The 56152-nt window shown below is 66.1% G+C and carries 55 protein-coding genes and 1 tRNA gene (2 of these 56 running past the window's edge); 40 read left to right on the top strand and 16 right to left on the bottom strand.

What is annotated here, in order from left to right:
• On the bottom strand, positions 1-1209 hold the 5' portion of the coding sequence (locus QP996_RS08760) for an LCP family protein (protein WP_284872262.1). The gene continues 387 nt to the left of window position 1, outside the view; 1209 of the gene's 1596 nt are visible here — the first part of the coding sequence; it begins with the start codon at positions 1207-1209; its stop codon lies off the left edge, out of view.
• A 96-nt stretch (positions 1210-1305) separates the two neighbouring features.
• Between QP996_RS08760 and QP996_RS08755 the strand changes: the two genes are divergently transcribed.
• The 3 genes from QP996_RS08755 to QP996_RS08745 all read left to right on the top strand — a co-directional run bounded on the left by QP996_RS08755 (position 1306) and on the right by QP996_RS08745 (position 3970).
• Complete coding sequence (locus QP996_RS08755) at positions 1306-2238, top strand: glycosyltransferase family 2 protein (protein WP_284872261.1); 933 nt, start codon at positions 1306-1308, stop codon at positions 2236-2238.
• A gap of 36 nt (positions 2239-2274) precedes the next feature.
• Complete coding sequence (gene manB, locus QP996_RS08750) at positions 2275-3393, top strand: mannose-1-phosphate guanylyltransferase (RefSeq protein WP_284872260.1); 1119 nt, start codon at positions 2275-2277, stop codon at positions 3391-3393.
• A gap of 328 nt (positions 3394-3721) precedes the next feature.
• Positions 3722-3970 carry a WhiB family transcriptional regulator gene (locus QP996_RS08745; protein WP_171194374.1) on the top strand — a complete coding sequence of 83 codons (249 nt, stop codon included), beginning with the start codon at positions 3722-3724 and terminating at the stop codon, positions 3968-3970.
• A gap of 3 nt (positions 3971-3973) precedes the next feature.
• Here the strand turns inward: QP996_RS08745 and QP996_RS08740 are convergent, their stop codons facing one another.
• Positions 3974-4447 carry a metallopeptidase family protein gene (locus QP996_RS08740; RefSeq protein WP_284872259.1) on the bottom strand — a complete coding sequence of 158 codons (474 nt, stop codon included), beginning with the start codon at positions 4445-4447 and terminating at the stop codon, positions 3974-3976.
• A 93-nt stretch (positions 4448-4540) separates the two neighbouring features.
• Between QP996_RS08740 and QP996_RS08735 the strand changes: the two genes are divergently transcribed.
• Genes QP996_RS08735 through manA form a run of 4 tightly spaced genes read left to right on the top strand, consistent with a single transcriptional unit; the run spans position 4541 to position 8613 of the window.
• A complete protein-coding gene (locus QP996_RS08735) occupies positions 4541-5008 on the top strand; it encodes a DUF3499 domain-containing protein (protein ID WP_284872258.1) in 468 nt (155 codons plus the stop codon).
• Positions 5009-5026: 18 nt separating this feature from the next.
• Positions 5027-6397, top strand: coding sequence for a phosphomannomutase/phosphoglucomutase (locus tag QP996_RS08730; protein ID WP_284872257.1), 1371 nt, complete (start codon positions 5027-5029; stop codon positions 6395-6397).
• Between the two features lie 25 nt (positions 6398-6422).
• Positions 6423-7421 (top strand): hypothetical protein, encoded by a 999-nt coding sequence (locus QP996_RS08725; protein WP_284872256.1) that lies wholly within the window; start codon positions 6423-6425, stop codon positions 7419-7421.
• A gap of 10 nt (positions 7422-7431) precedes the next feature.
• The gene (manA, locus tag QP996_RS08720; RefSeq protein ID WP_284872255.1) at positions 7432-8613 is read left to right on the top strand and encodes a mannose-6-phosphate isomerase, class I; all 1182 of its coding nucleotides are present in this window, start codon (positions 7432-7434) and stop codon (positions 8611-8613) included.
• Positions 8614-8616: 3 nt separating this feature from the next.
• On the opposite strand, the gene QP996_RS08715 is transcribed toward manA, so the two are convergent.
• Positions 8617-9591: a hypothetical protein gene (locus QP996_RS08715; RefSeq protein ID WP_284872254.1), complete on the bottom strand. Its 975-nt coding sequence runs from the start codon at positions 9589-9591 to the stop codon at positions 8617-8619.
• Between the two features lie 225 nt (positions 9592-9816).
• Here QP996_RS08715 and QP996_RS08710 point away from each other — a divergent pair, with 225 nt between their 5' ends.
• The 8 genes from QP996_RS08710 (at position 9817) to secA (ending at position 19360) form a co-directional block, all read left to right on the top strand.
• The gene (locus QP996_RS08710; protein ID WP_284872253.1) at positions 9817-10167 is read left to right on the top strand and encodes a hypothetical protein; all 351 of its coding nucleotides are present in this window, start codon (positions 9817-9819) and stop codon (positions 10165-10167) included.
• A 4-nt stretch (positions 10168-10171) separates the two neighbouring features.
• Positions 10172-10780, top strand: coding sequence for a dTMP kinase (locus QP996_RS08705; RefSeq protein ID WP_284872252.1), 609 nt, complete (start codon positions 10172-10174; stop codon positions 10778-10780).
• Between the two features lie 27 nt (positions 10781-10807).
• Positions 10808-11491: an MtrAB system response regulator MtrA gene (gene mtrA / locus QP996_RS08700; RefSeq protein WP_284872251.1), complete on the top strand. Its 684-nt coding sequence runs from the start codon at positions 10808-10810 to the stop codon at positions 11489-11491.
• A gap of 33 nt (positions 11492-11524) precedes the next feature.
• Entirely contained in the window at positions 11525-13156 is a 1632-nt protein-coding gene (gene mtrB / locus QP996_RS08695) for an MtrAB system histidine kinase MtrB (protein ID WP_284872250.1), read from the top strand.
• Positions 13149-14852: an MtrAB system accessory lipoprotein LpqB gene (gene lpqB, locus QP996_RS08690; RefSeq protein WP_284872249.1), complete on the top strand. Its 1704-nt coding sequence runs from the start codon at positions 13149-13151 to the stop codon at positions 14850-14852. Before mtrB ends, lpqB begins: the two co-directional genes overlap by 8 nt.
• Positions 14853-14970: 118 nt before the next feature.
• Positions 14971-15489, top strand: a complete 519-nt coding sequence (locus QP996_RS08685) for a ComF family protein (protein WP_284872248.1) — start codon at positions 14971-14973, stop codon at positions 15487-15489.
• Positions 15490-15894: 405 nt separating this feature from the next.
• Positions 15895-16596 carry a ribosome hibernation-promoting factor, HPF/YfiA family gene (hpf, locus tag QP996_RS08680; protein ID WP_284872247.1) on the top strand — a complete coding sequence of 234 codons (702 nt, stop codon included), beginning with the start codon at positions 15895-15897 and terminating at the stop codon, positions 16594-16596.
• A gap of 202 nt (positions 16597-16798) precedes the next feature.
• Positions 16799-19360 carry a preprotein translocase subunit SecA gene (gene secA, locus QP996_RS08675; protein ID WP_284872246.1) on the top strand — a complete coding sequence of 854 codons (2562 nt, stop codon included), beginning with the start codon at positions 16799-16801 and terminating at the stop codon, positions 19358-19360.
• 27 nt (positions 19361-19387) lie between these two features.
• Here the strand turns inward: secA and QP996_RS08670 are convergent, their stop codons facing one another.
• A complete protein-coding gene (locus QP996_RS08670) occupies positions 19388-19651 on the bottom strand; it encodes a hypothetical protein (protein WP_284872245.1) in 264 nt (87 codons plus the stop codon).
• Between the two features lie 325 nt (positions 19652-19976).
• Between QP996_RS08670 and QP996_RS08665 the strand changes: the two genes are divergently transcribed.
• A complete protein-coding gene (locus QP996_RS08665; RefSeq protein ID WP_284872244.1) occupies positions 19977-20390 on the top strand; it encodes an HAD family hydrolase in 414 nt (137 codons plus the stop codon).
• Positions 20390-20893 carry a DUF6912 family protein gene (locus QP996_RS08660; RefSeq protein ID WP_284872243.1) on the top strand — a complete coding sequence of 168 codons (504 nt, stop codon included), beginning with the start codon at positions 20390-20392 and terminating at the stop codon, positions 20891-20893. Before QP996_RS08665 ends, QP996_RS08660 begins: the two co-directional genes overlap by 1 nt.
• Here QP996_RS08660 and rsgA read toward each other — a convergent pair.
• Both rsgA and aroA read right to left on the bottom strand, forming a co-directional pair.
• Entirely contained in the window at positions 20867-21892 is a 1026-nt protein-coding gene (rsgA, locus tag QP996_RS08655; RefSeq protein ID WP_284872242.1) for a ribosome small subunit-dependent GTPase A, read from the bottom strand. The genes QP996_RS08660 and rsgA overlap by 27 nt on opposite strands.
• The gene (aroA, locus tag QP996_RS08650; protein ID WP_502870216.1) at positions 21892-23172 is read right to left on the bottom strand and encodes a 3-phosphoshikimate 1-carboxyvinyltransferase; all 1281 of its coding nucleotides are present in this window, start codon (positions 23170-23172) and stop codon (positions 21892-21894) included. Before aroA ends, rsgA begins: the two co-directional genes overlap by 1 nt.
• Before the next feature lie 13 nt (positions 23173-23185).
• Here aroA and QP996_RS08645 point away from each other — a divergent pair, with 13 nt between their 5' ends.
• On the top strand, positions 23186-23857 hold the full coding sequence (locus tag QP996_RS08645) for an SOS response-associated peptidase (RefSeq protein ID WP_284872240.1): 672 nt from the start codon (positions 23186-23188) through the stop codon (positions 23855-23857).
• Here the strand turns inward: QP996_RS08645 and QP996_RS08640 are convergent.
• Positions 23844-24308, bottom strand: a complete 465-nt coding sequence (locus QP996_RS08640; RefSeq protein ID WP_284872239.1) for an aminoacyl-tRNA deacylase — start codon at positions 24306-24308, stop codon at positions 23844-23846. The genes QP996_RS08645 and QP996_RS08640 overlap by 14 nt on opposite strands.
• Before the next feature lie 45 nt (positions 24309-24353).
• Here QP996_RS08640 and QP996_RS08635 point away from each other — a divergent pair, with 45 nt between their 5' ends.
• The 3 genes from QP996_RS08635 to QP996_RS08625 all read left to right on the top strand — a co-directional run bounded on the left by QP996_RS08635 (position 24354) and on the right by QP996_RS08625 (position 27125).
• Positions 24354-24992, top strand: coding sequence for a sigma-70 family RNA polymerase sigma factor (locus QP996_RS08635; RefSeq protein WP_284872238.1), 639 nt, complete (start codon positions 24354-24356; stop codon positions 24990-24992).
• Positions 24992-25270 (top strand): mycothiol system anti-sigma-R factor, encoded by a 279-nt coding sequence (locus QP996_RS08630; RefSeq protein ID WP_284872237.1) that lies wholly within the window; start codon positions 24992-24994, stop codon positions 25268-25270. The genes QP996_RS08635 and QP996_RS08630 overlap by 1 nt, the downstream gene beginning before the upstream one ends.
• Before the next feature lie 556 nt (positions 25271-25826).
• Entirely contained in the window at positions 25827-27125 is a 1299-nt protein-coding gene (locus tag QP996_RS08625) for a hypothetical protein (protein ID WP_284872236.1), read from the top strand.
• 90 nt (positions 27126-27215) lie between these two features.
• Here QP996_RS08625 and QP996_RS11890 read toward each other — a convergent pair whose 3' ends face one another.
• A complete protein-coding gene (locus QP996_RS11890; protein ID WP_095066802.1) occupies positions 27216-27290 on the bottom strand; it encodes a 50S ribosomal protein bL37 in 75 nt (24 codons plus the stop codon).
• Positions 27291-27382: 92 nt separating this feature from the next.
• Positions 27383-27646 carry a WhiB family transcriptional regulator gene (locus QP996_RS08620; RefSeq protein WP_034997533.1) on the bottom strand — a complete coding sequence of 88 codons (264 nt, stop codon included), beginning with the start codon at positions 27644-27646 and terminating at the stop codon, positions 27383-27385.
• A 443-nt stretch (positions 27647-28089) separates the two neighbouring features.
• Between QP996_RS08620 and QP996_RS08615 the strand changes: the two genes are divergently transcribed.
• Positions 28090-28566: a hypothetical protein gene (locus QP996_RS08615; RefSeq protein WP_284872235.1), complete on the top strand. Its 477-nt coding sequence runs from the start codon at positions 28090-28092 to the stop codon at positions 28564-28566.
• A 30-nt stretch (positions 28567-28596) separates the two neighbouring features.
• Here the strand turns inward: QP996_RS08615 and QP996_RS08610 are convergent, their stop codons facing one another.
• Positions 28597-29808, bottom strand: a complete 1212-nt coding sequence (locus QP996_RS08610; protein WP_284872234.1) for an Rv3212 family protein — start codon at positions 29806-29808, stop codon at positions 28597-28599.
• Positions 29805-31130, bottom strand: coding sequence for a DEAD/DEAH box helicase (locus QP996_RS08605; protein ID WP_502870215.1), 1326 nt, complete (start codon positions 31128-31130; stop codon positions 29805-29807). The genes QP996_RS08610 and QP996_RS08605 overlap by 4 nt, the downstream gene beginning before the upstream one ends.
• Before the next feature lie 104 nt (positions 31131-31234).
• Here QP996_RS08605 and QP996_RS08600 point away from each other — a divergent pair, with 104 nt between their 5' ends.
• The 8 genes from QP996_RS08600 to QP996_RS08565 are packed head-to-tail and all read left to right on the top strand — an operon-like array spanning position 31235 to position 43707.
• Entirely contained in the window at positions 31235-31459 is a 225-nt protein-coding gene (locus tag QP996_RS08600; protein ID WP_284872269.1) for a DUF3107 domain-containing protein, read from the top strand.
• 11 nt (positions 31460-31470) lie between these two features.
• Positions 31471-32637: a DUF3152 domain-containing protein gene (locus tag QP996_RS08595; protein ID WP_284872233.1), complete on the top strand. Its 1167-nt coding sequence runs from the start codon at positions 31471-31473 to the stop codon at positions 32635-32637.
• Positions 32638-32647: 10 nt separating this feature from the next.
• Positions 32648-33379, top strand: a complete 732-nt coding sequence (locus QP996_RS08590; protein WP_284872232.1) for a hypothetical protein — start codon at positions 32648-32650, stop codon at positions 33377-33379.
• A 17-nt stretch (positions 33380-33396) separates the two neighbouring features.
• On the top strand, positions 33397-36510 hold the full coding sequence (locus tag QP996_RS08585) for an ATP-dependent DNA helicase (RefSeq protein WP_284872231.1): 3114 nt from the start codon (positions 33397-33399) through the stop codon (positions 36508-36510).
• The gene (locus QP996_RS08580; RefSeq protein ID WP_284872230.1) at positions 36503-39814 is read left to right on the top strand and encodes an ATP-dependent helicase; all 3312 of its coding nucleotides are present in this window, start codon (positions 36503-36505) and stop codon (positions 39812-39814) included. The genes QP996_RS08585 and QP996_RS08580 overlap by 8 nt, the downstream gene beginning before the upstream one ends.
• A complete protein-coding gene (locus QP996_RS08575; protein WP_284872229.1) occupies positions 39811-40887 on the top strand; it encodes a potassium channel family protein in 1077 nt (358 codons plus the stop codon). Before QP996_RS08580 ends, QP996_RS08575 begins: the two co-directional genes overlap by 4 nt.
• 4 nt (positions 40888-40891) lie before the next feature.
• Positions 40892-41668 carry an NAD(+) diphosphatase gene (locus tag QP996_RS08570; RefSeq protein WP_284872228.1) on the top strand — a complete coding sequence of 259 codons (777 nt, stop codon included), beginning with the start codon at positions 40892-40894 and terminating at the stop codon, positions 41666-41668.
• Positions 41659-43707: an ATP-dependent DNA helicase UvrD2 gene (locus QP996_RS08565; RefSeq protein WP_284872227.1), complete on the top strand. Its 2049-nt coding sequence runs from the start codon at positions 41659-41661 to the stop codon at positions 43705-43707. Before QP996_RS08570 ends, QP996_RS08565 begins: the two co-directional genes overlap by 10 nt.
• A gap of 4 nt (positions 43708-43711) precedes the next feature.
• On the opposite strand, the gene QP996_RS08560 is transcribed toward QP996_RS08565, so the two are convergent.
• Positions 43712-44542 carry a hypothetical protein gene (locus QP996_RS08560; RefSeq protein WP_284872226.1) on the bottom strand — a complete coding sequence of 277 codons (831 nt, stop codon included), beginning with the start codon at positions 44540-44542 and terminating at the stop codon, positions 43712-43714.
• A gap of 42 nt (positions 44543-44584) precedes the next feature.
• On the opposite strand from QP996_RS08560, the gene QP996_RS08555 reads away from it, so the two are divergent.
• On the top strand, positions 44585-45103 hold the full coding sequence (locus QP996_RS08555; RefSeq protein WP_284872225.1) for a M48 family metallopeptidase: 519 nt from the start codon (positions 44585-44587) through the stop codon (positions 45101-45103).
• A 12-nt stretch (positions 45104-45115) separates the two neighbouring features.
• On the opposite strand, the gene QP996_RS08550 is transcribed toward QP996_RS08555, so the two are convergent.
• A complete protein-coding gene (locus QP996_RS08550; protein WP_284872224.1) occupies positions 45116-46549 on the bottom strand; it encodes a zinc-dependent metalloprotease in 1434 nt (477 codons plus the stop codon).
• Positions 46550-46650: 101 nt separating this feature from the next.
• Here QP996_RS08550 and QP996_RS08545 point away from each other — a divergent pair, with 101 nt between their 5' ends.
• The gene (locus tag QP996_RS08545; RefSeq protein WP_284872223.1) at positions 46651-47724 is read left to right on the top strand and encodes a YlbL family protein; all 1074 of its coding nucleotides are present in this window, start codon (positions 46651-46653) and stop codon (positions 47722-47724) included.
• Here the strand turns inward: QP996_RS08545 and QP996_RS08540 are convergent, their stop codons facing one another.
• Both QP996_RS08540 and QP996_RS08535 read right to left on the bottom strand, forming a co-directional pair.
• Positions 47725-48450, bottom strand: a complete 726-nt coding sequence (locus tag QP996_RS08540; RefSeq protein WP_502870214.1) for a hypothetical protein — start codon at positions 48448-48450, stop codon at positions 47725-47727. It abuts the gene before it with no gap.
• Between the two features lies 1 nt (position 48451).
• Positions 48452-48940, bottom strand: coding sequence for a PPA1309 family protein (locus QP996_RS08535; protein WP_284872267.1), 489 nt, complete (start codon positions 48938-48940; stop codon positions 48452-48454).
• 169 nt (positions 48941-49109) lie between these two features.
• Here QP996_RS08535 and QP996_RS08530 point away from each other — a divergent pair, with 169 nt between their 5' ends.
• From QP996_RS08530 to QP996_RS08510, 5 genes are all read left to right on the top strand, one after another.
• Positions 49110-52022 (top strand): UPF0182 family protein, encoded by a 2913-nt coding sequence (locus tag QP996_RS08530; RefSeq protein ID WP_502870218.1) that lies wholly within the window; start codon positions 49110-49112, stop codon positions 52020-52022.
• A 159-nt stretch (positions 52023-52181) separates the two neighbouring features.
• Positions 52182-52255, top strand: a tRNA-Met gene (locus QP996_RS08525).
• A gap of 465 nt (positions 52256-52720) precedes the next feature.
• On the top strand, positions 52721-53743 hold the full coding sequence (locus QP996_RS08520; RefSeq protein WP_284872221.1) for a DUF4192 domain-containing protein: 1023 nt from the start codon (positions 52721-52723) through the stop codon (positions 53741-53743).
• A gap of 162 nt (positions 53744-53905) precedes the next feature.
• Positions 53906-54049, top strand: a complete 144-nt coding sequence (locus QP996_RS08515; protein ID WP_284872220.1) for a hypothetical protein — start codon at positions 53906-53908, stop codon at positions 54047-54049.
• A gap of 90 nt (positions 54050-54139) precedes the next feature.
• Entirely contained in the window at positions 54140-54571 is a 432-nt protein-coding gene (locus QP996_RS08510; protein ID WP_034997554.1) for a single-stranded DNA-binding protein, read from the top strand.
• Here the strand turns inward: QP996_RS08510 and QP996_RS08505 are convergent.
• Positions 54568-54996 carry a recombinase family protein gene (locus QP996_RS08505; RefSeq protein ID WP_256008564.1) on the bottom strand — a complete coding sequence of 143 codons (429 nt, stop codon included), beginning with the start codon at positions 54994-54996 and terminating at the stop codon, positions 54568-54570. The two genes, QP996_RS08510 and QP996_RS08505, sit on opposite strands and share 4 nt — an antisense overlap.
• 196 nt (positions 54997-55192) lie before the next feature.
• Here QP996_RS08505 and QP996_RS08500 point away from each other — a divergent pair, with 196 nt between their 5' ends.
• The 3 genes in view from QP996_RS08500 to QP996_RS08490 are tightly spaced (each overlapping or abutting the next) and all read left to right on the top strand, a layout consistent with a single transcriptional unit that may run on beyond the window.
• A complete protein-coding gene (locus QP996_RS08500; RefSeq protein WP_034666346.1) occupies positions 55193-55738 on the top strand; it encodes a TetR/AcrR family transcriptional regulator in 546 nt (181 codons plus the stop codon).
• Positions 55735-56094, top strand: coding sequence for a DMT family transporter (locus QP996_RS08495; protein ID WP_034666344.1), 360 nt, complete (start codon positions 55735-55737; stop codon positions 56092-56094). The genes QP996_RS08500 and QP996_RS08495 overlap by 4 nt, the downstream gene beginning before the upstream one ends.
• On the top strand, positions 56091-56152 hold the 5' portion of the coding sequence (locus tag QP996_RS08490; RefSeq protein ID WP_034666342.1) for a DMT family transporter. Its footprint extends 268 nt past the window's final position; the window shows 62 of its 330 coding nt (coding positions 1-62); it begins with the start codon at positions 56091-56093; its stop codon lies beyond the right edge, outside the window. Before QP996_RS08495 ends, QP996_RS08490 begins: the two co-directional genes overlap by 4 nt.

Genomic DNA, 56152 nt, shown 5'->3' with positions numbered 1-56152 from the left:
GTCCTGGGCGCCGAGCACCGTGGAATCCGCGGCGGGGGAGTCTGAAGTGGCGGTGTCGTTTTCCTGGTCGTCCTCCTGCGCGGGCTTCACCGAGTCCTCCATGAACTGGTGCACCTGGGTCACGTCGACGGTGATGATGGACTCGCCGTAGTCGCCGACGCCGTTGACGGACGTGACCGGGATCGTGGTGAACGTGACATTGTCGCCGGCCAGGCCGGAGAGCTGCTGCGCGAAGCGGACCACGTCCCAGTCCTTGTCCAGCGTGACGGAGCGCTCCGCGGCGTTGGCGAGTTCGCGCAGGCGCGCCGGGTTGGTCAAAGTGCCCGCGGAGAGCATGTTGCGCACCAGCGACGCCATGAAGGTCTGCTGGCGGACAATGCGGTCGAGGTCGCCGCGGGGCAGGTCGTGGCGCTGACGCACAAACGACAACGCCTGGGTTCCGTTGAGCGTTTGGACACCGGCGGGGAAGTGGGCGCCGGACAGCGGCTCGTCCACCGCATTGTTCAGGCACACGGTCACGCCGCCCACGGCATCCGTGAGTAGGACGAAACCGAGCAGACCCACCTGCGCGAAGTGGTCGACCTCTACGCCGGTGAGGTTGGCCACTGCGTCGATGAGCCCCTCTTGGCCGGCGCGGGCAACCTGCTGCTCCAGCTCCGGGCCCTCGGACATCCCGTCCTCTTCGACCAGCTCTTCGCGCTTGTCGGCGGCGTAGGCGCCGTAGACGCCGTTGATCTTGAGGTTACCGTAGGTGGAGTCGTGGATGTAGGTGTCGCGGGGGATAGACACTGCCGTCGCCTTGGAGCCGTCCTCCGGGATGCGGATCACCATGATGGTGTCGGTGTTGATCTCACCGTCGGCTACGCCGGCGTTGAGGCGGGCGAGCTCTTCCTCGCTTAAGGGGTTGCCCTGCGCGTCTGTGCGTGAGTCAGAGCCGACGAGCAGGATGTCCACTGCCCCGTCGAGCGCCGCGTCGTCCTTATTGCCTTTGCCCTTGGATTTGCTCTGGGAGCTGACGTCGAGCTCCGAGGCGGAAAGCTGCCCGCCCAAGCGGCCGACGGCGAAGTAGCCGACGCCGGACAGGGTGATCGCCAGGGCAGAGACCACTGCAAGGACCCCTTTGACCACGGGGTGTCCGGATTGGGACACGTCTCGCGCTCGCGATGGTGCCGCCTGAATGTCGCGGGCACGCCGGTTGGGGTCAGTCACGCGGGGAAGTATACGACATCCCCGTTTGAATCCCTGCCGCAGTGCCTGTGCCGTACACCAATTTCGGCCCCACCGGTGGGTATGATTCCAGCCATTGTGAATGCAGACTTTCTCCATACACCTGAGGCAGCGGCGGGCGATCCGCCGCTTGCGGTGATTACGGTGACGTTTTCGCCGGGCGAGCATTTGTCGCACCTGATTGCCTCGCTCGACGCTGCGACGCGCGGCAAGGCGCACTTGGTCTGCGCGGATAACGGCTCCACCGACGGTGCGCCGCAGCGCGCGGCCGCCGAGCACGAGCACGTGGAGTTTCTGCCCACCGGGGGAAACATCGGATACGGGGCGGCGATTAATGTCGCGGCCGCGGCGCTGCGGAAGCGTCGAGAAGCGAATGCCATCCGAGACGACTACTTCCTCATCGTCAACCCCGACGTCGAGTTCGGCCCGGGCAGCATCGACGAGCTGATCCGCTGCATCGACGCCGCGCCCGAAGTTGGGGCGGCAGGCCCGCGCATCGAGGAAGCGGACGGCTCCGCGTACCCCAGCGCGCGCGAGGTGCCGGGCCTTGCAACAGGTATCGGGCATGCATTGCTTTACGACGTCTGGCCGCGCAACCCCTTTTCCCGCGCCTACAAAGCAGACGCGAACATGCACGTCCAGCGCACCGCAGGGTGGCTCTCCGGCGCGTGCCTGCTGGTGCGGTGGGATGCTTTCGACGCCATCGGCGGCTTCGACGAGCGCTACTTCATGTACCTGGAAGACATCGACTTCGGCGACAGGCTTTCGCGCGCCGGTTGGGATAACTTGTACTGCCCGTCGTCGGTGATCTTGCACGATCAAGGCCATGTTGCGGGCAAGTTCCGCAAGGTCACGGTGCCCGCGCACCACGGCTCGGCCTATCGCTTCCAGCGTGACAGGCACCCGCACCGGTGGCAGGCCCCACTGCGTTGGGCGTTGTGGCTCGGGCTGAAGGTCCGCGGGGCGTTCCAGCTTGGGCTGCGCAAGCCGAGCCGGTGCAACAAAACTTAGAGAAAACTCCAGTAGGCAGGAAGAAAAGGACGAGCAATGGCAACTTCGGAGCACATCGGCGCCACGCAGGCGGCCGACGGGGCAGTGGCAGAGATGGATGCGGTAATCCTGGTGGGCGGGCGCGGCACGCGCCTGCGCCCGCTGACGGTGTCGACGCCGAAGCCGATGCTGCCCACCGCGGGGTATCCATTCCTGGCGCACCTGTTGGCCCGAATCAAGGCCGCCGGCATGCACCACGTTGTGCTGGGCACGTCCTATAAGGCGGAGGTGTTCGAGGAGTACTTCGGCGACGGCTCCGAATTCGGCCTGGAAATCGAGTATGTGGTGGAGGAGGAAGCCCTCGGCACCGGCGGCGGCATCCGCAACGTTTTGGACAAGCTGCGCTACGACAACGCGATGGTCTTCAACGGTGATGTGCTTTCCGGCGCGGACCTGTCCGCCATCGCCGCCACCCACGTTGACAAGGACGCGGATGTCACGCTGCACCTGGTGCGCGTGCCGGATCCGCGCGCCTTCGGCTCGGTGCCCACAGACGAGGACGGCAACGTGCTGGCGTTTCTGGAGAAGACGGAGGATCCGCCGACCGACCAGATCAACGCCGGCTGCTACGTGTTCAAGCGCTCCGTGATCGAGCAGATCCCAGCTGGCCGGGTGGTGTCGGTGGAGCGCGAGACGTTCCCGGGGCTGTTGTCGTCGGGCGCGAAGGTGGTCGGCCACGTGGATTCGTCCTACTGGCGCGACATGGGCCGCCCGGACGATTTCGTCCAGGGTTCCTCGGACGTGGTGCGCGGCATCGCCTACTCGCCGCTGCTTGAGGGGCGCACGGGCGAGTCGCTTGTCGACGACTCCGCTGGCGTCGCGCACGGCGTCATCCTCATGGGCGGCACGGCTGTCGGCCGCGGCTGCGAGATCGGCGCCGGCTCGCGCGTGGACGATTCGGTGATCTTCGACGGCGTGACCATCGAGCCCGGCGCGATGGTGCGCAACTCCATCATCGCCGCCGGGGCGAGGATTGGGGCGAACGCGCGGATCACGGACTGCGTGATCGGCGAGGGAGCACGCGTCGGGGCGCGTTGCGAGCTGCAGGCGGGCATGCGTGTGTGGCCGGGTGTGGAAATTCCGGACTCGGGAGTGCGTTTCTCTCCGGACGCGTAAGCGACACGCCAAAACCGGCAAATAGTTGCTCAAATCCGCGCCACCACTAGATGTAGTACCCCCTATACCCACCCCCATCTTTCGCTACGTGTGACTGATGTGACTCGTGTGACGAGCGACGTGGGAAATGGGGTGTCCGGGGCAAAAACTGCAGAATTCTGGTTGCGGCTATTTAGTGTCGCGGTGTGTAATCACAACAGTGTTATCCGCAGAACCCGCCCGCCGGGAACTGCGGTCACCACTCTTATACGACCGACAAGCAACTAAGGAAGGTAATGGCGTGGAAAACCAGGCAGACGCCACCCTCCGCGGCGCAGCCGCAGGAGGGATGACCCTCGACGAGTTGTTCGGCGCCGTCGAGCAGGAGTGGCAGGACCAGGCGCTGTGCGCCCAGACCGACCCGGAGGCGTTCTTCCCCGAGAAGGGTGGCTCCACGCGTGAGGCGAAGCGAATCTGCAAGGCGTGCGCCGTGCGCGACGAGTGCTTGGAGTACGCACTCGAGCACGACGAGCGTTTCGGCATTTGGGGCGGGCTCTCCGACCGTGAGCGCCGCCGCCTGAAAAAGCAGATCGGCTAAGCCTTACCAGGGGAAGTCTGGGGTGATAGTCCTCGGATCCAAGTTGAGGTAATTGGCCACAAGAGCGGTCAGAACCCATGTGAGGAGTTCTGACCGCTCTTGTGTGTGCGTGGTGCGGTGCTCAATGGGCATGCGGAACACCACAAAGCGTGCGCGCGTGGGGTTGCCGTGCTTGTCCACGCCGGCCTGCAGCACGCGGCCGAGCGGCACTGGGCCGTCGGCGATGATCTCGTCCGGAAGCACCGTCATATCGGGGTGTAAGCGCATGCGCGGGATGGTGTCCACGGCCAGGTCCACGCCGGCCAGCTCGTTGAAGTACTGGTTGTGCAGTGGTGCGTAGGCGTCGATGACCAGCTGGTCGAAGCTGTTTGCGCGGGTGCGGTAGCGTGGCACCCCCACCGGCAGGATGGGCCCGCGCACGCCCCGGCCGTGACGGTTGCGGGCCGGTTGCACGTGGGAGGGGCCTGTCGAGCTCATAGCTGGCAATGCTATTGTCCCGCGCGGCAAAGGTGGCGCGGGCGCGCCGCGTTGCACTATCGAAATCTCAATGTGGGGTTTAGACTTGGCGCCGTGAATATTTACCGCCGTTGTTGCCGCCCCGGGTGCGGTCGGCCCGCCGTGGCCACGCTGATCTACGCGTACGCGGATTCGACGGCAGTGGTCGGACCGCTCGCGCCCGCCCCGGACCCGCACGCATGGGACCTATGTGAGCGCCATTCCGCACACATCACCGCCCCGGTGGGGTGGGAGCTGGTCCGCGTCGAGCATGTCGAGCTTGACGACGACGAGCTGGACGACGAGAACACCGAGATCACCGCACTCGCGGAGGCGGTACGCGAAGCAGGGCGGGTGACCACCGGGCTGGTGGAAACCGGCCAGGACCCGATCGAGTACTCGGCGGACAAGGACTTCAACAACCCGGACACCTCCAACCACCCGGTGCACCGCACGAAGCGTGTGGAGGAGCAGATAGCCGCGGCCAAGGCGGCTCGGCGCTCCCACCTGCGCATCGTGCCGGACCCGGAGGCTGAGCAGTAGCGCGATAAGATACCGCGCATGGCTATTGAGCACACAAACGAGACGCTGAAGAGCGTTATCAAGGCGTACGACGTCCGCGGCGTCGTTGGCGAGACCATCGACGAGGACTTCGTCCGCACCGCAGGCGCGGCGTTCGCGCACATCCTGCGCGGGGAAGGCGAGACCCGCATCGCGGTCGGCCACGACATGCGCCCGTCCTCGCCCGCGCTTGCAGACGCCTTCGCGCAAGGCGCCGCCAGCCAGGGCCTCAACGTGACACTGCTGGGCCTGACCTCCACCGACGAGCTGTACTTCGTCGCCGGCACGAAGCGCTGCGCCGGCGCGATGTTCACCGCTTCGCACAACCCGGCGCAGTACAACGGCATCAAGCTCTGTCGCGCGGGTGCAACCCCGGTGTCCACAGACACGGGTTTGGGCGAGATCGCCCGCATGATCCTCGAGGGTGTGCCGGAGTATGAGGGGGAAGCCGGGGGCGTCGATAAGCATGATGCCCTGGATGAGTACGCCTCCTACCTGCGCGAGCTTGTGCCGGTGCCTGCGCGCCGCAAGCTTGTTGTGGCGGTGGACGCGGCCAACGGCATGGCCGGCATGACGGTGCCGGCAGTGCTGGGGGATATGGACATCCGCCCGCTGTACTTCGAGCTCGACGGCACCTTCCCCAACCACGAGGCGAACCCGCTGGACCCGAAGAACCTGGTGGACCTGCAGAAGTTCACCGTGGAGCAGGGCGCCGATATCGGGCTGGCCTTCGACGGCGACGCGGACCGCTGCTTCGTGGTGGACGAGCGCGGAGAGGCTGTCTCACCGTCCGCGATCACCGCGCTGATTGCCACCCGCACGCTCGAGCAGCACCCTGGCGCGACCGTCATCCACAACCTGATCACCTCGCGCGCGGTGCCGGAGTTGATTGAAGAACACGGCGGCAAGGCGGTGCGCACCCGCGTGGGCCATTCCTACATCAAGGCGCAGATGGCGGAGCATGCCGCGCTGTTCGGCGGCGAGCACTCCGCGCACTACTACTTCTCGGAGTTCTTCAACGCTGACTCCGGTCTTGTGGCCGCGCTGCACGTGCTGGCCGCGCTGGCGGAGCAGGACGCGCCGCTGAGCGAGCTGATGGCGCAATACGAGCGCTACACCGCCTCCGGCGAGATCAACTCCGAGGTCGCCGACCAGGCCGCGGCCACGCAGCGCGTGGTGGACGCGTTCAAAGACCGCGCGGAATCCGTCGACACCCTCGACGGCGTGACCGTGCAGCTGAAAGGCTCCAAGGCATGGTTCAACGTGCGCGCCTCCAACACCGAGCCGCTGCTGCGCCTGAACGCCGAGGCGCCGACGCGCGAAGAGGTGGACGCGCTGACGGAGGAAATCCTCGGCATCATCCGCGCATAATCATCCCCGCGTACGCTCGCGGGGTATGAGCGGACTTTCCAGGGAAGACGCCCTGTTTTTCGACATCGCCCACGAGGGCGCCCAGCTCCGCGCCGTGGGCCAGGCGGCACACCTGCTTGCGGGGTTGCACGGGCTTGAGCCCCGCAGCGTGGTCGTGCTGGCCACGGACCAGGTCGCGGCAGCTGCGGCGCGTGCGGTGGTGGCGTTCGCCGCCCCGCTCGAAGTGCCGGTGGTGGTCGCGGACGTGCTGCCGGCGTACGTCGGTGCGCTCGATGTCGTGGTGGTTGTGGGCGACAACGCGGGCCGCGAGGAGGATCTGCGCGGTTTGATCACCGCGGCCAACCGCGGCGCCGAAACCATCCTCGCCGGCCCGAATAAGGGGCCCTTGCTTGACGACGCACCAAAGGCCACCACCGTCATCCCCGCCCTGCCCGACACCGCTGGGGCCTCCCCGCTGCGCGCGTGTGCCGTCGTGGGGGCGGTGCTTGCCACGCTGCGCCAGCCAGCTGAAGTGGTGGCGGAGCGGTTCGAGCTCCTGGCGGCGGAAGTGGACGCCGAGCTGGAGTCTGTCTCCCCAAGGCGCGACGTGGCGGTCAACGCCGCGCGCAAACTGCGCGCCCAGGTTGACGGCGCCCGGGTGTTGCACACCGGATTCGGGCGGGCCGGAAGCGCGGTGGCGGGGCTAGTGGCGGCGCTGTGGTCGACGCACGGCATCCCCGCTTCCGCGGTGGATGCCCAGGAATTGCCCTTTGCTGTCCAGCGTGCTCAGGAGGGCAATTCCGCCGCCGCCGCGGACGATATCTTCCACGACCCCTACCTTGACGGCCCCTCGAAGCTGGTAGGTTTAACAACCGTTGTTTGGTCGTGCGAGACCACCGATCCGGTGGGCCCAGCAGGCAGCTGGATCGAGTGCGTGGAGACCGATGCGGATGATCCGGCGGCCCGTGCGGCGCGCCTGCTTTCCAGGGCGTACGCGGCGACGGCGCTAGTCGCCGACGCCGATGCCGCCGCCACGGAGGAGTAGAAGGAGAACCATGGAGCACCTCGAAGGAGCTCTGCGCCCCTACCCCTGGGGCTCCCATACGTTAATTGCCCAGTTGCGAGGCGAACCTTCGCCGAGCCCGCAGCCGCAGGCCGAGCTCTGGTTCGGCGCCCACCCGGCCGCCCCGGCGACGGTGAACGGGCTGGGCCTCGACGAGGTCATCGCCGACGACCCTGCCGCCGCGCTGGGTGCGCGGGTGCAGGAAGCTCACGGCGACCAGCTGCCGTTTCTGGTCAAACTGCTTGCCGCCGCCGCCCCTTTGAGCATCCAGGCCCACCCCTCACTGGAGCAGGCCAAGGAAGGCTTCGAGCGGGAAAACGCTGAGGGGATTGCGCTGAACAGCCCGGACCGCAACTACAAGGACCCGAACCACAAGCCCGAGCTCATCGTTGCGCTCACCGAGTTCCGCGCCCTTGCCGGGTTCCGTCCGGTGCCGGATACCGCCGCGTTTTTTGACGAGCTTGGCAGCGCGGAGCTGAACCGCTATGCCACCTTGTTGCCCACGGACGGTGAAGGTGATCTGCGCGCGTTGTTCACCACGCTGATTTCGCTGCCGCACCAGCCGCGGGTGGAGCTGATCGAGGCGGTGAAGCGCGCGGCGGCGGAGCTCGTTGAGAAGCACACCGCACCTGCGTGGATGGTGGAGGCCGCGGAGGTCTACCTGGAGCTCAACCAGGCCTACCCGGGTGACGTCGGCGTGCTTGCGGCGCTGCTGCTCAATGTGCTCACCCTCGCGCCTGGCGAGGCGGCGTTTCTGCGCGCCGGCCAGCTCCACGCCTACCTGTCCGGGCTGGGCGTAGAAGTCATGGCCAATTCCGACAACGTGCTGCGCGGCGGGTTGACCACCAAGCACGTGGACGTGCCGGAGCTGGTGAAGGTGCTGGACTTCAGCACCTTGGAAAATCCGCGGGCGGAAGCGGCCCCGTCCCAGGGCGGGGTGGAGTTCAAGCTCCCGGTGGACAGTTTCGCGGTGCGCGTGCATGCGCTTTCCGACGGCGAAACGTTGCCCATCGACGAGGACGGGCCCGCAATCGTGCTGTGCACCGCCGGCGAGGTGCGCGGTGCCGACGGGTTCGTGCTGCCCCAAGGCAATGGCGCCTGGGTGCCGGCAAGCGAAGGAAACGTCGAGTTGACCGCTTCGGGTGCGGCGCAAGTGTTTGTGGCGACGGCCTAGCCGCTACTGCGGGTAGCCCGCAACGTCTTCTTTGCCTTCGACATGAGTCGGGGCGGCATCCGGAGTCGTCTTGGCTGCAGCGTTTTGGCTGGTGTTCTGCGGCACGGGGGAAGACTCGGCGATACCGGCACCTGCGGACGGCTGCATCGTCGCGCCGTGCGCGCTAGCCGGGTCGGAAGGAGACGGCGCTGCGTCCTGGACGCCGTCCGGCCCGTGCGACGGGCCCGCACCGCGACCCGGCTGCGGGTCCTGCTCCGATTCGTCGGACGCTTCGGTGGTCGGCGACTGCTCTGGCTGCTTCGACGGCTCTGCAGAAGGGGGGTGCGTCGGCTCGGCGGCCTCCGACGGCTGCGCTTCAGATCCGCCGGGTGCTGGGGCGGCCGGGGTGCTCGTCTGGCCGACGCTGCTCTCGCCTGGCTCGCGCGACGGGGTGCTGTCCGGTGTTTGCTGGGACGGGGTACGTGCGCTGGTCTGGCCGCCCGCCGGGGTCGGCTCCGCTGCTGGTTTGGTGTCCTGCGCTGTCATCGGGCGGGCAGAGGACGGGACAATGTTTGACGGGCGGTATACGCGGGACGGCTGCCCAGATTCTGGCGCCGGCGCGACAACAGCGTGCGGCGGCAGGTACGGGTCGTGCGCCGCGTTGTAGCCGGTGGGCATGGACGCGCCGGCGCGTTGTTGGCCGGGGCCTGCTTGGCCCGCCGTGCCCACGGCGCGGTCGGTGCCGCCGTTGTTGTCTGCGGAGTTGGTGGCGCTGCGCACGGTACGCGTTTGCGTCTGGTTCTCTGTCACCGTTGCAGTTGTCGGGCTCGACGCGGTGGACGTGGCGCTGGCACCTGCGGTTCCGGCTGCTTCAGCGGTGAAACCGGCGCGGTTGTTCTGGCCGGGGGAGGAGGTGGCCCAGACGGTGAACCCGACGAGGGCAGCAAGCAGCGCACCTGCGCCGATGAAAACGGCTACCCGGCGTGCTGTCCCTTCCACGGCGACTCCTCCCGTGGGGCGTTTTCGTCCCCACGTCTTGGTTACAACTTGGTAACGTTTCGCTTTGTAGCACTGTTTATAGCACGCGAATGGTAAATGCGGAACCCCCACGCGGTGAGTCGTTGCGCGTCTGCCTGCCCCGGGGGAGTGTTTTGCCGTATACAGATGGGTGTAACACGATGCGCGGGCGTCCGTTCGCGCACTACCTATGGAAGGAGCGCCGCAGTGAGCACTTGGGACGAGCAGATTTTCACGGTCGATACCAACACGGACTTCCTGGACGAGCTGGTCGATCTCGATTTCGACGAGGTTTTTGAAGCGGTCCGTGACGCGGTCCTCCTCGCCGCGAAGCAGGACCCGTCTGAGGACGAGTTGCTGAACGGTCAGGCGGCAGCGACCATCGCCGCGATTTGGGCGGGCGCACCGTTTTCTGCCGGTGAGATCGCCGAGACGTACCCATTTATCCGCATGCGTCCCGACGAGATGGACGAGCAGTTGGTCGAGTCTGCGGCCGCTGTGCTCGAGGAAGCGGACACCGAGGAGGACCTGGAGCAGTTCCTCGAGGCGCTGGCGTAACTGCATGATTGTCGCAGTTGAAGGCATCGACGGTGCCGGCAAAAACACGCTCGTCACCGCCCTGAAGGAGCGCCTCGGCGCCGAGACCCTGGCATTTCCCCGCTATGAGACGTCCGTGCACGCGCAGTTGGCGCAGGACGCCCTGCACGGACGCATGGGTGACCTGACAGATTCCGCGTTCGGCATGGCCACCATGTTCGCCTTGGACAGGCATGGGGCGAAGGAGCTTCTCGACGGCTTCGCTGGCCACCGCGACCGCATCATCATCCTGGACCGCTACGTCGCTTCGAACGCGGCGTACACCAGCGCCCGCACGGGCGACGCGGCCGCGGTGAAGTGGGTCCTCGACTTGGAGTTTGAGAAGTTGGAGCTGCCCAAGCCCGATCTTCAAGTATTGGTGGACACCACCCCAGATGTTGCCCGTGAGCGCGCGCAGGCGCGCGAAGAGCAGGACGTCTCGCGCACCCGCGACCGCTACGAACGCGACGTGGCCCTGCAGGTGGCGACGTTTCAGGCGTACGCGGAGCTGGCGGAGCAGAACTGGGTGAGCCGGTGGCTTCGCACCGCAGATCCGGCGGTTATTATGCAGGCAGTGAACGAGCTGGCGCAGTAGTAAAAGCAGCGCAAGATAGGAGGACGCATGGCACCGAAGATCCTCGTGGTGGACGACGACCCGGCGATCAACGAGATGCTGACAATCGTGTTGGAGGCCGAAGGCTTCCAAACCAGCTCCGTGACGGACGGTGCTGAGGCGGTGCCTGCCTTCCGCTCGTTCGACCCGGATCTGATCCTGCTGGATCTGATGCTGCCGGGTGTCAACGGCATCGATATTTGCCGCGAGATCCGCAAGGAGTCCGCGGTTCCCGTGGTCATGCTCACCGCCAAAACGGACACGGTGGACGTCGTGCTGGGCCTGGAGTCCGGCGCGGATGACTACATCACCAAACCGTTCAAACCGAAGGAGCTCGTCGCCCGCATCCGCGCGCGCCTGCGCCGCACCGACGAGACCCCGGCGGACGTCTTCGAGGTCGGCGACCTGACCGTGGACGTGCCGCAGCACACCGTCACCCGCGGCGACGAGGAAATCCAGCTCACCCCGCTGGAGTTCGACCTGCTGGTGGAAATGGCCCGCAAACCCAACCAGGTGCATTCGCGCGAAGAGCTGTTGGAGTCCGTGTGGGGCTACCGCAACGCTTCCGACACCCGCCTGGTCAACGTGCACGTGCAGCGTCTGCGTTCCAAGATCGAGCACGACCCGGAAAACCCGGAGATCATTCTCACCGTCCGCGGCGTGGGCTACAAGACCGGTAAGACGGAGGTGTAGCACCTGGACGCCATACGTCGTGTCGGCGACCGGGTGCGGCACGCCTGGTCCACGAAGCTGCAGGTCCGCTTCGTGGGCACGGTGCTGCTGGTGTCCACGGTCGTGATGTCTGTGCTTGGCTTCGCGCTGGCCTCCGTTGTCACGGACCGCATCACCGCAGCCAAGATTGAAACCGCCACTGTGGAGATTGAGCGCGCCCGCTCGACCGTGGAGTACCAGCTGGCCAACTCCGGATCTTCCGCATCCCTGCAAGCTCGCTTGAACTCCGCGCGCGCCGGCTTAACCCAGCGCGCGCAGGAAAGCGGTGATTCCGCCAGTTTCTACGAGCCGGTGCTTATGGTCGAAGCCCCGAACGGTTCCGTGACGTCATCGCCGGAGGCGTACCAAATTCCGAAGCGGCTGGGCGACTATGTCTCGGACGGCAATGTGGCCTACCAGTTCGCCACCGTGGAACGCCCGGACGGTTCGGCCTACGACGCGCTGATCGTGGGCACCCCGACCAACGCGGAGATTCCCAACCTCCGCCTCTACCTGGTGATGAACATGGAAAGCGAAGTCTCCACGGTGGCGCTCATGCGCGGCATTTTGGCGTCCGCCGCCGTGATCGTCGTCGTGTTGCTGATGGGCATTTCGTGGCTCGCGTCCCAGCAGATTGTTGCGCCGGTGCGCTCCGCCTCGCGCACCGCGCAACGCTTCGCATCCGGCCACCTGCGGGAGCGAATGCCTGTCGACGGCGAGGACGAGATGGCCGTGCTAGCCATGTCGTTCAACGACATGGCCGACACCTTAAGCAAGCAGATTGCCAACCTGGAGGAGTACGGCTCGCTGCAGCGCCAGTTCACCTCCGACGTCTCGCACGAGCTGCGCACCCCGCTGACCACGGTGCGCATGGCCGCGGATCTCATCGCCGCGAACGAGGACTCGCTGGAGCCGGCGACCAAGCGCGCCTCGCAGCTGATGACCAGCGAGCTGGACCGCTTCGAGGCGCTGCTCAACGACCTGTTGGAGATTTCCCGCCACGACGCCGGCGTGGCCGAGCTGTCCTCGGCGAACGTGGATGCGCGCCAGCCGGTGGAGTCCGCCTGGCAGCAAACCCACCACCTGGCTGAAGAGCTGGACGTGGACGTCATCTTCGACATCCCGGACGAGCCGCAGACGCTGGAGGGCGACGCCCGCCGCATCGAGCGCGTGGTGCGCAACCTCATGGCCAACGCCATCGACCACTCCGAAGGCAACCCGGTCACCGTGCGCATGCGCTCCAACGACGAGGCGGTGGCGATCACGGTCACCGACGGCGGCGTGGGACTGAAAACCGGCGAGGAAGACCTGGTGTTCAACCGGTTCTGGCGCGCCGACAAGTCCCGCAAGCGCCACTCCGGCGGCACCGGGCTGGGCCTGGCCATTGCCCGCGAAGACGCGCAGCTGCACGGCGGCACGCTCGACGCGATCGGCGAATTCGGGGTGGGCTCGCAGTTCCGCCTGGTGCTGCCGCGCCACCTCGAGGCCGGGTTCACCGAAGCCCCGCTCCTGCTCGAGGCGCCGCGCGCCGTCGAAAAAGCGGAATCACCCGAAGGCGCAGAACACTCTGCTGACAGCGCTGAAGGAATTGGTGGGGAAAGCGGAGCCGTCGATAAGCGAGTGCCCCAGGAGGACACCGATGCGTAAACCCCTTGCCTGCCTGACAGTGGCGCTGACGACCTTGACCGCCAGCTGCGCGTCGCTGCCCACGAACTCCGCGCCGCACGTCATCCGCTCCTTCGCCCCCGAGGAGACCGAAACGCAGGAAGCAGGCCCGAAGGAAGGGCAAGAGCCGGACCTTTTGCTGCGCGATTTTTACCACGCATCCGCCACGCCGGACGGCGACTACGAGACGGCGCGCGCCTACCTCACCGAAGGCGCCTCGGCGGCGTGGGACCCCACCGGGCAGAAACTGGTGGTGGACAGCATTGGCATGACAACCCTGCCGGGCTCGTCAGTGGGGCAGCGCAGTTTCGCGGTGCACGGCCAGGTCGTCGGCACGGTGCGCTCCGGGGGCTCCTACACGCCGGAGCGCGGGGACTACGAGGCCACCATCGACATGGAGATGGTCGACGGGCAGTGGAGGATCTCCTCGCTTCCGCAAGGCGTAGTCTTCGAACGCACAGAACTTCGCAACCAGTACCAGCCTTACAACCTGTACTTCTTCGACCAGGACAACCAGGAACTAGTCACGGACCGCCGCTGGGTGCACTCGCGCCGCGAAACCCTGGCCAGCGACCTGATCGGCCTGCTCATGGAAGGCCCCTCCGAGCGGCTGCGGCCAGCGCTCACCGGCTCGCTGCCCTCGAGCGTGACGTACACGGGCGAGCAGGACGGCGCCTACACCTTCAGCGGTTTCGCCGACGTGGGCGAGGAGGAACGCGCCCGCTTCGCGGCCCAAGTGGTGTGGACGCTCGCCTCCGCCGGCGTCACCGGCCCGTACACGCTTGAGGCCGACGGGCAACCGCTTATCGACGGCACCACCGCCCTGGACACCGACGACTTCATCGCAGCAAGCCCGCTGGTGGAGACGGTGGGGGAGACCAAGCTTTACGCCCTGTCCAGCGGCAAGGTCGTGCGCGTGGACGAGCGCTCCACGCAGCCTGTCGAAGGCAGCCTCGGCACGGCCAGCGACGTGTCTTCCGTGGACATCGCCGGCGGCGGCGAGTGGGCCGCCATCTTTGGCCAACCCGGGAACGATGAGGACGACGTCTTCCGCGTGGGACGGTTCGACGGCACCGAGGCGGAAGTCATGCGCGCGGGCACATTTACCCGCCCCTCGTTCGAACCCGAAGCCGCGGCGGTGTGGACGGTGGTGGACGGCAAACGGATCCTGCGCACCGTGCAGTCGGCGGCCACCGGCAACCTGACCACAGGCGAGGTCAAAGTCGAACTGCCCAAAGGTGTCGACGGCAACATCTCCGTCTTACGCCTGTCCCGCACCGGCACCCGGGTGGTGATGGTGATCGACGGCAGCCTCTACACCGGAATCGTGCGGCGCCAGGCCTCGGGCGAGCGCTCCGTTGTCAACGTCTACGAATACGCCCAAGAGCTGGCGGGCAGCGTCATCTCCGCCGACTGGCGCCCGGACGGCTCGCTGCTGGTGGGCACGACGTCCACCACCCCTGTGATGCGTGTAGAGCAGGACGGCTCGTCCATGACCGCAATGTCTGCAGGCAACATCTCGGCGCCGGTGGTGGCGGTGGCGGCGTCGTCAAGCACGCTGTACGTCACCGACGCGAACGCATTATTGCAAGTGCCGGCCTCCGGCGCGGACAACCCGATCTGGCGCGAGGTACCGGGCCTGGAAGGCGTGCGCGCGCTGCCGATCACTTCGCGCTAGCCTTACCCGCATGGGGGAATTGTTCGGGCAGGTCGGGGAACTGCTGCTGCCGCGCAGATGCGCAGGCTGCCGCGCGCCGGGGCCGTTGCTGTGCCCCGCGTGCCGCGCGGGCCTGGCTGTGCCGCCGCAGCGGGTGTTTCCCAACACCACCCCGCACGCGCCGGTGTTCGCGCTCGGCCCGTACGCGGACCCGCACCGCGGGGTGATCCTGGCCATGAAAGAACGCAACCACCTGGCAGTGCGCCGCCACGTCGGCGCGGTGCTGGCGGCAGCGCTGGACTACCTGGAAGCGCGCGGCGAGATCCCGCACGGGGCGGTGCTGGTGCCGGCGCCCACGAGGGAGCGCTCTGCCCGGGCCCGCGGCGGCGACCCGGTGGAGCAGGTTTGCCGCGCCACCGGCAGGCGGGTCGCGCCCGTTTTGCGTCTGGACCCGCGGACGGCGGACCAGTCCGGCCTCGACGAAGCCGGGCGGCGGGCCAACCTTTCAGGGCGCGTGCAGATCACCGGCGTGCCCGCCGGCCGGGTCGTGCTCGTGGACGACGTAGTCACCACCGGCGCGACATTGCAGGCTAGCGCTGGTCTTCTGCTCTCGCGCGGGGCCGACGTCGCCGCGTGCGTGGCCCTGTGCGCGGCGTAGGGGGTGGGATTTCTGACAGATCACCCCAGCCATTTGCGCCGACCTGGGGATTTAGGGCCAGCCTGACAGATTCAGCCGCAATGTGTCGGGGCGTGGGCATTTGTTCACTCGCTCCACCCTTCCGAGTGAACACATCCCGATCCGCGGGCGAATTTGTTCACTTTGCCCAGGGTGGAAAATTCCCAAGCGGAATCTATTCACTAGCCGGTGAATAAATGTAGGGCTCATAGTGGTGAGGCCGGGGGATTCCTGACAGATTTCGCCGCGAAGTGTCGGGACAGCGGCCCGCCGCCACCCAAGAAAGGTTCGCTTATAGCGAGCGTTGTATAAAACCGGCCGAATTGGTCATAACCAGTTGTATAGTGGTGATGGACACAGTTCCTACTACCGCAAGGGAGGACGCAGATGACGTCTGCAGACCGCAACCCGATCCAAGAGACGCTGAGCCCGGAAGCCCAGGTCACCATCACCGGGCGAAACGTCGAGGTCCCAGAGCATTTCCAGGAACGAGTAAACGGCAAGCTGGCCAAGATTGAAAAGCTTGACCCGACGCTCAAGTCGTTCCATGTGGAGCTGAAGCACGAGAAGAACCCGCGCCGCGAGGCGGAAGCGGAACGCATCCAGATCACCGCCACCGGCTCCGGCCACCTGGCTCGCGCTGAGGCGAAGGAGGAAAACTTCTACGCCGCGCTCGAGGCCGCGGTGGACAAGCTGGAGCGATCCCTGCGCAAGGTGAAGGCGCGCCGCAACATCGCTATGTCCGGCCACCGCGCGCCGAAGAGCACCGGTGTGCTGGCCGCGGAGATGGAGGCGGAGGCGAAGGCCGAGCAGGAGCGCGCCGCCAAGGAGGCCGGCAAGTACGACGTGGACCCGTACGCCGACCAGGTCGAGGACATTGTCCCGGGCCAGATTGTGCGCTCCAAGGTGCACTCGAACGCCCCGCGCAGCGTTGACGATGCGTTGAGTGAGATGGAGTTGGTGGGGCACGACTTCTACCTCTTCGTCAACGAGGAGACCAACCGTCCGGCGGTGGTCTACCGTCGTCACGCTTTCGACTACGGTTTGATCGAACTCGCCCCGGAGGATGAGGTGGAGGCAGCCGAGTAGCGCAGGTTTCCGCAGATCGGAAGATAAAACCCCGCCCCGGCCCGGTTCCGTTTATGGTTCTGGGCGGGGGCGGGGTTCGTCGATAGGCAATGGCTTGGCTGTGGAGTGCCTATGGGGTTGTCTATACCCCGGGAGGCGTGCGTACAATGGCCGGTTGTATCACCTTGGCCCTGTCAACCCATCAGTAAAGGACTTTGCACACGTGTTTGGACTGTCAAAGCTGCTCCGTGCCGGTGAGGGGCGCACCGTCAAGCGCCTTGCCAAGATCGCCGATCAGGTCATGGCGCTCGACGACGAGTACTCCGCGCTGACCGACGAGGAGCTCAAGGCCAAGACCGTCGAGTTCAAGGACAAGCTCGCCGACGGCGCGAGCCTGGACGACATCCTGCTCGACGCGTTCGCCACCGCCCGCGAAGCTTCCTGGCGTGTGCTGGGGCAGAAGCACTTCAAGGTGCAGATCATGGGCGGCGCCGCCTTGCACTTCGGCAACGTCGCCGAGATGAAAACCGGTGAAGGCAAGACCCTGACCTCCGTGTTGCCGGCCTACCTCAACGCCCTGTCCGGCAAGGGTGTGCACGTGGTCACCGTCAACGACTACCTGGCTAAGCGCGACGCTGAGATGATGGGCCGTGTCCACCACTTCCTGGGCCTTGAGGTCGGTGTGATCCTGTCCGAGATGCGCCCGGCCGAGCGCAAGAAGGCGTACGACGCCGACATCACCTACGGCACCAACAACGAGCTCGGCTTTGACTACCTGCGTGACAACATGACGCGCTCGGTCAACGACATTGTCCAGCGCGGCCACAACTACGCCATCGTGGACGAGGTGGACTCCATCCTCATCGACGAGGCGCGTACCCCGCTGATCATCTCCGGCCCGGTGGACGGCTCCAGCCAGTTCTACAACGTGTTCGCGCAGCTCGCCCCGCGCATGCGCGAGGGCATCCACTACGAGGTGGATCAGCGCAAGCGCACCGTGGGTATTTCCGAGGAGGGCGTGGAGTTCGTCGAGGACCAGCTGGGCATTGACAATCTTTACGCTCCGGAGCACTCGCAGCTGGTCAGCTACCTCAACAACGCTATTAAGGCGAAGGAGCTGTTCGAGCGCGACAAGGACTACATCATCCGCCAGGGTGAGGTCATGATCGTGGACGGCTTCACCGGTCGCGTGCTGGCCGGTCGTCGCTACAACGAGGGCATGCACCAGGCCATTGAGGCCAAGGAGCAGGTGGAGATCAAAAACGAGAACCAGACCCTGGCCACGGTGACCCTGCAGAACTACTTCCGTCTCTACGACAAGCTGTCCGGCATGACCGGTACCGCCGAGACCGAGGCGGCGGAGCTGCACCAGATTTACAAGATGGATGTTGTCCAGATCCCGCCGAACCGGCCGAACCAGCGCGCGGACCGCGACGATTTGATCTACAAGACTCAGGAGGCGAAGTTCGCCGCCGTCGCGGAGGACATTGCAGAGCACGCGGCGAAGGGTCAGCCGGTGCTGGTGGGCACCACCTCGGTGGAGCGCTCCGAGTACCTGTCGCAGCTGCTCACCCGCAAGGGCGTGGAGCACAACGTGCTCAACGCGAAGTACCACGAGGAGGAGGGCCGCATCATCGCCGAGGCCGGCCTGCCGGGCAAGGTGACCGTGTCCACCAACATGGCCGGCCGCGGCACCGACATCGTGCTCGGCGGCAACCCGGAGATCCTCCTGGATGCGAAGCTGCAGGCCCAGGGCCTGGACCCGTTGGAGGATTCGGAGCGTTACCAGGAGGCGTGGGACGAGCAGCTGCCGGCGGCGAAGGAGCGTTCGCAGCAGCTTGGCGACGAGGTGCGCGAGGCCGGCGGCCTGTACGTCATCGGCACTGAGCGCCACGAGTCGCGCCGCATTGACAACCAGCTGCGCGGCCGCTCCGGCCGCCAGGGTGACCCGGGCGAATCCCGCTTCTACCTGTCCATGCGCGACGAGCTCATGGTGCGCTTCGTGGGCCAGTCCATGGAGAACATGATGAACCGCCTCAACGTTCCGGACGATGTGCCGATTGAGGCGAAGATGGTCTCCAACGCGATTAAGGGCGCGCAGTCCCAGGTGGAGAACCAGAACTTTGAGATGCGCAAGAACGTGCTCAAGTACGACGAGGTGCTCAACGAGCAGCGCAAGGTGGTCTACCGCGAGCGCCAGGAGATCTTGGGCTCGAAGGACATCGCCGGCCAGGTGCGCCGCATGATCGATTCCACCATCGGTGCCTATGTTGACGGCGCGACCGCGGAGGGCTACGTGGAGGACTGGGACCTCGACGGCCTGTGGAACGCGCTGGATTCCCTGTACGGCCCGACGGTCAGCGCGCAGGAGCTCATCGACGGCGACACGTACGGCCGCGCAGGCGAGCTCACCTCGGAGCAGCTGCGCCAGGCACTTCTCGACGACGCGAATGCCCAGTACGACAAGCTGGAGGACAACGTCGCGTCGATTGGCGGCGATGAGCAGATGCGCAACCTGGAGCGCATGGTGATCCTGCCGATCATCGACACGAAGTGGCGAGAGCACCTCTACGAGATGGACTACCTCAAGGAGGGCATCGGCCTGCGCGCGATGGCGCAGCGCGACCCGCTGGTGGAGTACCAGAAGGAGGGCGGCGACATGTTCAACGCGATGAACGAAGCTGTCCAGGAGGAGACCGTGCGCCAGCTGTTCACGATGCGCAAGCAGTTTGAGACGCAGGAGACTGAGCAGGCGGCTGAGGCGGGCGGCTCCACCGTCGTTTAAGCAATTGCTTATCGACGAGCTGCCGCCTCACAGCACCTTGAATGCGACCAGCTTGCCGTCGCAGATTTTCGCGGCGTACGCCCTCCTAGTGCCGTCTTGAGTTTCGACGGTGCCGAAAAATTCCCCGCCCTCGCGGGCGTGGCAGGTGACCACGTTGAGCCTGCCCGCCGCGGGGGCGGTGCTCGTTGGCCCGTTTGTCAGCGCGGCGGCCTGCTGCCGGGCGCGGATGTGGGCGCGCACCGCGGGCGCGAAGCGCCACGCCATCATGGATGTGGCCCGGTGTTTGCTCATCGCGGCGCTGAGCGCTTCCGCTACGACCGGCTCCACCTCAGTTGGGGCGCCGGGCGGCACAAAATCGGGCCGTTTCGTTCCCAGGGGCCGGTGAAGCGCTGCGGGTGTCTGATTTCGCCGCGGTACGAGCACTTGCACGTGCTTGTGCCCTGGGGCGGTGTAGTACATGGCGGGCATCCTCCCTCATAGTTACGCAGGAATGCGTAGCGGAGGGGGACGGGCGTGGTGCGGGGTAGGTAGTATTGTCCACGTTCGCAGCCGCCCGTGTAAAGGGTGTGCTCACTACAGTAGGCATCCGCGACGCAACCAACGAAAGAGGGATCCCGTGCAGGGCTTGATCATCGACTACGCAGGAGTGCTGGACACCGGTGCAGAGGACGAGCAGCGCTGGAAAGCCCTCATTGAGGCGGTGAAGGCGAAAGACATCGCCGTGGGCATCCTCTCCAACGAGGAAGGCGACGGCGAGATGGCGGAAAAGATCCGCGAGTGGGAGTTCGGCGGCCGGGTTGATGCTGTCGTGCTCTCCGGCGAGATCGGGGCGGAGAAGCCGGAGCGTGCAGCGTTCCAAGCCGCGGCCGACGCGATCGGGGTGGACCTAAACGACTGTGTGATGATCGACGACGACATCATGAACGTCCGCGCCGCAGTCGAATACAACATGATCGGCATCTTGCACACCGCCATCGACCGCACCGCGGTGGAGATCCAGTCCCTGTTCGACGTCGAGGGCGAGTTCTAGTGCGCGTCTACATCCCCGCCACCTTCGGCATGCTCGCGGCGCTGGAGGAAAACCGCCTGCTCCACGCCCGCAACGGCTGGGCGTTCGCCGCCACCGAGTCGCTGCACGAGTTTTTCACCTCCGGCGACCAGGAAGAGATTGAGGCCGTGGCGTTCGACGACGCGGCGATGGCGTCCATCCGCCTGCTGGCCATCGGCGACGAGGAGCGCCACCCGCACCGCCGCGTGGTGGTCTCCGCGGACGTGCCGGATACCCAGGCCACGCCGGATCCGGAGATGGGCGAGTCCGTGGTGAAGCTGTCCGCGCCGGTGCAGTTCGAGGACATCGCCGCGATCCACGTGGACATCGCGGAAGCCGAGGAAGCCACCGCGAAGGCCATCGAGGTCATCGACGCCGCCGATCTGGGCGACGAGGACGCCGAGCTTGCCGTGGGCGACGCCCAGGACAACTACATGGCGTTCTACGACCCGAGCGAGCTACCGGTCCTCGTCGAGCTGCTTTAGCTCCCAGTCGTTGTTGGAGCGCAGGGCCGCCAAAAGGCCCCGCACCGCCGCGGCCCGGCGCCCGACGGGGGAGTCCGGGTCCAGCTCGTCCCAGGAGCACTCCGGGTCCGCCGGGGGACCCAAGTGCGTGCAGCCGCGGGGGCAGCGCTGCGCCGCCTCTTCCAGGTCCGGGAACACGTCCACGATTTCTTCGGGGGAAACGTGCGCCAGGCCGAAGGAGCGGATGCCGGGAGTGTCGATGATCCACCCGCCGCCCGGCACCTCCAGTGCCACGGACTGGGTGGAGGTGTGCCGGCCCTTGCCCACGCCGGAGACCTCGCCGGTCTCGCGGTCCGCGTCCGGCACGATGCGGTTGACCAAGGTGGACTTGCCTACACCGGAGTGGCCGATGAGGGCGGAGACGTGCCCGTCGATAAGCTCACGCAGCTGCTCCACGCCGTCCTCGACGCCGGTGCGCAGCACCTCCACCCCCATGGCCTCGAGCTCGCGCTCGAAGTCTGAGGGGTCCGCGAGGTCGGTCTTGGTCACGCACACCACCGGGGTCACGCCGCCGACGAAGGCGGCGATCAGGGCGCGCTCGACAAAGCCGGTGCGCGGCGGCGGGTCGGCGGCCGCGACCACGATGAGCATCAGCTGCGCGTTAGCGACGATGATGCGCTCGTAGGGGTCCGTGTCGTCCGCTGTGCGGCGCAGCACCGAGGTGCGCTCTTCGCGTTTGACGATGCGCGCAAGCGTGTCCTTCGCGCCCGAGGTGTCGCCGACCACGCCGACGCGGTCGCCCACCTCGATGGAGGTGCGCTTCAGCTCGCGGGCGCGGGTGCACTGCAGTCGGGTGCCGTTGGTATCGAGCACCACGCCCCAGCGGCCCCGGTCTTTGGCCACCACGAGGCCGAACTCGGCGTCGTCGTGCGTGGGGCGGTTCTTCGAGCGCGGGCGCGAGCCTTTGCCGGGACGCACGCGCACATCGGACTCGTCGTAATCGGCGAAGCTGCGGCCCATTACTGCGCCACCACCTCCGCCCACATGTCGGCGAACCCGGGCAGCGTCTTGGAGGTGGTGCCGATGTTTTCCACCTCGACACCGCTCACCACCAGGCCGATGATGGCGCCTGCGGTGGCCATGCGGTGGTCGTCGTAGGTGTGCCAGGCCCCGCCGTGCATCCGGGCCGGGGTGATGCGCAGGCCGTCGCCGAGCTCCTCGCAATTGCCGCCGAGCCCGTTGATTTCGCGCGAGAGCGCGGCCAGCCGGTCGGTTTCGTGGCCGCGCAGGTGGGCGATGCCGGTCAGCTCGCTCGGCGTGGTGGCGCAGGCGGCGATGGCGGCGACGGTGGGGGCGAGCTCGCCGATGTCGCTCATGTCGAGGCGGATGCCGCGCAAGTTGCCGGCCTCCGGGCCATGCACGCGCAGGGTGTGGCCGGTGCCGGCGGCCTCCAGCTCGACCTTGCAGCCCATGCGCTCCAGGATGGACTGCATGGTTGCGCCCGGCTGGGTGGTGGTCACCGGCCAGTGCGGGATGCGCACCTCGCCGCCCGTGACCGCCGCGGCAGCCAAAAACGGCGCGGCGTTGGACAGGTCCGGCTCGATCTCCCAGTACGCGCCGCGGATCGGCTGCGGCTCCACGGACCAGGAATTGGCGGTGGCCTGCACCTCAACGTCGGCGTGTTCCAACATGGCCACGGTCATCTCAATGTGCGGCATCGATGGCAGGGTGCCGCCGGTGTGGCGGATCTGCACACCGCGCTCGAACCGGGGCGCGGCAAGCAGCAGGCCGGAGACGAACTGGGAGGAACCGGATGCGTCGATTTCCACCGGGCCGCCCTCGGCGTGGCCGGTGCCGTGGACGGTAAACGGCAGCGCATCGCCCGCCACGGAGACACCCAGGGTGCGCAGCGCATCCAAGATGGTGGACATGGGGCGTTTGCGGGCGTGGGCATCGCCGTCGAAAAGCACGGGCCCATCCGCAAACGCCGCGACGGGCGGCACGAACCGCATCACCGTGCCGGCCAGGCCGCAATCGACTTCGGCGGAGCGCAGCTTGCCCGGGGACACGCGGATGGTGTCGCCGTCGCGCTCGATGGCGGTGCCCAAGGCACGCAGAGCATCCTCCATCAGATCCGTGTCGCGCGAGCGCAGTGCGCCAACGATCGTGGACGGGCCGGACGCGAGCGCCGACAAAATATAGGCGCGGTTGGTCATGGATTTGGACCCGGGCACCTGTTGCGTGTGGGTGATCGGGCTGGGGTGAAACGGCGCAGGCCACATCTCGGTCATGGAAGTCATGATAATGGAGCGCATGTGCGGACGATTCGTTCTTTTCACGTCAGGCGACGACCTTGTTCAAGAGGTGGCGGGCCTTCCCGGCATCGCGGAAGTTCAGGCCCCGGACGGAACCCCGCCGCCGCGCTACAACATCGCGCCCACCCAGCAGGTGCCGTTGATCAGGGTCGCGGAGGCCACAGCGCGTATCGACGCCGCGCGGTGGGGCCTGTTGCCCACCTGGAAGAAGGACGAGACCGGGCCGCCGCTGTTCAACGCCCGCGGCGAGACCGTGGCCGAGAAGCCTTCCTTCCGCAGCGCGTTCAAGGCGCGCCGCGGGCTGATGGTGCTAGACGGCTACTACGAGTGGAAGCCGACGGAAAGCGGCAAGCAGCCCTACTTCGTGCGCCCGAAAGACGGCATGCTCTACGCCGCCGCGCTGTGGGAGACGGGGCTGGACCGCCTGTCTACGACCATGGTCACCACCGAGGCAGCCGAGAACATGGCGTGGCTGCACCACCGCCTGCCGCTGTTTCTGCGTGCAGACGAGATCCGCACCTGGGTCGACGGCACCCCGGAGGAGGCCCTGGAGCTGGTGCACCCCTCGCGCGTGGCGGAGACCCTGGTGTGGAACGAGGCGGCCCAGGAGGTGGGCAACACCAGAAACGACTACGCAGAGCTGATGGGGGATAACACTACGGCGCGCTGATCGGCGCGAACTCCGCCCCGGTCAGCGCCGCCAGGTCGTGGGGGTGCAGTTGCGCGGACAGGCCGCGCTGGCCGGCGGAGACGCTGACGGCGGGGAGGTCGGCCACGGAGGCGTCGATAAGCGTTTTCAGCTTTTGCTTCGTGCCGAGAGGCGAGATGCCGCCGACGACGTACCCGGTGGCGCGCTGCGCCTTGGCAGGCTCCGCCATCTCCGCGCGCTTCCAGCCGAGCGCCTTCGCCGCAGCTTTTAAGGAAAGGTGCCCGTCCACGGGAACACAGCAGATGGCGAGTTCCCGCTCGTGGGTGATCACCAGCGTTTTCAGCACCGACGCCGGATCCAGCTGCAGCTCCTCGGCCGCGTGGGTGCCGAAGTGGTCCTGGCTGGGGGAGTAGGTCAACACCTTGTGCTCGGTGCCTTGCAGTGCGGTCAGTGCGTGCGTCTTCTCGGCCATGGCCACAGGGTAGCCAGAGTGAACAGTGGCCCTACAATGGCTCACATGCCCGAAACCGAGCCTGCTAACGGCGTAAGCGATGACCTGAAGGCGCGCTTCAACGAAGAAGCGATGCCGCTTTTAGACCAGCTGTACGGCGGCGCGCTGCGCATGACGCGCAACCCGCAGGACGCCGAGGACCTGGTGCAGGAGACCTATTTAAAGGCCTACAAGAACTTCGGCAGTTTCACACCCGGCACCAACCTCAAGGCGTGGCTGTACCGGATTATGACGAACACGTACATCAACTCCTACCGCAAGAAGCAGCGCCGCCCGCTGGAAACTTCCGCGGACGAGGTGACGGACAACCAGCTCTACACCTCCAGCTCGCACGACTCCACAGGCCTGGAGTCCGCGGAGGTAGAGGCGCTGAAAGCCATGCCGAATTCCCGGATCTCTGAGGCGCTCAACGCGTTGAACGAGGACTACCGCATGGTGGTCTACTACGCCGATGTGGAGGGAATGGCCTACAAGGAGATCGCGGAAGTGATGGAAATTCCCATCGGTACCGTGATGAGCCGGCTGCACCGGGGAAGAAAACAGCTTCGCGGGATGTTGAAGGACGTGGCGAAGGAACGCGGTATCGGCCTCGACCATGCTGACATGGCAGATGCCGCCGGTAAGCAGGACGCGAAGGAGAAGTAATGTCCACTGGACACACCCACACCGACGCTCACGGCTGCGAGGCCACTCACCGCTTGCTGTGCGAGCTGTTCGACGCAGACACTGCGCCTCAGCGCCGCGAAGAGATTAAGAATGACCTTGCGGCTTGCCCCGAGTGCCTGGCCGTCGCGCGGTCCGAGCGCGACGTTCGCGCCATGGTGCGCGAGTGTTGCGGACCCGCGAAGGCCCCGGAGCCGTTGCGTCAGCGCATCATCGCTTCCATCACGACGGTGAGCTACACCGAAGTTCGTTATAGATAAGGCCCTTATGTCTCGCCCGCAGCCCGTAGGTTGCGGGCTTTTTCGTTGTGTGAGGGGGCGTTTTGCTTTGCGACGGCCCCTTGCCGCCGCAGCGGGGGTAAAAAACGGGGGTAGTGGGGGATTCCGGATTGCTGAACAATCCGCGGATCTTTGAACAATCCAGCGTCTTTCCTGCGCGTGTGAGAGAAAACGCGGCAAAACTAAGAACGCATCAAATGTATGGTCAACCGGAATGTGCAGGTAGGGGCGCAATCTGGCTGTTTCATGCAGGAAAACACCTTAAGACGCATAAAATGCAGTGATGATGGATTGTTCAACCATCCGCGCGCAATGCCAGATTGATCGTTGAACAATGCTGACGAAACTGCGAAACGCCCACGCGGATTGATGAACAATCCGCAGCTAGGAATGGGTGGAAACGTTGAACAATCCGGAGGAAATGTTCAACGATTTCACCGTTTCTTCAGCCTGGGCGGAAGCGTTTTACCTGCGCATATTCGGTGCATAAACTCAGGGATGTAACAAAGAACAAAACACACACCAAGGAGTCACCGAGATGCGAGCAGCATTCCGAAACACCATCGCCGCAGCAGTTGCCGCCACCATCGCGGTGTCCGGCACGACCGTCGCACACGCCGCCGACGACATCGAGCTGGCACCAGTTGTGACCAACACCGCAACCCTCGTTGACTCCGACGGCGACGGCCTGCCCGACATCTGGGAAGAAGAAGGCGTCGTCCTCGCAGACGGCACCGAAATCCCCCTGCCGGACTGGGGAGCGGACCCCAACCGCCCAGATGTGTTTATGCAGCTGAACTGGATGGCCTCCGAATACGACACCCTCGGCTGCGACACCCGCGCCGCACGCGAGTGCGCAAACGCCAACCGCACCACCTACGCCCCCTCCACCCAAGGCCTAGATGATCTGGTGGACCTGTTCGCCGACCACGGCATTAACCTGCACATCGACGCCGGCGAGCACTACACCAACATTCCCAACTACACCACCTACTTCGGCGGCGAGACCATCGAATACCGCGACGTCTACTTCTCCCCGAACCGGCACGAGGGTTTCCAGCTCATCGACACCATCAACCAGCTCGGCGAGCGCGCCAACATCTTCCGCCCCGGCGTGCTCGGCGACCGGATGCGTGCCGGCTCCAACGCCACCGGCCTGTCGCTGGTAGGAGATAACTCCTTCTACGTCGCCAACCCCGGCGGGCGCGCCACCGACGAGCAGGTACGCAACACCATCCTCCACGAGTTCGGCCACACCCTGGGGCTGCGCCACTGGGGTGCCGCCAAATACGTCAACGACATCGTCGAAGGCTCGCCCATGCAGGACGGCTACCACTCGGTGATGAACTACAACCACCAGTTCAACTACTTCAACTACTCCGAACAGCCCTACTTCGCCGACACCCCGCAAGGCAAGGTGTTCATCCCCGCCGACTGGGACTCCCTCGAGCTTGCCAGCCCGCGTATCGGTGCCTACGCCGAATCCATCGGTGCCCGCGCTGAGATCGCAGAGGTTGAGGTTGAAGAAGTTGAGCAGCCCGAAGAGATCATCGAGGTCGAACAGCCCGAAGCTGTCGCAGTTGCCGACGAGCACCCCATGGCCGCACTGACCCCGGCCGAGGAAATCGAAGCCCAGCCAGGTGAAATCCCCACCCAGCCGGCTCAGGACAAGGACGAAGCCAAGGCCCAGGAAGCCCAGGTCAAGCAGGTCAACGAAGCCAAGGCCGACACCCCCAACCAGGCCGACAACAACATCAACATCGCAGCCATCATCGGCGGCGTCATCGCAGCACTGGCAGCCCTCGGCATCGGCGCAGCATTCCTCGCAATGCGCTAAGGCTTGAAGTCTCAGGCCGGCCGGTAGAAACCAACAAGCGGGCCCTTCCCGAAATGGGAAGGGCCCGCTTGTTACTTCGTTTACCGCGCTTTAAGAGTTAGGGCGCTTACCGCGGTTAGCGCTCTTCTTGCGACGGTCCTTGCGCTTGCGACCACGCTTGCTCATGGGGGCCTCCTTTGAATATGGGTACCGGTTACAGATGTTCCACTGTATCGCCCTGCACTGCTGGCAAGGTAATCCGGCGGAGTTTTAAGGTTTTATGCCGAAAGGCGAGCGCGGTTACGGGCGCGGGCCTTGTTGCGGCGCTTGAGCGCGCGACGCTCCTCCTCGGACAGGCCGCCCCAGACGCCGGCATCCTGGCCGGTCTCCAGGGCCCACTTCAGGCACTGGGAGGTGACGGGGCAACGGTGGCAAACCAGCTTGGCCTGGGCAATCTGGCTCAGGGCCGGGCCGGAGTTACCGACGGGGAAGAACAGTTCCGGGTCCTCGTCGCGGCAAATTGCTTCGTGGCGCCAATCCATGATGATGACTCTCCTTCTTTAATCCATGTGCAAATTACGTGCGCACCACAAACACCCGCATTGTGGCGGATGCGTTGCAAACGAAGTTTGATTCCTGGCACCGGGCGGAGCTTCCCGTTGGAGGCGGGACCCGTCTTCCGGTTTACCGGGCGTTAACCCTGTGGTGGCTTAGGGTTAAGGGCTGTTTAACCAGCCCGTTGTTTTTGCTACCCGAAAATAATGGCATGTTCACTTACACCGCGCTAGGGGTGTGCGCCAAATTGTGATGGGAATCATAGATTCTAAGGCTGCTTTCGTTGGCCGGGGCTGGATGTGGGGCGCGTCCGGAGGACGTCGATAAGCAAAGCGACCTGCGAAAAGACCAACACTGTCCGAGATAGGTCACCGTCAAATCGCGAAACGCAACTGTGAGCGTGGGGCGGCGGGGCCTAGACTGCTTCGGTGTGGAAACCAACAACAAACCCGCCCAAACGACCTCCGACGTTGCGCTTGGAACCGTGCCCCCAGTGATGCGGTTCAGCGCAGTGGTGGTGCTTCTGCAGTGCGCCGCGATGTTCATCTATGCGGCCTCCCTGATCGTCTCCCAGTTCACGGAGCACACCTCGACGCTGGAATCGGAGTCCCCGGCCGCGAACTACATCAACATCGGCACCGCGACGTTCCTTGTGATCATTTTCGGCTACATCGCGTACGCCGCGGTGAGCACACTGAAAGGCAACCCGCGCGCCACCGGCGCGATCGTGCTCGTTGAGGCGATCTTGGCCGGCGTGGCGGTGTACATGTTCCGCGGCGGCGTGCCGCTTCTTGGAGCGGCGACGCTCGCCTCTGCTGTGCTCGCGCTCATCGGCATCTTCCACCCGGCAACACGCGAGTACAACGAAGCGCGCTACGAGCAACGCAAAGCGCGGCGCTCACAGTAAAGCGCCGCGCTAGGGGGGCAGGCTCGTGTTTTAGGTGTTGGCCTTCATCACAACAACTTCGTCGCCGCGCTTTTCCACAACCGTGGCACCGGCAGAGGAAATGTGCACCGGGCCGGAATAGCCCCCGCGGTCAACCGGGATGATCTTATCCACGGCGTTTTTGTCCCAATCAACCACCGCGATGCCGCTATCGGAGGCGTAAAGCAGCTTCTCTCCAGCCGAAAAGCCGGTGCCCAACGCGCCCTGGAACACGCCGGTGACGGCGAGTGCTGCGGGCTCCATCAGCAGCAAAGAGTTGTTCTCCCAGTACGTCATATGGTGTGGCAGGTCAGCCACAGGCAGGTTCTTCACAATGCCGTCGGGGCCGAGCTCGGGGCTGTCCATCTGCGGCACCGACGAGGAGCTGATGTTGGTGCCCTCGGTGTTGTAGCCACGGACCTCGGAAGTGGTCGGATCGTAGACCGCAGCCGCATCCTGGGACACGGACACCAGGTACGCGTCGGGGCTGATCTCGACGTCGGCTAATACCTCAGGCTTGCGGGAATCCTCTGGCGTCGCCTCCTGCAGGCGTAAAAACGCGCCGTCATCGCAGATTTCGGTCACGGCCACAAGCTCGGTGCGCGTCAACGCAGAGGTGATGGTGCACTCGTTGGGCTGCATGTCCGGCTCCTGCTTCGCCTCCACACGGCCGTACTCCACGGTGCGCACCAGATCTGAGCGCCACACCTCAGCGCGCTGGGAGCTGGCGTAGCCCACACGGTCATTCGAAGCCAAACGCACCACTTCCTCAGGTGCGATAGCGGAGCGCGTGCCGGCGTACTTCCCGGTCTTCGCGTCGATTGCCACTACGTCGCCGCAGCCCGCGTTGTCGCGGTACGTGGCCACAACCTTGCCCCAGGCCTGGTCCACCAGGCACAGCTCGTTGGGGCGCTCGTACGTCCACGCCGTCTCACCCTCCGGGGTAGTGGCGGTGAGCGTGTTGTCGTTGTAGGTGATCACCATGCCGCTGGCCACCAGCGGTTGGTCGCGCCCGGACGTGTCAGGCAGGGAAAACCCCTCGCTGAACGACTTCGGCACTACGGCGAGCTGGCCGTAGTCCTGGTGTTCTTCTTCCGCGGCAACGAGGTTCGCGTCGCGCGCGGGGGCGGTGAAAAAGGCGGTGCCCAGCAGCAGCGCTGAGACACCCGCGATCACTCCGGTAGCGATCAGGTCGCCGCGAGTGCGGCGCAGGGGAGCATTCATCGCCGGTTCCTTCCTGAGGCTCGTGCTGGGCGTGCCCCGAGCACTTTACGCGGACGCCCCACTCGTGCTGTAGCCGAGTCCGGGATATCTAGCGCCTCGCGCAGCTCCGGGGAAGTGGAGAACCACTCGGGCAACTCGCGGGCACCGAGCGAAAGCTCGTCGTTAATCGCTTCCCACTTGCGCACCTCGTCGTATCCCACCAGCGTGACCGCAGTGCCCTTCTTGCCGGCGCGGCCGGTGCGGCCGATACGGTGCACATACGTCATCGGATCATCCGGGGTTTGGAAGTTGATCACGTGGGTGACATCTTCGACGTCGATGCCGCGGGCGGCGACGTCGGTGGCGACGAGGATGTCGGCCGAGCTGCGTCGAAAAGCGTCGAGCGCCGCCTCACGCGCACGCTGGCCAAGATCGCCGTGGACGGCGGCGACGGTAAAACCGCGTTGCGCGAGGTCTTCCGCAAGCTCCGCGGCGGAGCGCTTCGTGCGGGCGAAAATGATGGTGCGCCCTCGGCCGCGGGCCTGAAGGATGCGCGCGACCACCTCGGGCTTGTCCATGCGGTGGGACTTCAGCGCCACCTGGCGGGTGGTGTCGTGGGTGCGCGGCGCGTCGGCGGACTCGGCGCGGATGTGCACCGGCTTATCCATCTTCGCGCGCGCCAGCGTGAGAATCGGGCCCGGCATGGTGGCGGAAAACAGCATCGTCTGCGCGTCCTCGCGCACTGCCGCCCAAAGCTTTTCAATGTCGGGAAGAAAGCCCATGTCCAGCATCTCGTCCGCCTCATCGAGCACCAGAATCGCAACGGAGGAAAGGGTGAGGTCCCCGCGCTCGTGCAGGTCGATCAGGCGCCCGGGCGTGCCGACGACAACATCTATGCCCGCCTCCAGTGCGGCGATCTGGTCCTCGTACGGGCGGCCGCCGTAGATCGTGGTCACGCGCACCGGTGTCTGGGAAGCGGCGAAGGCCAGATCGTCGCCCACCTGCACGGCAAGCTCGCGGGTGGGTACCACTACCAGCGCGCGTGGGGTGCCGTCGAGCTCGTCGATGTCCGCGTCGTCAAAAACACGGTCTAATAGTGGCACGCCGAAACCGAACGTCTTGCCCATGCCGGTGCGGGCTTGGCCGATGATGTCCCGGCCCGCCAGCGCGCGGGGCAAAGTCAGTTCTTGGATGGAAAAGGGGCGAACGATGCCGCGCTGCGCCAGCGCATCCGTGATTTCGGCGGCGACGCCCAGCTGAGCAAACGTCGGCGGCAGCGACTTCTTGCTGGCCGGGGCGCCAGTTGAGGCGCGGTTGCGTTCACTCTCAGCTGAATAGGGCACGCGTTCATCTTAACTACAGGTCGTTACAATGGGCACACCGTGCGTGCGGGCCCAATCAGGCCCGTCGCCTATAGAAACAAGCATGGAGGACAGTGAGCGACACTATGGACATCAAGATTGGTCTTGCAGACAGCCCCCGCGAGCTGACGATCAAGCTGCCGGAGGGGCAAGACGACATCATCGCAACCGTTGAGCAGGCTATCGACGGCGGTCAGGCCACCTTGAAGGTGGAGGACGACAAAGGTCGCGTCTACCTCATCCGCACCGACCGCATTCTGTACGTGGAGCAGGGTACTGCCGCGGCCCGATCCGTCGGCTTCATGCGCTAAATTACGCATTTATGGCACAACGGCACGGCGCACATGAGCGGGATGCCCGCGGTGGTGGCTCTATCGGGAGCGACCGCGAGGCACACCGCCGTTTAAGCGACGGTGAATTCGGTGCCCGTGACGCCGCCGACGACGATTTCGGGGACTGGTTTGATAGCTGGGACCTTGAATCTGATGATGCCGAGCCTGCCCGTGAGCGTCGCTCTCAAAGGAGCGGGAAGCTTTTCGACGCCTCGCGGGCGCCCACATCCCGCGCCACGCACGCGGAAGCAGCGGACAGCAAGCTCGCGGCGTTTGCGCAGGAATACGGGTGGCGTGCCTACGCCATCCCCGTGCTGGCCGTGATCACCGTCTTTGTGCTGATCAACATGTTCCAAAACCCGGAGGACCTCGCGGTGGGCGCCACCGGATCCTCTGCCGAGAAGGATCACTCCGCGGCATCCTCGCCCGCACAGCGCGAGGCAGACCCGGATGGCGGCGTGAAGCCGCTGGAGCCGGCGAAGATCGCGGAAGGGCAGTTTGATCCGCACGATCTCCCGCCAGGCGGGCCGTACACCACCACCGGCGCCGGCACGTTCTACGAAGTTGGCGCACCGGGCATGATTGCGGGCGACGGCAGCGAGATCGTGGTGCGCTTCGCTGTGGAGGTCGAGCACGGTATTGACACCTCCGGGTACGGCGGGGACGAGGCGTTCGCGCACATGGTTGACGCGACGCTGAGCGATCCGCGTGGTTGGATTAACGATCCGCGTTTCCGCTTCGAGCACGTCAGCGCCGACGACAACCCGTCGCTGAAAATCCGTCTGACCTCCCTGGACACCACCGCGGAGCTGTGCGGGGTGCAGATTGGCACCGAAACCAGCTGCCGCACCCGCATCACGGGCGAGGACACGGTGCTGCTCAACGAGTCGCGTTGGGTGCGCGGCGCCGTCCCGTTCCAGGGTGATCTGGGCAGCTACCGCCAATACCTGATCAACCACGAGGTGGGCCATGCCGTGGGCTTTGCGGAGCACGTGCCGTGCCCGGAGTCGAACGCGCTGGCGCCGATCATGATGCAGCAGACCTTGAGCCTGAACAACGCGCAGCTGCGGGAGATGAGCCCGGACGACAATTACCCGGACAACGCGGACACGTGCCGGCCGAACCCGTGGCCCTACCCGCGCCCAGCGGCGCTGTAGGAGGCTGAAAGTGGCAGAGCGCACAGCACGGCAGATCCCCGGGCACGTGTTATCCGCGTTTCAGCTCGACGGGCGCTCTGGTCTGCCCGTAGGGCCGGAGTGGGACAACGGTGTCCGCTTCGGCAGGATGGTGGTCTCCGAGGCCAGCGATACGGCGGCGTGGTCCGGCAAGGCCCGCGATCATGCCGGGGAGTTCGGCACCGGCATTGCCGTCTCCCGTCCGGTGCGCGCCACCGACGGTCGCTTGGTAGTCGGCGGTTTCAAGGCCAGCGAGTTCGTTGAGGGGCGGGTGCTTGCGCGTATCGACGAAGCCGTGTCCGCCGCCCTGCACTATGACGAGGCGATGGCCGGTGTCGAACCGCCGGCGGCGGACCGCGGCGACGCGTTCGCGACGGCAGAGCGCGCGGTGTGGCGCGACTACACGCCGCAGGCAGATGACGTTGTGGCGCACATGGATTTTGCGTCCTGCCTGCTCTTTTCTGGGGATATGGCGCCGACGTTGACGGACCTTGTGCCGTCTTCAAGCAAACGCCCCCGCGGTTTTACTGCGGCGCTGGTGGTTGTGGACGGGCTGTTGGCTGAGGCCTGCGATGTGGCCGTGCTTGATCGGTGGGCGCACGTGCCGGGGCTGCGGGAGCTCGCGCGGCGGGCGCTGGAATACCGCGTGGCCTGCGCGAGAACGGCTGGTTCGGACATACGTTCGATAGCTGAGGGGGTTGATCGGGCGCTCGTGTCGGAGTGAGTGACACAATCAACGCCATGACTTCCACCAGACCCTCACCCGTGCCCCCGACGGTACTCGAGCCGAAGGCTTACCTCGTGCCGCGCACGCGTCCGAACACGCAGCGTGAATGGCCGGTAGAGCTGCCTCAAGAAGGCCTGTACAAAGTCACAGGCGAGCCAGGCTCCGGGGTGTCGAGCTTTCTGCTTGACACCGCCGCAGCCGCGATGCGCAGGCGCGCAGACAGCAAAGCTGAACACGGCCCGGGCGGGGTGTTGGTGCTCACAGATTCCAAGGAGACCGGCGCGAGGCTGCGCGCGGAGCTGGCGGACACACTGGCAGCCTCCGGCTTTGTCTCGGACGAACCGGTGGTGCGCTCGGTGCACTCGCTCGCGTTCGCGCTGGTGCGCCAGCAGACGGACGAAGAACTGCGGTTGATCTCCGGCGCGGAGCAGGACGCGGTGATCCGCCAGCTGCTGCAGGGACACGCCGAAGACGGCGGCGGCACGTGGCCCGCGGAGCTGCGCCCGGCACTTCCCATGGTTGGTTTCGCGCGGCAGTTGAGGGACTTTTTGCTGCGTGCCATTGAGCGTGGTCTGGGCCCGGAGGACCTGGTGGAGCTGGGGCAACGCCACGACATTGGCATCTGGTCCGCCTCGGGCGATTTCTTGCTCGAATACCAGCAGGTGATGGCGCTGTCCGGTGCGCACCGCCTGTCGGCCTCCGAGCTGATTGCCGCCGCCCTCGAGGTGGAGCTGCCGCGCACGTGGCACACCGTGATCGTGGACGACGCGCAGCACCTGGCGCCGGCATCCGCGGCGCTGGTGCAACGGCTGCTGGAGCAGGCGGACCTCGGGGTCGTCGGCGGGGATCTGGAGCAATCCGTGTTCCACTTCCGCGGCGCGTCCCCGGCATTCTTTAAGGACTTGGGCGGGTTGGACCACGAGGTGATTGACCTCGGCGCCACCCGCAGGACGCCTGCGAGGTCCGCGGCGATTGCAGATTCCAGCGCGGCGGAGCTGTCCCTGGTGGCGGACACGCTGCGCCGCGCACACCTGGAAGAGGGCGTGGCGTACCGCGACATGGCGGTGGTGGTGCGCTCCACGCCGCTTCTGGAGCCGATGCGGCGCGCGCTGCTGCGCGCCGGGGTCCCAGTTTCGCTCAACCCCACTGACCTGGTTCTGGGGGAGCAGCGCATCGTCTCCGCGCTGCTGCTCGGCGTGCGCGCGCTGTACGAGGAACTTTCGGCCACCGAGTGGCGCGACCTGCTGCTGAGTCCCGTTGGCGGTGCGGACCCGGTCACACTGCGCAGGCTGTTGCGCGGCCTGCGCCGTTGGTCGCCAGAGACCCGCGCGGAGGAAAGCCTGCGCGAGCTTTTGGCCACCCCGGTTGGGCTGCCGGACTTCGGCACCGTGCTCACGGACCGCGAACTGGACATCTTGCACCGCGTGCGCGACGTGCTCGACGCCGGGCGCAGTGTGCTTGCGGACGGCGGCACGGTGGAGGAAGTGCTGTGGGCGCTCTGGCACGCCACTGGCTTGTCCAACCGGCTGCTGGCGTCTGCGCTGCGAGGCGGGGCGACTGGTTCGCAGGCGGACAGGGACCTCGACGCCGTGATGGCGCTGTTCGACGCCGCCGGCGACCACACGGAACGTAGACCCAGCGCGGGCATCGAATCCTTCGTCGCTTCGATCACCGAGCAGGAGCTGCCCACCGGCGTGCGCGACCGCCGCAACGCCACCCCGGACGCAGCCGCTCTGCTTACCGCCCACGGCGCGGTGGGCCGCGAGTTCCGCCGCGTGGTCGTGGCGGGCGTGCAGGAGCTGACGTGGCCGAGCCTGGGGGAGACCGGGTCGCTGTTCCGCCAGGAAGACCTGGTGGATCTCATCGACAAAGACGTCGATCCCGGTGTGCCCGTCTCCCACATCAACGAACGGTTGGTGGAGGAGCGTCGCCTGTTCACGGTGGCGACCAGCCGCGCCACGGAGCAGCTGCTGGTCACCGCCGTGGAAAGCGACGACGGAGAGGAAGTGGAGCAGCGCTCCAGGTTCGTGGAGGAGTTCTGCCGGGACTTTGACGTGCAGCCGCGCTCGGTTCGCATTGCGGGCACGTCTGCGGACGCCGCCCGGATCGCTGCACAGCCTGCTGTTGGGGCCGAGGTCGACAGCGCGGTGGTGCGCGTGCTCGCGCACGATGACCTGATCGCCGAGTTCCGCCGCGTGCTGGTGGACCCTGCATCCACCGAGGCTCAGTGCAGCCAGGCGTCGCGCCAACTCGCGCGCTTGGCGGCCGCCGGCGTGCTGGGCGCGGACCCGGAGCAGTGGTGGACGACCACGGAGCCGTCCACAAGCGAACCGCTCGATGTCTCGCCGGCGCTGTCCCCGTCGCGGGTGGAAAAGTTGCTGGCATGCCCCATGCAGGCCGTGCTGGAGCGGATGTCCGGCCTGGACGAAACCCTGGACATGATTTACGGCTCCATGGCGCACGCCTACTTCGAAGCGCTCGGTAACGGCATGGACGACACCGAGGCGCTGGATGCGACCGTGGCGGCGCGCCGGGCGGCGGATAATGCCCCGGAGTGGAAGGTCGAGCGCGACATCGCGGACTTTCAGGCCATGCTGGAGCGCACCCACGGCTGGCTGCAGGCCAGCCGCGGGGCATTTGAGCAGGTTGCCGTGGAAGCGGATGTGAACGTCCAGGTCAGCGACAACGTGCGCATCCGCGGCAGGTTGGACCGCCTCGAGCGCGACAGTAGCGGTGCGGTGCACATCGTGGACCTGAAAACGGGCGCGTACCCGCCGACCGTCGACGCCACTGCGGACAACCCCCAGCTAGCCACCTACCAGCTGGCGCTGGCGCACGGCGAGCTCGCCGGCGGCAAGGTGGTCACCGCCCGCGACGGCGCTCATGCGCTTTCGGTGGGCGGGGCGGTGCTGGTGTACCCGAACGCCAACAAGACCACGCTGAGCACCCGCGAGCAGGCGGCGAAAACCGCGGAAGAGCTGGACGCGCTCGCCGCCGCGCTCGACGGGCTGCCCGAGGAAACCGCAGGACCGACGCTGCTCGCCGTGGTCGGCCCGCAGTGCGACCGTTGCGCTGTGCGAGCGCTGTGCCCAGTCCAGCCGGAAGGAGCGACGATCCACCATGTCTAACCCCAGCCCGATGTCTCCCGTGCTGCTGTCGCGCTACCTGGGCCAGCAGTACCCGCCGACAGACCAGCAAGCCGCCGTGATCGGCGCGGAGCCCGGCCCGCTGTTGGTGGTTGCCGGCGCAGGTGCGGGCAAAACCGAAACCATGGCCGCGCGCGTGGTGTGGCTGGTGGCCAACGGATACGCCCGGCCGGATGAAGTCTTAGGCCTGACGTTTACTCGCAAGGCCGCCCAGGAGATGGGCAAACGCATCCGGGACCGTCTGGGCTCACTCGCGGCCAACACCGACTTGGTGCGGCGTCTGGACCCGTCCGGTGAGCTGGCAAAAAACCTGGAGGTGATCGCGCCTTCGGTGTCCACCTACGACTCGTACGCCGGCGAGCTGATCCGCGAATACGGCCTGCTGGTGCCGGTGGAGCCGGACGCACGTCTGATCACCGACGCGGAGCTGCACGCCATTGCCACCGATGTTGTGGTCAACTACTCCGGCGGGCTGATCACGGAACTGGGCTCCAACCCGTCGCTGTCCACAGTGGTGGAGGACCTGCTCGCGTTGACCACCGCGATGGGCAACGAGCTGGCCTCGCCCGAGTGGGTGCGCGGGCACGCGCACGACTTCCTGGCAGAAACCGAGTCATACCCCATGGCCCCGCGCGCCCGTGTGGAGTTCACCAAAGTGCTCACGAACTGGCGCTCCAAGCAGGAAATGCGCGTGAACATGCTGCCGCTGGTGGAGGAGCTGGCGGCGGAGCTGCGGCGCCGCGGCGTGGTCACGTTCAACGAGCAGATGTCCGTGGCAGCGAAGCTGGCGCGCGACCACGCGACGGTGGGGGAGTCGCAGCGTTCCCGCTACCGCGTGGTCATGCTGGACGAGTACCAGGACACCTCGCACGCGCAGCGCGTGCTGTTGCGCAGCCTGTTCGGTGAGTGCGCGAACCCGTCGCTGACGGTGACCGCAGTGGGCGATCCGATGCAGGCGATCTACGGCTGGCGCGGCGCGACCGCCGCCAACCTGGCTGCGTTCGTGGAAGATTTCCCGTCACCGGAAGGCCCGGCGCCGAAGAAGCAGCTGACCACCTCCTGGCGTAACCCGCCCGAGGTGCTGGATCTGGCCAACGGCGTTTCCGACGCGGTGCTGGGCACTGCCGAGGACAGGGCGGTAGCTGCGCTGCAGGCGCGGCCGGCCGCGGATGCCGGCGATGTGACCCTGGGATTCTTCCCGGACCAAGAGGCGGAGATCGCCTACGTGGCAGACGCGCTCGCGCAGGAATACCAGGCGGCAGCGCAGGAAGGGCGCGCGCTTTCCGCGGCCGCGCTGGTGCGCAAGAACCGCCACTCGCCGCTTTTAGCTGCGGCACTGGAGGAGCGGGGGGTGCCCTACGAAATTGTGGGCCTTGCCGGGCTTCTCGACGTCCCGGAGGTCGCCGACACCGTCGCCATCGCCACGATGCTGGTGCGCCCGGATGACACCGCCGCTGCGCTGCGCGTCCTCGGCGGACCTGCCGTGGGCCTGGGCCTGGCGGACCTGCAGGCGCTGGCGTCGCGCGCAAACAACCTGCACGGCTCGGGCATTGACACCCCGCCGGAGGTCACCCCGGCGGACGCGGCGGAGCACCTGCACGCCCAGCTGGAGGAGCTGGTGGCCCGCGCCGAGGAGATCTCCGCCAGCTCCGACAAACCCGAAGGGCTCACGGACGCTTTGGCGGACCTGGGTGAGCCGGAGCGCTACAGCGAGGAAGGCCTTGCGCGCATGCGGGGTACTGCGGCGAAGCTGCGCTGGCTGCGCACCCACAGCCTGGGCAAGCGCTTAAGCGACCTGTTCGCCGACATCATCCACGTCTTCGGCATCCGCACCGAGGTGCTCGCCCGCGGATCCGCCACGGGTGCCGTGCACCTGGACCGGCTGCTCGAGGAAGTCGCTGCATACCCGGGCGCGAGCTTGGACGGGCTGCTGCACTTTTTCGAGCTCGCCCGCAGCTTCGAGGACGGCTTGGCTCCAGGCGCGGTGGCGGTAAAGGAGGACCGGGTGCAGATCCTCACCGCGCATAAGGCCAAGGGCCTGGAGTGGGACACCGTGGCGGTGCTGCACGCGGACGCGGCGACGTACAAGTCCAAAACGGAAACCTTCCTCACCTTCCCGCGCTTCCTGCCTCCGGAAACCTTCGGCGACCCGGACGTCTACCCGGTATTCGCGGACGTGGAGAACCGCTCAGACTTCGAAAAAGCGGGCAAGGCCTGGCTCAAGGAGGTCGCCGGGGATCTGGCCGAGGAGGCCGCTCGGTTGTTCTACGTCGCCGTGACCCGCTCCGGGAAGAAACTCATCGTCACCGGCTCGCGCCGCCGCGAGGGTGTTGCGCGGGAGGCGGAGCCTTACGAGCACTTCTCCGCCATGCGCGAGCGGGTGCCCGAGGAGTGCGTGGTGGTCTGGGACGACGGCACCGCACCCGAGGAAGACACGGAAGATATCGCGCAGGAGGCAGCCGTGTCGGAATCCGGCCGCTGGCCCCACTACGCGCCCACGCCGCACGACATCGCGGCTGCCGAAGCGGTTCGCGCCGCCATGGACACGCTGCCGGACTACGTCGAGGGCGAGCTGTTCTCGCTTTGGGAGCGCGACGCCACAGCCTTGATTGAGGAGCACGACGCTGCCCAGGCCGCGGACGTGCCCGTGGTCATGCCGGGCGAGCTCACCGCCTCCGACGTGGTTGCGTTGAAGGCTGACCCGGAGCAGTTCGCCCGCCGCGCCCGCCGCCCCGTGCCGTTCAAGCCGAACACCTACGCCAAGCGCGGCACCGCGTTCCACGAGTGGCTGGAGCAGTTTTACGGTGCGCGCCCGCTGCTCACGGAAGACGAGTTGCCGGGCAATGACGAGGCAGAGGTGGACCGCGCTGTCCTGGAGCGGCTCAAACGAAATTTTGAGGCCAGCGAGTGGGCCGGGCGCACGCCCGAGTACGTCGAGCATCCCTTCGAGCTGGCACTGGGCGATTCGGTCGTGCGCGGGCGCATGGACGCCGTGTTCGCCGACGCCGACGGCTGGGTCGTGGTGGACTGGAAAACCGGTGAGAAGCCAGGCCGCGACGCGATGGAATCGGCCCAGCTGCAGCTTGCGGTCTACCGTGAGGCGTGGCGCCGAATCGCAGGTGACGGCAAGCCGGTGCGGGCGGTATTTTTCTACGTGCGCACCGGCGAGACGTTCGCGCCGCGCGCTTTGCCGGATCTCGACCAGCTCGAGACAATGCTCGGAGGCGCGGGCACCGGCATGCCCGATGAAGATATTGCAAGAGAAAGCGAGGAGCGGCAGGGATGAAGCTTCGGAGCTTGTTGTCGCTGCGCGCAGACGCGACCAACCTCACCGAGATCCCGGTGCACAGCCTGCTCGATGTGGTGAACATCCCCACGGCGGAGCGCGCGACTCCGTGGTCGCTGATAGCGCGCCGCTTCGGCTACGCGCTGCTGCTCATCATTGTCGTCGCGTTCGTGGCGTATTTGGACAGGGACGGCTACTCCGAGCCGCTGACGTTCATCGACGCGCTGTATTACTCCGCGGTGACGCTGTCCACCACGGGCTACGGCGACATCACCCCGGTGACGCAGTCCGCCCGCCTGATTAACATCTTTCTGATCACCCCGGCCCGTGTGGCCTTCCTGATGGTCCTCGTCGGCACCACCTTGTCGGTGCTCACGGAGGATTCCCGTAAGACGCTCCAGATCCAACAGTGGAGGAATAGCGTGCGTAACCACACTATTGTCATCGGCTACGGCACCAAGGGCCGCTCGGCCATCGACGCGTTGATCGCGGGCGGCACCGCGCCGTCGTCGGTCGTGGTCATCGACCCGGACCCGGCCGCCCTCTCCGTCGCAGAAAAGCGCGGGTTGATCACCGTGCACGGCAACGGCACCAAGTCGGACGTGCTGCGCGTGGCCGCGGTCAGCCGCGCCAGGTCCGTCATCGTCGCGCCGTCGTCGGACGACACCGCCGTGCTGATCACCCTGTCGGTACGCGAGATGGCGCCGAGCGCGATGATCGTGGCCAGCGTGCGCGAAAGCGAAAACCAGCACCTACTCATGCAGTCCGGTGCGGATTCGGTGATCGTCTCCTCCGAAACCGCGGGCCGCCTGCTCGGCATCGCCACCGTCACCCCGCCGGTGGTGGAGATGATGGAGGACCTGCTCAGCCCGGACGAAGGCTTCGCGGTGGCGGAGCGCCAGATCGCGGACGACGAGGTCGGCGCGAATCCCCGCCACCTCGCGGACATCGTGCTGGGTGTGGTGCGCTCCGGCGAGCTCTACCGCATCGATTCCCCCGAGGCGGAAACGGTCGAGCCGGGCGATCGCCTGCTGTACGTGCGCATGAACGGCGCGATCACCAACCGGGATTAGCCGGATGTTTTTGCTCATCGATGCTGCCGGGCGCTTCCCACTCGGTACCGGCGGGGAGCCAAAGCTTTTCGACGCACCTCCGGCCGCCACCGACATCACCTCCCACGTGCACGTGACCCGGGAGGTCACCGCGGCCCGGGTGCACGGTGTCGACGCGGCAGATCTTGCCGGACCGGACGTGGCGACCGGGGACGCGCGCACCCACGCCAGCCACCCGCTGGCGGCGCGCGCGGTCGGTTTGGTCAACGCCCGCGAGCTCACCCGCTTCGACCCTGCGGACGGCTCCGAGGTGCGCTGGGGCGACGGCGGCATCGTCGCCCGCGGCGCCACCGGCCGGCCGATTTTCCCGCGGCTGGACCCGTGCGTCATCGGCCTAGTGGAAGACCCGGCAGGCGAGCGGATCCTACTGGTGGAAAACGCCCGCCGCCCCGGCTACCTCACGCTGGTGGCAGGCTACGTGGACGTCGGCGAGACCCTCGAGGCCGCGTTCGCCCGCGAGGTGTGGGAGGAAACTGGCCGCCGCGCAACCCAAGTGCGTTACCTGCGCTCCCAGCCGTGGCCGCTCTCGGGCGCGCTCATGCTCGGCATGGCGGCGCGCACGGCGGACGTCGATGCGCAAGCGCCCACCGACGGCGAGCTGACACGCACTGTGTGGGCCAGCCGCGACGAACTCGACGGACTCACCCTCGCCGCGGAGGGCACCATCGCCCGCGCACTCATCGATGACTGGGCGGACACACCGCACACACCCAACCCGGAAGGAGCACACCCATGGCGATAGACCTCAGCGTGCTGGACGAGGACCAGCGTGTGGCGGCGGAAGCGCCGCGCGGGCCGGTGTGCATCCTCGCCGGCGCGGGCACGGGCAAAACCCGCACGATCACCTACCGCATCGCCAACCTGATCGACCGCGGCCAGGTCGCCCCGAACCGCGTGCTGGCGGTGACGTTTACCAAGCGTGCCGCCGGCGAGATGCGCGACCGTCTGACCGCCATGGGGATCGGCGGGGTGCAGGCGCGCACGTTTCACTCCGCGGCGATGCGCCAGCTGCAGTACTTCTGGCCACAGATCGCAGGTGATCTGCCGTGGCGGGTGCTGGACAACAAGTTCCCGATCGTCGCCCGCGCCACCCGCGCCGCAGGCCTGGACACGGGCAAGGAAATGGTTCGCGACTTGCTCAGCGAGATCGAGTGGGCCAAATCCTCTGTCATCGGCCCGGAGGACTACGTGCAGCGCATCGCCGATTCCCCGCGCACCCCTCCGGCGGACGCGCAGAAGGTCGCCCAGGTGTACCGCTTCTACGAGGAGGCGAAGACCAGCCCGGAGGGCATGCTGATCGACTACGACGACCTGCTCATCCACGTCGCCGGCGCCCTGGAGAACGCGCCGGCGGTGGCGGAGGAGTTCCGCGCGCAGTACCAGTCGTTCGTGGTGGACGAGTACCAGGACGTCACCCCCTTGCAGCAGCGCGTGCTGGAGGCGTGGCTGGGCACCCGCGACGACCTGACGGTGGTCGGCGACGCCAACCAGACCATCTACTCCTTTACCGGCGCGACCCCGGATTACCTGCTGAACTTTTCGCGCACGTACGAGCACGCGACCGTGGTGAAGCTGCAGCGCGACTACCGCTCGACGGTGGAGATCACGGACCTAGCCAACACCGTCATCGGCAAAGCCACCGGCCGCATCGCCGGCACCCGCCTGGAGCTGCAAGGCATGCGCGGGCACGGCCCGGCACCGCAGTTCAACGGCTACGACGACGAGCCCGCGGAGGCACGCGCGGTGGCACAGAAGGTGCGCAAGCTGCTGAACGACGGCGTGCCCGCCCGCGAAATCGCCATTTTGTACCGCATCAACGCCCAGTCCGCCGCGTTTGAAGCGGCACTCGCGGACGAGGGGATTGTCTACCAGGTCCGCGGCGGTGAGGGCTTTTTCCAGCGCGCGGAGATCCGCGAGGCGTTCGCGCAGCTGCTGCGCGCCTCCAAGCGCACGGACCTGCCGGACGATCCGGTGCGCATCGCGCGTGCCGCGCTCGCCCCGCTGGGGCTGACCCCGGAGGAGCCGGAGGGCGCGAAGGCCCGCGAGCGCTGGCAGTCTCTCAATGCGCTGGTGGATCTGATCGAGGAGATCGTGCGCACCCGCGAGGCATCCAACATGGCGGAGGTGCTGGGATCGCTGCGCCGCCGCGCAGAGGCGAAGCAGCCTCCGGCTGTGGACGGGGTGACGCTGGCCAGCCTGCACGCCGCGAAGGGCCTGGAGTGGGACGCGGTGTTCTTGGTCGGCCTGGTGGAAAAGACGCTGCCGATCTCGCACGCGCTCAAGGCTGGCGACGAGCAGATCGAGGAGGAGCGCCGCCTGTTCTACGTCGGAGTGACGCGTGCGCGCGAGCACCTGCACATGTCGTGGTCGCTGGCGCGCCAGGAGGGCGGGCACAAAAGCCGCACCCGCTCGCGGTTTTTGGACGGGCTGGTGCCCGAGCTGGAGGTGGAAAAATCCCCGCAGCGCCTCAAGCGTGCGAAGCGCTGCCGGGTGTGCGGCAACCAGCTAGCCACGCCCGCGGAGAAATCCCTGGGCCGCCACGAGGAGTGCGAGCCGAACTTCGACGAGGCCGTCTACGCCGCGCTGAAGCGCTGGCGCCTGGATGTCTCCCGCGCCGCCGGACAGCCGGCGTTTGTGGTGTTCACGGATGCGACGCTGATGTCGATCGCGGAGGCCATGCCTGCCGACGAGCGCGAGCTGCTCGGCGTCTCCGGCGTGGGCCCGGTGAAGGTGGACAACTACGGCGCGGGCGTGCTCGAGGTGCTGGGGCAGTTCCGCTAAAACCCTAAAAACACATGGCGCAGTCCGGGTGAGGCGGCAGCGTCGCCGTGGACACCGGGTTCGGTGCGAACGGGTCCACCACCGTGAGCAGCCCAGCGTCCGGCTTCGGCGCGGAGACCCCCGGCGGGTCCGGCACGCCCGCCAAACGCCGCAGCGACACCGCGGCAAACGCAGCGCCTGCCGCGGCGGCTATGGGCTCGCCCTGCACGCTCAGCGGCGCGCGCTGCTCCACCACGGGCCAGTTCGGGTCCCGGTCCAGAAGATAGAGGCGCACGCACAACGGGCACGGGCCAGGCCGCGCGCACACCGGGCCCACCACCACGCGCGCGTCTACTTGCGTCACCGGCAGCACCGCGCCCTGGCGCTGCCGGGTGAGCGCCGCGAGCTCGCCGAGTAGGGCAGTGGTGTTTACCGCCGCCACCGGCACCCACGTGTCGGCGCGCAGGAGGAACTTCGACAGTGGCTCGTTGCGCGCTTGCGTGCGTACATCTACCCCGCAGTCGCGAAGCCTGGCGGTCACCGCCGCGGCCAATCTGCCGTGGCCCACCAATAGCACCTCGGGTTTCGTGGCCGGCACGAGCACCCGGTAGCTGACCAGGTCATCCACTAAGCTGCGTGCAGCCTCGGCGCCGATGAGCTCGGCGAGCTGGTCCAGCACCCAGCCCAGCCGCCGCGGCCGCATGAGCACGCCCAACAGTGCGGCGACGTCCTTGGCGTGCTCGGTGGTCACTAGCCCTGTGCGCGTGGCGTCGGTGCCGAACTGCATGACGTTGTCAGCGCGCAGAAACGGGTGCGCGCCCTGGGCGAGTTTCACCCGTGAGTTGTTGTTGATCATCCCTGCATCCACCCCCGATGCGAGATCCTACAATGCATTGCCATGGCTGGCAGGCAAACGCAGAAAGATTCGACGCCCTACCGAGTGATCCGCTCGGCGCGCAGGACCCGCTCGGTGCAGGCGCGGCTGGTTGGCGGGGTGGCGGAGATCCGCATTCCCGCGCACTTCACTGACGCGCAGGAGCGCGAGGCGGTAACCGAGATGCTGGCCAAACTCGACCGCAAGACAAAAGCGCGCCCGCTTGACGACGATTCCTTGCGCACGCGCGCCGACTCCCTGAACAAATACGTCCTGGACGGTCAGGCGCGCATCGGCTCGATTCGGTGGGTGTCCAACCAGCGCTCGCGGTGGGGATCCTGCACGGTGTCCACCGGCGACATCCGCATCAGCGACCGCTTAAAGCAGGTGCCTGACTACGTGCTGGACGCGGTGATCGTGCACGAGCTAACACACACGTTCATCCCAAACCACAGCGCAAAGTTCTACGAGTGGGCCGACAAGGTGCCGTACGCGGAGCGCGCACGCGGCTACCTGGAGGCCTACCAGCGCTTCGGCGGATAGAGCTCAGGAGGCCTAGAGCTCGGTGCCGTCCTCGCGGCCGTCGTCCTTACCGTCGCCGTCCTCACGCTTGAGCTCCGGGTTGTCGCGCAGCTCCTGCTCGAGCTTGGCAAATTCGTCGTCGAAGTCGGTGTCGGGCTGATCGTCGAGAAGCGTGTCGATGAACGCCGCCGGGTTGTCCAGGTGCTCCGCGGACGGCATGAAGTCCGGGTGGTTCCACACCTGGTCGCGGCGCTCGGTGCCCACGGCGGTGTCGATGCGGCGCCACAGCTCGGCGGCGTCGCGGGTGCGCGGGGCGCCTAGCTCGATGCCGACGATGTTGGCGAAGGCCTGCTCGGCGGAGCCGCCGGTGGCTCGGCGGCGCGCCCACGCCTCGGCCAGCTGCGGGGTGGACGGGATACGGTCGCCGAGTGCCTCGGCCACCACCACATCGACCCAACCTTCCACGAGTGCGATCAGCGTTTCCAAGCGGGAGGTGGCGCCGGCGTTGCGGGTGCCTACGCGCGGGGAGAGGTCCTCGCCCTGCAGGTTCTGCAGCGCCTCCTGGATTTGCTGCGGGTCGCCGCCTTCCAGGTTGAGGTTGCGGGCGACTTCTTCGATGTGGGAGGTGTCGATTTCCAAGCCTGCGGCGTACTCCTCCACGGAGGAGACGACGCGCTCCACCAGCCACGGCACGTGGCGGAACAGGCGCTGGCGCGCGGCCTCGCGGGCGGCGATGTAGACCATCACTTCCTGCCCGGCCAGGTCCAGGCCCTTGGAAATCTCGGCGATGTTTCGCGGCAGCACCGCGGCGGTACCGGCGGGTGCGACGGGTAGGCCAAAGTCGGTGCCGGTCAGCGCCTGCTGGGCCAAATCACCCAGTGCGTGGCCGAGCTTCATGCCGAACTGCATGGCGTTCATCTGGTTCATCATCCCGGCCATCGGGCCCATCATCTCGCGGGCTTGTTCCGGCATGGAGTCCAGCTGGGCGCGGTTCATGTGCTCCGCCACCGGGTTGACCAGGCGCTTCCACATCGGCATGGTCTGGTTAAGCCACTGTTCGGCATTCCAGGCTTCAGCCTTGGCGCCGCTTGCGGGCAGGTCCGTGGCTTCGTCGAGCCACAGCTCCACTAAGCGCAGGGATTCCTCCGCCGCGCGGGTGTCCGCATCGGAGACCGGGCTCCCGCCGGAGATCCGCTGGCGCGCCATGCGCGCGGCGAGCTCGAAGTTCACCGCGTCGCCCGTCGCCTGGGCGTTCATGGACGAGCCCATGCCGGAGAGCATCTGGCCCAGCTGGTTAAACACGTCGCCTAAGCCGCCTCCGCCGGGCTGGCCCCCGCCGAAGCCGAACGCGGCAAACGGGTTGTTCGCGTCGCCGCGGCCGTTTCCGTCGCCGCCCCGATTGTTGCCGTCGTTTTCGCCGTCATCGTTCGAGTCGTTGGGAAAGGAAAAGCCGAATCCGTTAGTCATGCCAGCCAGAATACAGTCAGCCCGCGAGTGCATGGGTTCGCTGAGAGCCTGCAACGGTCCAGCAACAGTACTTCACACCTCCTGCGCTAGAATCTGCGCCCATGTCCAAAGCACGCGAAGCACGAAACCGGCGGTGGTCGACCCTGGTCTGGGGGTCCATCCCCGTCGTGCTGCTGGCAGGTGCGCTGACCGCGGACCACATCCCGGGCACCGACATCCGCCTGACCGTGCCGTACGCGGCGGAAGGGCCGGGGCCCACCTTTGACACGCTCGGCGAGGTCGGCGGCGAGCCCGTCGTTGACATCGAGGGCGCGGAGACGCTGGATACCGGCGGCAAGCTGAACATGACCACCGTGTCCGTGCGCACGAACATGACGCTCGGCCAGGCGCTGGGACGTTGGATCGCCACCGACGACACCATCGTGCCGGTGGAGCAGATCATGCCGCCGGATTTGGACGAGGACCAGGTGCGCGAGTTTAACCAGCAGGCGTTTGTCGCCTCCGAGGCCTCCGCGACGGTGGCGGCCATGCACTACTTGGACCGCCCAACCACGGTGGTGGTGCACGACGTGATGGAAGGCAGCGCCTCCGAGGGGCTTCTGCAGCCCGAGGATCTGATCACCGCGGTTGCCGGCGAGAAGGTGCAAACACCGCAGGAAGTCCAGGCCGCCGTGCGCGCCAAGACCCCCGGCGAGACGATCGAAGTCACCGTCGAGCGCGACGGCAACGAACGCACCGAGGCGATGGAGCTGAGGGAGAACCCGCACGAGAAGGGCCAGCCCATGCTGGGCATTCTCATGACGTCCGAGCCGGCCGGCGGCATCAGCGTGAACTACAACCTCAACGACATCGGCGGGCCGAGCGCCGGCATGATGTTCTCCCTGGCCGTCATCGACAAGCTCACCCCGGGTGCGCTCAACGGCGGCAAGTTTGTCGCGGGCACCGGCACGATCAATGAGGACGGCGAGGTCGGCCCAATCGGCGGCATCACCCACAAGATCCGCGCCGCCGAAGACGATGGCGCGGAGCTGTTCTTGGCGCCCGGCGGCAACTGCGGCGCCGTGACACGCGTGGACACCGAGCACATGACGGTGGCGAAGGTGGACAACCTCGCCGAGGCTGTCCAGGCGATGGAGGATTTCGCTGCGGGCCGCGACGTGCCCGCCTGCGAGTAGCTACTGCTTGGCCAGCCCCAGGTCGTAGATGCGCTGGCGCGGATCGTCCTGGTCGGTGGAGATCAGCTGCTGCATCACCTGACCGGCCTCGTTGTCCACCACGGTGATGATCGCGGAGGTGCCGAGTGTGGACCAGCCCACCACGCGGTCGCCGTTGTCCTCCACTACGCGCGAGGAGCGCAGCTCCGTCAAAAGCTGCGTCGTGGAGGCGGCCTTGGAGTCGGAGTCGAAGAACTGGAATTGGCCGACGCCCTCGCCGGAGCAGTCGAAGGAGCCGCTCAAACCGCCAGCGGCGCAGTCGTCGAACTGGTCGAAGAACTCTTCCGGCGCCAGCGTGGAGAAGCGCTCGCGCACTTCTGCCAGCGCATCAACTTCCTGCTTCTTTCCGCTTGTCGACGTCGCATCCGCCGTGCCCGCAGCAGTCTTCTTCGACGACGATTTCGTGGACGCGGCAGTTGTGGAAGACGACACCGAGCGGGACGCAGTCTCGCTTCGCGTCGACGTCACCGTTGCAGTGTCAGTATCGGTGCTCGCGCCGGTTTCGGGGCCGGTCTGCTCCGGCTCGCTCGGCAGCGTCTCCGTGGAGGTGATCTCCGGTGCGCGGGTATCGGGATCCTCGGAGTCGGAATCGTTGGAGCACGCCGTAAGCGTCAGCGCTGCGGCGGTGGCGACGGCGATGACGGAGACGGAAGGGGACCAGGCGCGGGAAGTAGGCACAACCGACATTCTAAACCAGCTCGTCCGGGTCCTGCTCGAGGCCGTAGCGCAGCGCCGCCACAACGCCCGGGGCCACGCCGGGCCCGCCGCGCAGCTCGATGTCGTCCTGGGCGAACGCGCCGCGCTCCTCAAGCTCCTCCTCGGTCAAGCGCAGCTGCAGCAGCGTCTGCTCGATGTCCTCTTCGCGCAGCACGCCGGAGAACAGGCGTGCCGGGCGTGGCTCGGCGTCCTCGCCGGCGGAGGCGTCCTTGAACACGATCTCCTGGGCAAGGATCACGCCTTCGACTTCTCGCGGCCAGGCGATGCGGGAGACGTACTCGCCCAGTTCCTCGGAGCCGGGCAGGATGTGCTCGGGGAGATCTTGGACTACCAGTGTTAACGGGGAAGAGTCGTCGAGGTGGCCCAGCTCGTCGACAAGCAACTGCGTCGGCACCAGGCCGAACAAGGTTGGGGGAGCGTCCCACCCCTCCGCGTGGACGAACTCGACGGCCTCCATCATGGCCTTATTTAATGCTTGCTGTTCGCGCACGGGAACCCTCCGGGCAAGTTTGACGTTGAATTATTTAAGCTTGAAGCTTAACTGCGTTGCACACACTAATTCCTAAGGAGCAGGCTTGGCTACCCGCCTCAATCGGCCACAACCACGCGCCAAGAAACCGAACAAGGGGTTGTTAACCACCATCGGTGTCTTGGGCATCATTCTTTTCCTCCTGCCAATGGCAGTCGGGCTGTACACCGACTTCCTGTGGTTCGGGGAGGTGGACTTTAGGGGCGTGTTCAACCGCGTGATCTTGGTCCGCATGGTGCTGTTTGTCATCTTCGCGCTGATCGGCGGCGCGATCACCTGGATTGCCGCCCGGCTTGCGTGGCGCGGCAGGCCCCAGGAGCAAGCCACGCCGTTCGACCAGGCCGCCCAGTACCGCCAGCAGGTGCAGCAGAGCGTGCGCGGCATGCTGGTGTGGGTGCCGGTTGTCGTGGCCATCCTGTCCGGCCTGGCCGGCCAGCGCATGTGGCGCGTGTTCATGCTCTGGTTCAACGGCGGCGAGTTCGGCTCCACCGACGCGCAGTTTGGCAAGGACTTAGGCTTCTACGCGTTTACCCTGCCCGGCATCTCCGCAGTGGTGGACACGCTGTCCATGCTGCTGCTGGTGGCGTTTTTGGTCGCCGCGGTGGGCCACTACCTGCTGGGCGGCATCCGCATCGGCAACAAGGTCTCCGGCATCTCCGGCTTTATTAGCAAGGACGCGCGCATTCAGCTCGCCGTCACCGCTGGCCTGTGGATGCTGCTGAAGGCTGTGAGCTACTGGCTGGAGCGCTACTACCTGCTCTACGGCAAAAACGACATTTTCACCGGTGCCTCCTACACCACCGTCAACGCGATGCTGCCGGCGAAGATCATCCTCACCGTCATTGCAGTTGTGGTGGCCGCGGCGTTCTTCGCCTCCATCGTCTACCGCGACTTCCGCATCCCCGTGCTGGCCACCGTGCTCATGCTGCTGTCCTCCCTGGTGGTGGGCAACGTCTGGCCGGCGCTGATGGAGCAGTTCTCCGTCAAGCCCAACCGCCAGGCCAAGGAGTACGAATACATCGGCCGCAACATCGAGGCCACCCGCGAGGCGTACGGGCTTACGGACGACAACGTGACCTACCTGGAGGACTGGGGCGCAGGCAACACCTCCAACTCCGATGTCGCCTCCGACGCGGCCACGATTTCGAACCTGCGCCTTTTGGACCCGGAGATCATCTCTCCGACGTTTACCCAGAACCAGCAGCTGCGTAACTTCTACGGCTTCCCGGACCAGCTGGCCATGGACCGCTACGAGGTGGACGGCGAACTGCGCGACTTCGTGGTTGCGGCCCGCGAGATGGATCCGAACGCGCTGAGTGAGAACCAGCAGGACTGGATTAACCGCCACACGGTGTACACCCACGGCAACGGGTTTATCGCTGCCCAGGCCAACACCGTGGACGAGGCGGCGCAGGACGCCGGCTCCACCCGCGGCGGCCTGCCCATCTTCACGGTGTCCGACCTGCAATCCAACGCCGCCGCCAAGGCCTCCGAGGACGCAGAAGAGCTGGGCATCAAGGTCGACGAGCCGCGCATCTACTACGGCCCGGTGATCGCCTCTGCCGAGGACGGCTTGGACTACGCCATTGTGGGCGAGACCGGCCAGGGCCCGGTGGAGTACGACACGGACAACTCCACCTACACCTACGACGGCAAGGGCGGCGTGGACATCGGCAACATCTTCAACCGCCTCGCCTACACGGTGAAATACCAGGAGCTCAATTTCCTGCTGTCCGACCGCGTCGGCGGCGACTCCAAGGTGCTCTACGACCGTGACCCGCGCACTCGTGTGGAGAAGGTCGCCCCGTGGCTGACCACGGACTCCAAGACTTACCCGGCCGTGGTGGACGGCCGCGTGAAGTGGATCGTGGACGGCTACACCACGCTGTCCCAGATGCCGTACTCCACGCGCACCTCCCTGCAGGACACCACTCAGGACGCGCTGAACCCGGACGGCACCACCCAGCGCCTGATCACCGACAACGTCGGCTACATCCGCAACTCCGTCAAGGCCACCGTGGACGCCTACGACGGCTCCGTGGAGCTCTACGCCTTCGACGAAACCGACCCGGTGCTCAAGGCCTGGCAGGGTGTGTTCCCGGACACGGTGCGCCCGGCATCCGACATCTCGGATTCGCTTCGCGAGCACCTGCGTTACCCGGAGGATCTGTTCAAGGTCCAGCGCGACCTGCTGGCGCGCTACCACGTGGATGACCCGGGCGTGTTCTTCAACAACGACGCCTTCTGGTCCGTGCCGAACGACCCGACCGCACCGGAGGGCCGCGGGCAGCTGAACCAGCCGCCGTACTACGTGGTGGCGGCCGACCCGGAGACCGACAAGGCCTCCTTCCAGCTGATCACCCCGTTCCGCGGCTTGAACCGCGAGTTCCTGTCCGCGCACATGGCGGTGTCCTCCGACCCGGAGACCTACGGCGACATCACCGTGCGCGTGCTGCCGACGAACAAGCAGACCCAGGGCCCGAAGCAGGCGCAGGACGCCCTGATGTCTTCCGACCAGGTCGCCCGCGACCGCACGCTGTGGGAGGGCACCAACGACCTGAAGAACGGCAACTTGCTCACCCTGCCGGTGGGCGGCGGCGAGATCCTCTACGTCGAGCCGATCTACTCGCAGCGCAAGGACCAGGCATCGGCCTTCCCGAAGCTGCTGCGCGTGCTGGTGTTCTACCGCGGCCAGGTGGGCTACGCCCCGACGATCTCCCAGGCGCTTGACCAGGTTGGCATCCACTCGGAGGCTGCCCAGGACATCGACGTTGTGGACGAGAACCAGGACGACGCCAAGCCGGAAGGTGGGAACCAGGAGGCGAAGCCGGAAGGCGAGGCCCAGCCGGAGGGCAGCGAGGACGCTCCGCAGGTGAACAAGGACGAGGCGATGAACAACATCAACGACGCCCTGCGCAACCTGGAGAGCGCCCGCGACGGCTCCTTCGAGGAGTACGGCCGCGCCCTGGACCGCCTGGACCGTGCGGTGGAGGAGTACCAGCGGGCGCAGTAAGGCCCGGTAAGCACGGCTCGCGTCAGCGCGCCACCTGAAAGCAAAAACGATAGCGCCAAACCACCGTTGAACAGGAGGTTTGGCGCTATTAGTTGGTGTATGTATAGTAATTCCACGTTGCCGGTTACGGCGACAGGCGATAATCACATAAACGCCCGACGCGGGGTGGAGCAGCTCGGTAGCTCGCTGGGCTCATAACCCAGAGGTCGTTGGTTCGAATCCAGCCCCCGCTACTAAGATAAGGCCCCTACCAGTGGAAACGCTGGTAGGGGCCTTCTTCATTTTGTGATCGGATCGCCATTTGGTGCACTAGCTGGTGCACTAGGGTCAAAATCCTGCACCAAACGGAACTGCGACGCTCCAACGACGCGGCGCAGGTTTTCGGTGCATTGCTTAGTGATTGCTAGGACGGCAGCAACGAAGGAACGCCACGGGAGTCGGCAGTTCGAGGAAAGCAACTGCGAACTGCTGTGCAAGTCTCACAACCGCGCCAAAGGTAACGCTTAACCAGCGGCGACGCGGGGATCTAACAATGCTGCGTCGCTAGCGCTCGCACCCAGCGAGCGAGCATCAGGCTGCGCTAGCGACGCCGAGCGCACAAAGGCACTGCACTGCGGGGATACGCCTGCGACCGGCAGAGCCGGACTGAATACGGGATTGACCACGTTCACCCCGTATTCGTGCAAAGGAGCACTGCCATGTCCACTCATTCCCACACGCTTGCATCTCACGGCGAGATCCTCGCGAACCTCCCCGGCATCCTCGGCTTCTACCCGAACAACTCGCTGATCCTCGCGTTCTTCGTCGACGACGAGGGCGTCGACACCGTCCGCCTCGGCCCGGTCGCGCGGTTCGATCTGGACGAGGCCGTGGAGAAGCTCACCGAGAGTCGCGAGCGGTTCGCAGCGTGGGTCCACCACCTCGAACTCGACGCTGTTATCGCGTACATGATCAGCGATGACATTGCGCAGCCGGTCTTTGACGAGACGGCCACGTATCTCACTAGTGGGGCAGTGCACCTACCGCCGCTGCTCGGGGTGGTGCAAGTGCCCGAGATCGTCACCGGGGCTGCGTGGTGGTCTGTGTACCACCATCCGCTCATCGACGAGCCGCGCCACGGCGTTGTCGGCGAGGTCGCCGCATCGGCGGCGCTGCGGCAGATGCTAGAGCACACCGGCGAGCTGCCGGAGCCGAGCAAAGACGACATCGAGGCACGCCTGAACAGCACCGATCACGGCATCGACGCTGCCGAGCACGCCGACATCATCGAAGACGCGCTGGCGTATATCCCGCCCATGTTCTCCGACGTGCTGCAGCGTGAATACGAGCAGGCGGCGGCAGGAATAACCCAGCCGAGCACGCGCGCTGTTCGATCGGCGCTGAAATGCTTCACCACGCCGCGCTTGCGAGACGCGCTGCTCGCGGCGCTGCTCGATGACCCGCAGGCGGGCCTACGGTTCGCGGAGCAGGTTATGCGTGCTGTCCCGACCAGCTGGCCAGGGATGCGCGCGCAGCTCACCACCACGGTTGCCGTGCTTGCGCACGCCACAGGCCAGCCGGGACTAGCTGGCGTGGCCGCGCACCGAGCCACCGAGATCGGGCCAGACGAGAACTTCCCGTCGTTGGTGGCGAAGCTGACCGACATCGGCCAAGGCGAGCGGATGGTCGAACTCGTCCGCGAGGGCGCCGAGAAGACCCGCACGATCTTGTTCACCGAGTAGCACCACACACCCCGTTGCAGCGATGCAACGGGGTTTCTTTTTTTTCTCGTCGGCCGTGGCTTGCGACAGCAGACACTTCAACGAGGCAGGGGAGCGACCCCTAGACAGCAGAGCTGTCTCCAACAGACGGATTGACCACCAATCCGAACAAGGAGGCACGTGATGCGCGACATCACCCACACCGACCTGGAACTGCTCTACCAGCTCGCCGACGGCATCGACGGCGAGGACGCCGATCCGGGTGCAGCACAAGAACTGCGCGACCTAGAGACGGCAGGCACGCCGCTGCCCTGGGCAGTGCTGTAACGACAGCGCAACCCCCCGCAGCAGCAAAGCAGCTGCTTCAACACCCACATTGCACGGCAATTCACACCCACCCACATAAGGAGAACCATCATGTCCAACCCCTTCAACAACGGCACCATCGTCGGCAACGCAGCTCGCGCACCGAAGCTGTTCGAGCACGCAAACGGCGGTGCGACGGTGAAGCTCAGCGTCTATGCGCGCAACACCTTCAAGAACAAGGCCACCGGCAAGGTGGAAAGCGAGATCGTGGAGCTGACCGGCTACGTCCAGGACGCGAAGAACCCCGGCGTGTTCGGCTGCATCGGGTCCGGCGACCGTGTCGCAGTGAGCTACTCGCTGAAGACCGACGTCTACACCGACAAGGACGGTGTGAAGCACTACCCGCTGGTCGCCCGTATCGACACCGTGCAGCTGATCGACTCCAAGAAAGAGTCCGCTGCGCGCGCAGCCCGTCGCGGAGGCGAGGCGGCGAACGCCGCCCTGGCTGGCGCTGACGCCGACAACGACGAAGCACCGTTCTAACAACGACACCCCGCAGGGAAACCTGCGGGGTTATTTTTTTCAACTATTTCACGGTGTTGATCCAGCTCTTTCACGGCCTTACCCAACTGAACAAAACCCAACAGCCCTAGCATCAGCTTGGCGATCGGGGTGGAGTCTTTTGAGTAGGTCTGTCCCTCCTTGAGGAACTTCACCGACACTCCTTTGCTGACTAGCTCGTCAACAATGGCGTACAGATCCGTCAGTGAACGCGCGCACCGATCCATCGACGTGACGACAAGCTGATCTCCTGCACGGACATATCGCATTGCTTCATCAAGTCCAGGGCGCTCACGCGATCCACCACTGGCCTTATCCGTGTAATAGGTGAAGACCTTCTCTGCCTTGAGTTGTTCAATCTGACGATCAAGGTTCTGATCTTTCGAACTCACCCGGGCATAGCCCACCTTTTGTCCTGAGATCGCCCCCAACTGTTCAGTGATCTCCAGAGGCAGTGACGGTTCTGTTCCGTTAGTCTTGGAACTAACCCTAGCGAACAGGAAGTTTTTTCATTCACAAATTGTTCGCTTGGGGTGTACCCCAGGTGCCCCTACCAGTGCCCGCAGTTGAAGGCTTCACCTACCAAATGGTAAAGTTAGCTATATGCGAACCAGTCAGCGCTCCGAGATCCTGGAAGCTGCCCTCCGCGTCATGAACGCAGCGGAGGGTGGCGACATTACCCTTGACGCAGTGGCCCACGAGGCCGGGCTCACCAAACCGGGATTGCTATATCACTTCCGCAACCGCGACGTACTGCTCGCCGCGATCGTCGACCACGCTGCGGCCAACGTCGAGAACGACATGACTGCCACCCTTGGCAAGCCCCTCGAGAACGCCAACGCCACCGAGCGGCTCCTGAGCTACGTTCACGTCGCCGCCCACGGGGCCGCCAAGCGCGCCGAGTTCATCATCTGGGGCCAAGCGACGTACCGGCCCGAACTCACCGAACCGTGGACTACGCGGATGGGCCGCTGGCTCGAACTCCCGGACGATCTCGACGCCGCCACCCGAGCCAGGCTGACCACCGCCCGACTCGCCGCCGACGGACTCTGGGGCGCCCAGGCCACAGGTGTGTCCACCCTCCACGGCGCGGATCTCGAAGCCGTCGTCTCCAGCATTCGCTCCCTGATCGAAGGAACAACCCCATGAAGCAGTGGTTCCTGCTCGCTGGTGCCATCACTACCGAAGTGGCGGCGACGCTGTCTCTCAAGGCGGCGCTCAATCACCCATCCTGGTACATCGTGGTTGCTGCCGGATACATCGGCACTTTCGTCTTCCTCACCTTCTGCCTGCGCGAAGGAATGCAGATCGGCGTCGCCTATGGCATCTGGGGAGCCAGCGGGGTCGTGCTCGCCGCTGTGCTATCCGCCGCGATTTTCGGTGAACCTCTGACTGCTGTGATGGGTCTTGGAATGGTTCTGATCATCAGCGGTGTCCTCACCGTCGAACTCGGCTCCCAGAAAGCTCAGCAAACCGCAGCCCAGGAAGCAGGAGTCAACTCATGAGATGGATCTTCCTCGCAGGCGCCATCTTGTCCGAAGTCGTCGCGACCATGTCGCTACG

The organism is Corynebacterium sp. MSK008 (genome assembly GCF_030232585.1).
GTDB lineage: Bacteria > Actinomycetota > Actinomycetes > Mycobacteriales > Mycobacteriaceae > Corynebacterium.
The sequence above is the reverse complement of the archived record's forward strand: the minus strand, read 5'-3'. Positions and strand labels throughout refer to the sequence as shown.

Coding starts and splice junctions, on each gene's coding strand:
- manB (WP_284872260.1), top strand. CDS start 2,275: ATGGCAACTTCGGAGCACATCGGCGCCACGCAGGCGGCCGACGGGGCA.
- QP996_RS08745 (WP_171194374.1), top strand. CDS start 3,722: ATGACCCTCGACGAGTTGTTCGGCGCCGTCGAGCAGGAGTGGCAGGAC.
- QP996_RS08740 (WP_284872259.1), bottom strand. CDS start 4,447: ATGAGCTCGACAGGCCCCTCCCACGTGCAACCGGCCCGCAACCGTCAC.
- QP996_RS08730 (WP_284872257.1), top strand. CDS start 5,027: ATGGCTATTGAGCACACAAACGAGACGCTGAAGAGCGTTATCAAGGCG.
- QP996_RS08725 (WP_284872256.1), top strand. CDS start 6,423: ATGAGCGGACTTTCCAGGGAAGACGCCCTGTTTTTCGACATCGCCCAC.
- manA (WP_284872255.1), top strand. CDS start 7,432: ATGGAGCACCTCGAAGGAGCTCTGCGCCCCTACCCCTGGGGCTCCCAT.
- QP996_RS08705 (WP_284872252.1), top strand. CDS start 10,172: ATGATTGTCGCAGTTGAAGGCATCGACGGTGCCGGCAAAAACACGCTC.
- mtrA (WP_284872251.1), top strand. CDS start 10,808: ATGGCACCGAAGATCCTCGTGGTGGACGACGACCCGGCGATCAACGAG.
- lpqB (WP_284872249.1), top strand. CDS start 13,149: ATGCGTAAACCCCTTGCCTGCCTGACAGTGGCGCTGACGACCTTGACC.
- hpf (WP_284872247.1), top strand. CDS start 15,895: ATGACGTCTGCAGACCGCAACCCGATCCAAGAGACGCTGAGCCCGGAA.
- QP996_RS08670 (WP_284872245.1), bottom strand. CDS start 19,651: ATGAGCAAACACCGGGCCACATCCATGATGGCGTGGCGCTTCGCGCCC.
- rsgA (WP_284872242.1), bottom strand. CDS start 21,892: ATGGGCCGCAGCTTCGCCGATTACGACGAGTCCGATGTGCGCGTGCGT.
- aroA (WP_502870216.1), bottom strand. CDS start 23,172: ATGACTTCCATGACCGAGATGTGGCCTGCGCCGTTTCACCCCAGCCCG.
- QP996_RS08645 (WP_284872240.1), top strand. CDS start 23,186: ATGTGCGGACGATTCGTTCTTTTCACGTCAGGCGACGACCTTGTTCAA.
- QP996_RS08640 (WP_284872239.1), bottom strand. CDS start 24,308: ATGGCCGAGAAGACGCACGCACTGACCGCACTGCAAGGCACCGAGCAC.
- QP996_RS08635 (WP_284872238.1), top strand. CDS start 24,354: ATGCCCGAAACCGAGCCTGCTAACGGCGTAAGCGATGACCTGAAGGCG.
- QP996_RS08630 (WP_284872237.1), top strand. CDS start 24,992: ATGTCCACTGGACACACCCACACCGACGCTCACGGCTGCGAGGCCACT.
- QP996_RS08625 (WP_284872236.1), top strand. CDS start 25,827: ATGCGAGCAGCATTCCGAAACACCATCGCCGCAGCAGTTGCCGCCACC.
- QP996_RS08620 (WP_034997533.1), bottom strand. CDS start 27,646: ATGGATTGGCGCCACGAAGCAATTTGCCGCGACGAGGACCCGGAACTG.
- QP996_RS08610 (WP_284872234.1), bottom strand. CDS start 29,808: ATGAATGCTCCCCTGCGCCGCACTCGCGGCGACCTGATCGCTACCGGA.
- QP996_RS08600 (WP_284872269.1), top strand. CDS start 31,235: ATGGACATCAAGATTGGTCTTGCAGACAGCCCCCGCGAGCTGACGATC.
- QP996_RS08595 (WP_284872233.1), top strand. CDS start 31,471: ATGGCACAACGGCACGGCGCACATGAGCGGGATGCCCGCGGTGGTGGC.
- QP996_RS08585 (WP_284872231.1), top strand. CDS start 33,397: ATGACTTCCACCAGACCCTCACCCGTGCCCCCGACGGTACTCGAGCCG.
- QP996_RS08580 (WP_284872230.1), top strand. CDS start 36,503: ATGTCTAACCCCAGCCCGATGTCTCCCGTGCTGCTGTCGCGCTACCTG.
- QP996_RS08575 (WP_284872229.1), top strand. CDS start 39,811: ATGAAGCTTCGGAGCTTGTTGTCGCTGCGCGCAGACGCGACCAACCTC.
- QP996_RS08570 (WP_284872228.1), top strand. CDS start 40,892: ATGTTTTTGCTCATCGATGCTGCCGGGCGCTTCCCACTCGGTACCGGC.
- QP996_RS08565 (WP_284872227.1), top strand. CDS start 41,659: ATGGCGATAGACCTCAGCGTGCTGGACGAGGACCAGCGTGTGGCGGCG.
- QP996_RS08560 (WP_284872226.1), bottom strand. CDS start 44,542: ATGATCAACAACAACTCACGGGTGAAACTCGCCCAGGGCGCGCACCCG.
- QP996_RS08555 (WP_284872225.1), top strand. CDS start 44,585: ATGGCTGGCAGGCAAACGCAGAAAGATTCGACGCCCTACCGAGTGATC.
- QP996_RS08550 (WP_284872224.1), bottom strand. CDS start 46,549: ATGACTAACGGATTCGGCTTTTCCTTTCCCAACGACTCGAACGATGAC.
- QP996_RS08545 (WP_284872223.1), top strand. CDS start 46,651: ATGTCCAAAGCACGCGAAGCACGAAACCGGCGGTGGTCGACCCTGGTC.
- QP996_RS08540 (WP_502870214.1), bottom strand. CDS start 48,450: ATGTCGGTTGTGCCTACTTCCCGCGCCTGGTCCCCTTCCGTCTCCGTC.
- QP996_RS08535 (WP_284872267.1), bottom strand. CDS start 48,940: ATGATGGAGGCCGTCGAGTTCGTCCACGCGGAGGGGTGGGACGCTCCC.
- QP996_RS08520 (WP_284872221.1), top strand. CDS start 52,721: ATGTCCACTCATTCCCACACGCTTGCATCTCACGGCGAGATCCTCGCG.
- QP996_RS08515 (WP_284872220.1), top strand. CDS start 53,906: ATGCGCGACATCACCCACACCGACCTGGAACTGCTCTACCAGCTCGCC.
- QP996_RS08510 (WP_034997554.1), top strand. CDS start 54,140: ATGTCCAACCCCTTCAACAACGGCACCATCGTCGGCAACGCAGCTCGC.
- QP996_RS08500 (WP_034666346.1), top strand. CDS start 55,193: ATGCGAACCAGTCAGCGCTCCGAGATCCTGGAAGCTGCCCTCCGCGTC.
- QP996_RS08495 (WP_034666344.1), top strand. CDS start 55,735: ATGAAGCAGTGGTTCCTGCTCGCTGGTGCCATCACTACCGAAGTGGCG.